This is a genomic window from Paenibacillus senegalensis JC66 (assembly GCF_000285515.1).
Lineage (GTDB): Bacteria > Bacillota > Bacilli > Paenibacillales > NBRC-103111 > Paenibacillus_L > Paenibacillus_L senegalensis.
The window spans coordinates 1,665,151-1,722,821 of record NZ_HE610957.1 but is presented as its reverse complement, the minus strand read 5'-3'; the positions used below and the strand labels follow the sequence as shown (position 1 = coordinate 1,722,821).

At 49.0% G+C, this 57,671-nt stretch carries 49 protein-coding genes (1 of these 49 running past the window's edge); 32 read left to right on the top strand and 17 right to left on the bottom strand.

Annotated elements, in window-relative coordinates:
• Positions 1-2 carry a 2-nt sliver of a hypothetical protein gene (locus PSHG_RS08095; RefSeq protein ID WP_026021254.1) on the bottom strand. 541 nt of this gene lie to the left of the window's left edge, so only 2 of the gene's 543 nt are visible here; its start codon straddles the left edge of the window (only 2 of its three bases are visible, at positions 1-2); its stop codon lies off the left edge, out of view.
• 71 nt (positions 3-73) lie between these two features.
• Here PSHG_RS08095 and PSHG_RS26905 point away from each other — a divergent pair, with 71 nt between their 5' ends.
• The 3 genes from PSHG_RS26905 to PSHG_RS08080 all read left to right on the top strand — a co-directional run bounded on the left by PSHG_RS26905 (position 74) and on the right by PSHG_RS08080 (position 4,687).
• Positions 74-1,519 carry an ATP-binding protein gene (locus PSHG_RS26905; protein WP_235782035.1) on the top strand — a complete coding sequence of 482 codons (1,446 nt, stop codon included), beginning with the start codon at positions 74-76 and terminating at the stop codon, positions 1,517-1,519.
• Complete coding sequence (locus PSHG_RS08085) at positions 1,491-2,180, top strand: response regulator transcription factor (RefSeq protein ID WP_010271696.1); 690 nt, start codon at positions 1,491-1,493, stop codon at positions 2,178-2,180. The genes PSHG_RS26905 and PSHG_RS08085 overlap by 29 nt, the downstream gene beginning before the upstream one ends.
• A 116-nt stretch (positions 2,181-2,296) precedes the next feature.
• On the top strand, positions 2,297-4,687 hold the full coding sequence (locus PSHG_RS08080; protein ID WP_010271694.1) for an ABC transporter ATP-binding protein/permease: 2,391 nt from the start codon (positions 2,297-2,299) through the stop codon (positions 4,685-4,687).
• A gap of 186 nt (positions 4,688-4,873) precedes the next feature.
• On the opposite strand, the gene PSHG_RS08075 is transcribed toward PSHG_RS08080, so the two are convergent.
• Complete coding sequence (locus PSHG_RS08075; protein WP_010271691.1) at positions 4,874-5,584, bottom strand: DNA alkylation repair protein; 711 nt, start codon at positions 5,582-5,584, stop codon at positions 4,874-4,876.
• Between the two features lie 325 nt (positions 5,585-5,909).
• Between PSHG_RS08075 and PSHG_RS08070 the strand changes: the two genes are divergently transcribed.
• From PSHG_RS08070 to PSHG_RS26900, 11 genes are all read left to right on the top strand, one after another.
• Positions 5,910-6,509 carry a hypothetical protein gene (locus tag PSHG_RS08070; RefSeq protein ID WP_010271689.1) on the top strand — a complete coding sequence of 200 codons (600 nt, stop codon included), beginning with the start codon at positions 5,910-5,912 and terminating at the stop codon, positions 6,507-6,509.
• 22 nt (positions 6,510-6,531) lie between these two features.
• Positions 6,532-7,170, top strand: coding sequence for a LysE family translocator (locus PSHG_RS08065; RefSeq protein ID WP_010271687.1), 639 nt, complete (start codon positions 6,532-6,534; stop codon positions 7,168-7,170).
• 275 nt (positions 7,171-7,445) lie between these two features.
• Complete coding sequence (locus tag PSHG_RS08060; protein WP_010271684.1) at positions 7,446-7,769, top strand: ArsR/SmtB family transcription factor; 324 nt, start codon at positions 7,446-7,448, stop codon at positions 7,767-7,769.
• 13 nt (positions 7,770-7,782) lie between these two features.
• Positions 7,783-8,838, top strand: a complete 1,056-nt coding sequence (arsB, locus tag PSHG_RS08055; protein ID WP_010271681.1) for an ACR3 family arsenite efflux transporter — start codon at positions 7,783-7,785, stop codon at positions 8,836-8,838.
• A 46-nt stretch (positions 8,839-8,884) separates the two neighbouring features.
• Complete coding sequence (gene arsC / locus PSHG_RS08050) at positions 8,885-9,313, top strand: arsenate reductase (thioredoxin) (protein ID WP_010271680.1); 429 nt, start codon at positions 8,885-8,887, stop codon at positions 9,311-9,313.
• Between the two features lie 110 nt (positions 9,314-9,423).
• The gene (locus PSHG_RS08045) at positions 9,424-10,131 is read left to right on the top strand and encodes a response regulator transcription factor (protein WP_010271678.1); all 708 of its coding nucleotides are present in this window, start codon (positions 9,424-9,426) and stop codon (positions 10,129-10,131) included.
• Positions 10,128-11,255 carry a sensor histidine kinase gene (locus PSHG_RS08040; protein WP_010271676.1) on the top strand — a complete coding sequence of 376 codons (1,128 nt, stop codon included), beginning with the start codon at positions 10,128-10,130 and terminating at the stop codon, positions 11,253-11,255. Before PSHG_RS08045 ends, PSHG_RS08040 begins: the two co-directional genes overlap by 4 nt.
• 78 nt (positions 11,256-11,333) lie before the next feature.
• The gene (locus PSHG_RS08035; protein WP_010271674.1) at positions 11,334-12,065 is read left to right on the top strand and encodes an ABC transporter ATP-binding protein; all 732 of its coding nucleotides are present in this window, start codon (positions 11,334-11,336) and stop codon (positions 12,063-12,065) included.
• Positions 12,062-12,763: an ABC transporter permease gene (locus tag PSHG_RS08030; protein ID WP_010271672.1), complete on the top strand. Its 702-nt coding sequence runs from the start codon at positions 12,062-12,064 to the stop codon at positions 12,761-12,763. The genes PSHG_RS08035 and PSHG_RS08030 overlap by 4 nt, the downstream gene beginning before the upstream one ends.
• A gap of 12 nt (positions 12,764-12,775) precedes the next feature.
• Positions 12,776-13,510 carry an ABC transporter permease gene (locus tag PSHG_RS08025; RefSeq protein WP_010271670.1) on the top strand — a complete coding sequence of 245 codons (735 nt, stop codon included), beginning with the start codon at positions 12,776-12,778 and terminating at the stop codon, positions 13,508-13,510.
• 66 nt (positions 13,511-13,576) lie between these two features.
• Positions 13,577-14,593, top strand: coding sequence for an NmrA family NAD(P)-binding protein (locus tag PSHG_RS26900; protein WP_010271667.1), 1,017 nt, complete (start codon positions 13,577-13,579; stop codon positions 14,591-14,593).
• A gap of 49 nt (positions 14,594-14,642) precedes the next feature.
• On the opposite strand, the gene PSHG_RS08015 is transcribed toward PSHG_RS26900, so the two are convergent.
• Positions 14,643-15,635 carry a hypothetical protein gene (locus tag PSHG_RS08015; RefSeq protein ID WP_010271662.1) on the bottom strand — a complete coding sequence of 331 codons (993 nt, stop codon included), beginning with the start codon at positions 15,633-15,635 and terminating at the stop codon, positions 14,643-14,645.
• Positions 15,632-16,156 (bottom strand): sigma-70 family RNA polymerase sigma factor, encoded by a 525-nt coding sequence (locus PSHG_RS08010; protein WP_026021253.1) that lies wholly within the window; start codon positions 16,154-16,156, stop codon positions 15,632-15,634. The genes PSHG_RS08015 and PSHG_RS08010 overlap by 4 nt, the downstream gene beginning before the upstream one ends.
• Positions 16,157-16,463: 307 nt before the next feature.
• Here PSHG_RS08010 and PSHG_RS08005 point away from each other — a divergent pair, with 307 nt between their 5' ends.
• Positions 16,464-17,663, top strand: coding sequence for a helix-turn-helix domain-containing protein (locus PSHG_RS08005; RefSeq protein WP_010271658.1), 1,200 nt, complete (start codon positions 16,464-16,466; stop codon positions 17,661-17,663).
• Positions 17,664-17,706: 43 nt separating this feature from the next.
• Positions 17,707-18,723, top strand: a complete 1,017-nt coding sequence (locus PSHG_RS08000; RefSeq protein ID WP_010271657.1) for an ABC transporter substrate-binding protein — start codon at positions 17,707-17,709, stop codon at positions 18,721-18,723.
• Between the two features lie 164 nt (positions 18,724-18,887).
• Here PSHG_RS08000 and PSHG_RS07995 read toward each other — a convergent pair whose 3' ends face one another.
• Positions 18,888-19,493 carry a TetR/AcrR family transcriptional regulator gene (locus PSHG_RS07995; protein WP_010271655.1) on the bottom strand — a complete coding sequence of 202 codons (606 nt, stop codon included), beginning with the start codon at positions 19,491-19,493 and terminating at the stop codon, positions 18,888-18,890.
• Between the two features lie 215 nt (positions 19,494-19,708).
• Between PSHG_RS07995 and PSHG_RS07990 the strand changes: the two genes are divergently transcribed.
• Positions 19,709-21,190 carry a DHA2 family efflux MFS transporter permease subunit gene (locus PSHG_RS07990; RefSeq protein ID WP_010271653.1) on the top strand — a complete coding sequence of 494 codons (1,482 nt, stop codon included), beginning with the start codon at positions 19,709-19,711 and terminating at the stop codon, positions 21,188-21,190.
• A 284-nt stretch (positions 21,191-21,474) separates the two neighbouring features.
• On the opposite strand, the gene PSHG_RS26895 is transcribed toward PSHG_RS07990, so the two are convergent.
• On the bottom strand, positions 21,475-22,428 hold the full coding sequence (locus PSHG_RS26895) for an MFS transporter (RefSeq protein WP_081505077.1): 954 nt from the start codon (positions 22,426-22,428) through the stop codon (positions 21,475-21,477).
• A gap of 417 nt (positions 22,429-22,845) precedes the next feature.
• Here PSHG_RS26895 and PSHG_RS07980 point away from each other — a divergent pair, with 417 nt between their 5' ends.
• The 7 genes from PSHG_RS07980 (at position 22,846) to PSHG_RS07950 (ending at position 34,794) form a co-directional block, all read left to right on the top strand.
• On the top strand, positions 22,846-23,808 hold the full coding sequence (locus PSHG_RS07980; RefSeq protein WP_010271648.1) for an ABC transporter permease: 963 nt from the start codon (positions 22,846-22,848) through the stop codon (positions 23,806-23,808).
• Positions 23,809-24,678, top strand: a complete 870-nt coding sequence (locus tag PSHG_RS07975; protein ID WP_010271647.1) for a carbohydrate ABC transporter permease — start codon at positions 23,809-23,811, stop codon at positions 24,676-24,678.
• Positions 24,679-24,777: 99 nt separating this feature from the next.
• Positions 24,778-26,319 carry an extracellular solute-binding protein gene (locus PSHG_RS07970; RefSeq protein WP_010271646.1) on the top strand — a complete coding sequence of 514 codons (1,542 nt, stop codon included), beginning with the start codon at positions 24,778-24,780 and terminating at the stop codon, positions 26,317-26,319.
• Between the two features lie 196 nt (positions 26,320-26,515).
• Complete coding sequence (locus PSHG_RS07965) at positions 26,516-28,813, top strand: AraC family transcriptional regulator (RefSeq protein WP_010271644.1); 2,298 nt, start codon at positions 26,516-26,518, stop codon at positions 28,811-28,813.
• 119 nt (positions 28,814-28,932) lie between these two features.
• Positions 28,933-30,990, top strand: a complete 2,058-nt coding sequence (locus PSHG_RS07960; protein WP_010271642.1) for a hypothetical protein — start codon at positions 28,933-28,935, stop codon at positions 30,988-30,990.
• Positions 30,991-31,103: 113 nt separating this feature from the next.
• Entirely contained in the window at positions 31,104-32,240 is a 1,137-nt protein-coding gene (locus tag PSHG_RS07955) for an oligogalacturonate lyase family protein (protein WP_010271640.1), read from the top strand.
• A gap of 100 nt (positions 32,241-32,340) precedes the next feature.
• Entirely contained in the window at positions 32,341-34,794 is a 2,454-nt protein-coding gene (locus PSHG_RS07950) for a glycosyl hydrolase family 95 catalytic domain-containing protein (RefSeq protein WP_010271639.1), read from the top strand.
• Positions 34,795-34,858: 64 nt separating this feature from the next.
• Here PSHG_RS07950 and PSHG_RS07945 read toward each other — a convergent pair whose 3' ends face one another.
• The 7 genes from PSHG_RS07945 to PSHG_RS07915 all read right to left on the bottom strand — a co-directional run bounded on the left by PSHG_RS07945 (position 34,859) and on the right by PSHG_RS07915 (position 42,973).
• Entirely contained in the window at positions 34,859-35,806 is a 948-nt protein-coding gene (locus tag PSHG_RS07945; RefSeq protein ID WP_010271637.1) for a carbohydrate kinase family protein, read from the bottom strand.
• A complete protein-coding gene (locus tag PSHG_RS07940; RefSeq protein WP_010271634.1) occupies positions 35,799-37,028 on the bottom strand; it encodes an MFS transporter in 1,230 nt (409 codons plus the stop codon). Before PSHG_RS07940 ends, PSHG_RS07945 begins: the two co-directional genes overlap by 8 nt.
• A 39-nt stretch (positions 37,029-37,067) precedes the next feature.
• The gene (locus tag PSHG_RS07935; protein WP_010271631.1) at positions 37,068-37,895 is read right to left on the bottom strand and encodes a carbohydrate ABC transporter permease; all 828 of its coding nucleotides are present in this window, start codon (positions 37,893-37,895) and stop codon (positions 37,068-37,070) included.
• Between the two features lie 11 nt (positions 37,896-37,906).
• Positions 37,907-38,791, bottom strand: a complete 885-nt coding sequence (locus PSHG_RS07930) for a carbohydrate ABC transporter permease (protein ID WP_010271629.1) — start codon at positions 38,789-38,791, stop codon at positions 37,907-37,909.
• 203 nt (positions 38,792-38,994) lie between these two features.
• Positions 38,995-40,287, bottom strand: a complete 1,293-nt coding sequence (locus PSHG_RS07925) for an ABC transporter substrate-binding protein (RefSeq protein ID WP_010271625.1) — start codon at positions 40,285-40,287, stop codon at positions 38,995-38,997.
• A gap of 87 nt (positions 40,288-40,374) precedes the next feature.
• Positions 40,375-41,679 (bottom strand): alpha-galactosidase, encoded by a 1,305-nt coding sequence (melA, locus tag PSHG_RS07920; protein WP_010271623.1) that lies wholly within the window; start codon positions 41,677-41,679, stop codon positions 40,375-40,377.
• A gap of 247 nt (positions 41,680-41,926) precedes the next feature.
• The gene (locus tag PSHG_RS07915; protein ID WP_010271622.1) at positions 41,927-42,973 is read right to left on the bottom strand and encodes a LacI family DNA-binding transcriptional regulator; all 1,047 of its coding nucleotides are present in this window, start codon (positions 42,971-42,973) and stop codon (positions 41,927-41,929) included.
• A gap of 191 nt (positions 42,974-43,164) precedes the next feature.
• Here PSHG_RS07915 and PSHG_RS07910 point away from each other — a divergent pair, with 191 nt between their 5' ends.
• The 5 genes from PSHG_RS07910 (at position 43,165) to PSHG_RS07885 (ending at position 48,516) form a co-directional block, all read left to right on the top strand.
• A complete protein-coding gene (locus PSHG_RS07910; protein ID WP_010271620.1) occupies positions 43,165-43,650 on the top strand; it encodes an RrF2 family transcriptional regulator in 486 nt (161 codons plus the stop codon).
• A 53-nt stretch (positions 43,651-43,703) separates the two neighbouring features.
• Positions 43,704-44,621, top strand: a complete 918-nt coding sequence (locus PSHG_RS07905; protein WP_010271617.1) for an NAD(P)/FAD-dependent oxidoreductase — start codon at positions 43,704-43,706, stop codon at positions 44,619-44,621.
• 152 nt (positions 44,622-44,773) lie between these two features.
• On the top strand, positions 44,774-46,252 hold the full coding sequence (locus PSHG_RS07895) for a spore germination protein (RefSeq protein WP_010271614.1): 1,479 nt from the start codon (positions 44,774-44,776) through the stop codon (positions 46,250-46,252).
• A 6-nt stretch (positions 46,253-46,258) separates the two neighbouring features.
• Complete coding sequence (locus tag PSHG_RS07890; protein WP_010271612.1) at positions 46,259-47,413, top strand: Ger(x)C family spore germination protein; 1,155 nt, start codon at positions 46,259-46,261, stop codon at positions 47,411-47,413.
• Between the two features lie 14 nt (positions 47,414-47,427).
• A complete protein-coding gene (locus PSHG_RS07885; RefSeq protein ID WP_235782017.1) occupies positions 47,428-48,516 on the top strand; it encodes a GerAB/ArcD/ProY family transporter in 1,089 nt (362 codons plus the stop codon).
• A gap of 87 nt (positions 48,517-48,603) precedes the next feature.
• Here PSHG_RS07885 and PSHG_RS07880 read toward each other — a convergent pair whose 3' ends face one another.
• From PSHG_RS07880 to PSHG_RS07865, 4 genes are all read right to left on the bottom strand, one after another.
• A complete protein-coding gene (locus PSHG_RS07880; RefSeq protein WP_010271609.1) occupies positions 48,604-48,840 on the bottom strand; it encodes a hypothetical protein in 237 nt (78 codons plus the stop codon).
• 152 nt (positions 48,841-48,992) lie between these two features.
• A complete protein-coding gene (locus PSHG_RS07875) occupies positions 48,993-49,814 on the bottom strand; it encodes a carbohydrate ABC transporter permease (RefSeq protein ID WP_010271607.1) in 822 nt (273 codons plus the stop codon).
• Positions 49,807-50,667 (bottom strand): carbohydrate ABC transporter permease, encoded by an 861-nt coding sequence (locus PSHG_RS07870; RefSeq protein ID WP_010271605.1) that lies wholly within the window; start codon positions 50,665-50,667, stop codon positions 49,807-49,809. Before PSHG_RS07870 ends, PSHG_RS07875 begins: the two co-directional genes overlap by 8 nt.
• A gap of 251 nt (positions 50,668-50,918) precedes the next feature.
• Positions 50,919-52,325 carry an extracellular solute-binding protein gene (locus tag PSHG_RS07865; RefSeq protein ID WP_010271604.1) on the bottom strand — a complete coding sequence of 469 codons (1,407 nt, stop codon included), beginning with the start codon at positions 52,323-52,325 and terminating at the stop codon, positions 50,919-50,921.
• Between the two features lie 285 nt (positions 52,326-52,610).
• On the opposite strand from PSHG_RS07865, the gene PSHG_RS07860 reads away from it, so the two are divergent.
• From PSHG_RS07860 to PSHG_RS07850, 3 genes are read left to right on the top strand one after another with little or no spacing between them, the layout of a single operon-like run.
• Complete coding sequence (locus PSHG_RS07860) at positions 52,611-53,972, top strand: extracellular solute-binding protein (RefSeq protein WP_010271601.1); 1,362 nt, start codon at positions 52,611-52,613, stop codon at positions 53,970-53,972.
• 21 nt (positions 53,973-53,993) lie between these two features.
• Positions 53,994-55,766, top strand: coding sequence for a sensor histidine kinase (locus tag PSHG_RS07855; protein ID WP_010271598.1), 1,773 nt, complete (start codon positions 53,994-53,996; stop codon positions 55,764-55,766).
• A gap of 29 nt (positions 55,767-55,795) precedes the next feature.
• On the top strand, positions 55,796-57,355 hold the full coding sequence (locus PSHG_RS07850; RefSeq protein WP_081505076.1) for a response regulator transcription factor: 1,560 nt from the start codon (positions 55,796-55,798) through the stop codon (positions 57,353-57,355).
• Positions 57,356-57,671: the final 316 nt, after the last annotated feature.

Sequence of the window (57,671 nt, the reverse complement as noted above, 5' to 3'; positions counted from 1 at the left end):
ATTTAATTTACCTTTTTGCCCTATACTAAGGGGTACACAGCAATTGAATGATAGGGAGGGCGGCGGTTTGAATGTGCGGCGACGGCTATTTCTTTCGAATTTCCTTATGCTTATCCTGCCGGTTGTGCTGGTGATCCTGAGCAGCATTGGTGTTACCCTTGTTTACACGGGGGTGAGCGGCGAGTCAAACATAAATTCTCCGCGTTCCAGCATGTTTTACAGTCATATCCTGGATGTTGAGAAGCTTGCCCATGAGCTTGCCGATGCCAGTTTGGCGGAGAAAAAGTCCGGGATAGATGCGTTCAATCAGAGACTTGAAGGGAAAGGGGCCACACTTGCGCTCTATGCTGGTGATGAGGTCATTTATCCTGCCGCAATGCCCGCTGATCCGCTCTACGACCTTATATCTCATGCGGGAACGTACACGGTTATTACCGACAGGGGCTCCGTTTATCGTGCCGATGCCGGAGACTATGCGTTCGTCCTGCTGGATGCTTACAACAGCAGTAAGCAGATGCAGCGCGTTGTTTTGGGAGCCGGGATGTTGATTGGCCTTATCCTCTTGGTGATTATAACGAATTGGGCCTTGACCCGGTTTGTGTTCAAAAGCATTATGAACCCGATCGACACCTTGGTTCGCGGCGTTCACCAGATAAGGGACGGCAACCTGGCCTACCGCATTCAATATGATAAGCAGGACGAGTTTGCGATAGTCTGTTCGGAATTTAACGAAATGGCGCAGCGGCTGTTGGCTATGGTTCAAGAGCGGAAGAAGGATGAACAGAACCGCAGGGAGCTGATCGCCGGCATTTCGCACGATTTGCGTACTCCGCTAACCTCCATCAAGGCATATCTGGAAGGTCTTGAGAAGGGGGTTGCCTCTACCCCAGAGATGCGGAATAAATATTTGGACATTATCAAAGGAAAGACGGAAAGCCTTGAGCGTATTATCCGCCAGCTGTTTTTGTTTTCCAAGCTGGATGTGGGCGAATTTCCGCTTCATTTGGAGCCTGTCAATCTGGGAAGCGAACTGCGCGCGATGCTGGATGTCTTTGCTGCGGAGTACGACAATCGCGGATTAGTGATTCGTATTGAAGATCAACTGCCGAATGCCAAAGCTTTGGTGGATATCGTCCAGTTTCGCAATGTTATACAGAACATTCTGGACAACAGTCTCCATTACAAAAAACGGGAGCAGGTGGAAGTTACCGCAGCATGCAGCGCTAATGAGCAAGAAGTGGAGCTGGAATTTGCGGATGATGGCCCAGGGGTAGCGGATGACGAGTTGGAGAAGCTGTTTGACGTATTTTACCGCACTGATGCCTCACGCAAAACATCCGATCAGGGAAGCGGCTTGGGGCTTGCGATAAGCAGCAGGATTATAAAGCGCCTGGGCGGAAGCATGCGGGCTGAACACTCTTCCGCTGGCGGGCTTGCGATCATAATTACACTTCCCCGTTATACAGACAAAGGAGGGACGCCACATCAGCATGAAGAACATTCTGATCATCGAGGATGATAAGGCCATCGCTGACATTGAGAAGGATTTTCTGGAGATCGAAGGCTTCCGGACCGTTATTGCTGCCGATGGCATGGAAGGGCTGCGGCTGGCCCTGACAGAGAGCTTCGATTTAATTGTCCTGGATTTGATGCTCCCGGGGATTAACGGGTATGAGATTTGCAGGACGATACGGGAGAAGACCACGATTCCTATTTTGATTGTAAGCGCTAAGGACGAGGTGACGGACAAGGTTAGAGGACTCGGATTGGGCGCTGATGATTATATTGCCAAGCCATTCTCGCCAACCGAGCTGGTGGCGCGAGTGAAGGCCAATCTGGCCCAATATGAGCGGTTGTCCCAGCAGGATGCGCCCGGTCGCCATGAGATACAAGCCGGTCCGGTTCGGATCAACAGGCTGACGCAGCGGGTATATGTAAATGATCACGAGGTAGATTTCAAAAAACGGGAGTTTGAGCTGCTGTTGTTTCTTGTATCACATCCAGATATGGTCTTCAGCAAGGAAGAACTGTATGAGAGGATATGGGGAATGGACGCACTCGGCGACCTGAAAACAGTGGCTGTTCATATTAACCGCCTCCGGGAGAAAATTGAGCGCGATCCGCAGCATCCGCTGCATATCCAGACCGTATGGGGAGCGGGCTACCGCTTTCGTCTTTAAACGAACGTTTACACTTCGTTAACCTTCTATTAAAAGTCTCTTTAATTTTGACAACCCGGGTGTTTACCGCTGCCTGATATGATGGATTCAGCCCACCAGAATTGGAGGAATCCATCATGTCAAAGCTAATGCTCACCAATATCACCAAAACATACCGCAGTGGTGAAGTGATTCACGCCTTGAAGGGAATATCCCTCGGTTTCAGAGCCAACGAATTTGTTTCCATTCTCGGACCGTCAGGCTGCGGAAAGACAACGCTTTTAAATATTATTGGCGGATTGGATCGTTATGATGAAGGCGATTTGTTATTGGGAGGAAGGTCCACCCAGCATTTTAAGGATAAGGACTGGGACGCATACCGCAATCACTCGATCGGATTTGTGTTCCAAAACTACAATCTGATCTCCCATCTTACTGTGCTGCAAAATGTGGAGATGGCCATGACCTTGTCCGGCGTATCCCCGTCTAAGCGCCGTGACAAGGCTAAGCAGGCGCTGCACGATGTAGGACTTGGAGACAAGCTGAACAAAAAGCCGAATCAGCTCTCCGGCGGCCAGATGCAGCGGGTCGCAATCGCCAGGGCGCTGATTAACGATCCGGAAATCATATTGGCCGATGAGCCGACCGGGGCGCTGGACAGCCAGACGAGCCTTCAGGTGATGGAGATTCTGAAGAAGATCTCCGCAACAAAATTGGTCATTATGGTAACGCATAATCGGGAGTTGGCCGACGAATACAGCAGCCGCATCATCGAACTGCTCGATGGAGAGGTGCAATCCGACAGCAACCCGCTGATGAAGGATCAAAGCGGCACAAAGCAAAAGGATGGAGCCAAACGGGATGCAAATCAGCTGAATCTGCGGCAAACGTCGATGTCGCTGCCCACTGCCCTGGCGCTGTCTTTTCGAAATCTGCTGACCAAAAAAGGGAGAACGCTTATTACTTCTTTTGCAGGCAGTATCGGCATCATCGGGGTGGCGCTTGTGCTGGCGCTATCTACCGGCCTGTCGGGCTTTATCTCGCAGCTGCAGTCCGAAGTGCTGTCCGGCGTTCCGCTGACGGTATCGGAAAGCCCGCAGATGGCCCCGGCTTCCGATGATAATCCGTTTGCGATGCTGTTCGGGGAAGGAGAGAAATTTACGGACGAGGACGTTATTCATTCGTACGATATGTACGGGAATATTCGCCAGCACCAGAATGTATTGACGCAGGAATACTTTGAATACGTCGAGCAGATGGAGAACGAGCTTTCCGATGAGATCAGCGCGATCTCTTACGGACGAAACGTGGACATGAATGTACTGGCCAAAGGCGGCGACAATGTCGTTAAATTTGAAACTTCACTGCCGGAAACCAGCGAATCGTCCGCACCATTCGCTATGGGTTCCACCTACTGGCAGGAGCTGCCCGAGGACAGTGAATTTATTCTGTCGCTCTATGATTTGATCGGCGAAGGAAGCCGTTATCCGACAGCAGCGGGCGAGGTAGCGCTTGTTGTGGACGAGTACAATCGGGTGGACAAGGCCTTCCTGGACAAAATGGGCATTCAAGCGGATGACGGAAGTCTTAAGCTGAGTGATCTTATCGGCAAGACGCTGCTGAAGGTCATTCCGAATGACAGCTTTTATAGTGAAGGCGATAATGGACTGTTCGCGCCGGCTTCTGTCGAGTCCTACGCCCGCTTATATGAGGAAGCCGAAGGACTGGAGCTGACCATTACGGGTGTTCTGCGCATGAAGGAAAGCGCCCTCTCGGCTGTCGGCTATTTATCAGAGGGCATCGTCTATACCCCTGAGCTGACTGATTATGTGCTCGATCAGGGAGGCCAATCAGCGATTGCCAAGGCCCAACTGGCATCAGAAAGGGATGTTCTTACGAATTCTCCCTTTGCCAGCGAGGAGGCCAGAAAGCAGAGATTGCGCAGCCTGGGAGCGGATGCAGCGCCGTCAAGCATCAATATCTATCCGAAGGATTTTGCCGGCAAAGATCGGATCAAGGAGTATCTTGACGCTTACAATGCCGACAAGGAAAAAGCAGACCAGATTCTCTATTCCGATGTATCCGAAATGATTGGTTCGATGATCCAGCAGGTGCTGAATATCATCTCCTATGTTCTGGTCGGATTTGCGGCGATTTCTCTTGTCGTCTCCACCATTATGATCGGTATCATAACCTATGTATCGGTATTGGAGCGGACGAAGGAAATCGGCATACTGCGCAGCATCGGGGCCAGGAAAAAGGATATTTCGCGCGTCTTTAATGCGGAGACGGCTATTGTCGGGCTGACCGCAGGAGCGATCGGAGTCCTGGTTTCCTATGCGCTGACGATACTGATTAACAGCATTCTCTCCAGCCTGGCCGGCATTGACGGTGTTGCTCAATTAACGGTCGTCCACGCTGTGTCGCTGATTGCAGGCAGCATACTGCTGACGCTGGTAGCCGGTGTGTTCCCGGCCCGCACCGCCGCCCGCAAAGATCCAGTGACTGCATTGCGCACCGAATCCTGATCCGGGTTATGGATTCGGGCCTGAAATGCCTCTTTCAGCATCAAGCAGTACTGTATTGCAGCTTAGAAACAGTGAATTCATTTTCATTAGAAAATACTGTTACGCCCATGCACAAACAGGCAGCCCATGATCTTCAGGGTTGCCTGTTTGCTAGTTCAGCTTCATTTACCATGGCGCCCTTGGCGCTTAATTGTTTTTTAAATTCAAGTAGTACTCCCTTGTATTTTTGTCAAGCTTCTCTATAGCATATCTTAAAGTGATTCTGGGCATGGTGCGGGCATGTTTATCCAAAAAAGACCTCAGCTTTTCCTCGGCTTTCTTGCCGGCTTCACGAATAAAACTGCCAACCGCCTTGTTGATTAGTTCCTCGTGATCGTTTATCAGGATTTCAGCGATGGCAAACGTGTCCTCCGTACTGCCGTTCTTAATAAAGCTATATGTACTGACGATAGCTGTTCTGCGTTCCCATATATTTGAGGAATGCGCCAATTCGTACAGCTTATCTTTCGGTTTGTCCAGCAAATACATCCCGATTACAGATGGAGCGGACCGGTCAACGAAGTCCCAATTGTTGATTCGATCATGCCTTCGGAGGTACAATTCGTATAGTGCCTGTCTATGGTCTTCGGAAATTTTTTTGGACTTGGCCTGGAAATCCATAATGCTCACGGCACCCATTCTTACTTCATAATAATCGCTTTCTAAGAGCCGTTCGATTTCCGGTAAAGACATATTCATGAATTGCTTCGCAATTTCGAACACGGTTCGCATGTTTAGCCCTAAGCACTTCGTGTTTTCATCAGAGCCTTTAAAAAACTTCTGCATTTTTTCTATATCTGCTTCATTCTGATGTTGCTGTAAATCATGGATAAAGCGTTCAGCGGTAAGATTGTCCATAGAAACCAAACTCCTTTCGTTGGAGCAACAGTATAGCATACTAACGATTTTCACATTTCTTACAGATTGCTGCAAACCGCGGTTCTCGTTAAATGCGCATGGAAAGGCCCATTTTGCGCGGACATGACGGTCTATGGAATCATTTCGTACAATACGCAGGCAACAACAGGCAACAAGCCCTCGCACCCCGCCAACCTTGGCTGTTTTCAATACTGGAGTTGAAGGTGATAGATCATGTTTGGAAGTATGTTGTTTAAAATTTTCCTAAGGGCTGATAAAAAGCATACGCGAATCCGTATGAACGCGATTAAGAAAGGAGCTAACAATGGAAGGACAGGAAGATCTGCTTGCCCGTCAACTGCAGCTGCAAGCTGAAGCTGATGCTGTGGCGGATGAAATGAACCTTGCCCAATTGCTGACAGCCGCCGGCACGCCCGTAAAAGTAGGGAGTGCGGCGCTTGGTTTAATGACTTGGAGAGACCTCGATTTGACGGTCGTTTGTCCCAAGCTGGACATCGCTGCCATCTCCGGAATTGCTTCACAATTGATGAACAATTCTAGGGTTCGGGAGTTGAAATTCATAAACGATACCGGCAGCTGGAACACTGATCCGCTTTATCCGGATGGCTATTATATCGGGTTGAATTACCAGTCTAAAAGCGGAAGCAAATGGGAGCTGGATATTTGGTTCGTTGATGAGCCTGAAAAACAACCTGATCTGCAGCATATTCGCACAATGCCCGGTCTTCTTACTCAAGAAGCGGTTATCTCTATTCTCCATATTAAAACAGTTTGGGCAACAAGAAGCGAGTATGGGAAACAAGTGAAAAGCTTTGACATTTATACGGCGGTATTAGACAATCAGGTGCGTACACCAGCTGAATTCGAGCGATGGCTGCAAAACCGCAACCAACTATCCATTTGAATGCCGTGAAGGAGGAAAAGCAATGCTCGATTTTTCAACTTTAATTCCGTATATTATCGTCGTCATCGGTCTATTTTTAATTCCGGGTCCGGCCGTTCTGCTTACCATCACCCGCACCGTTCAAAGCGGACGCAAAGGAGGCATTATGACAGGGCTTGGTATTGCAACAGGGGATTTTCTTCATACGTTGTTTGCCGCTGCAGGGCTTGCTGCCATACTCATGAGTTCAGCTCTCGCTTTCAATGTTGTCAAATACGCGGGAGCGGTATATTTACTATACCTGGGAATTCGCGAAATGATAAGCAAGCCTTCAGAACCGCAACTTCCAAAAGTTGAATCGGCAGGCGCCCTAAAATCCTACTTTTCGGCAGCAGCTGCTGAGGTTCTTAACCCGAAGACGGCGCTCTTCTTTCTAGCTTTTTTGCCTCAATTTGTTAATCACGAACGCGATGGAATCGTTGCGCAATTTTTGCTCCTTGGTTTCATCTTTGTAGTGTTGAGTGTTATGTATACAACAGGAATTGTATTAAGTGTCTCTGCTCTGAAGGGAGTGCTGAAGCGGATGTCATGGACGGGCCGTTTAAGCCGCTTAAGCAGCAAATTCGCCGGAATGATCTATATCGGACTGGGGCTGAAGGTTGCATTCCAAAGACAGCAATGACGAATTCGCATGTGGATTATAACAGGTGATCGTACAGCAGCCTGTTTCTTTTGTTACACCGGAAGGAACTTTAGGCTAGTTTTTATTGCTTTGCCCTTGTACCGATTACGAGCATAGATCATGTCTGAGGCAAAAGCTGTAAGACCATATCCTCGGGTTGAATTTTCCTAGCTGGATAAATATGCAAGCAGGATGAAATAAAAAAAAGTTGACTTTACATAAATATATAACAATATTGTTATATATTTATGTTGCTTGAGGAGGCGAGGCTCAAGATGGAATTTGATAAATTAGCGGATGTTCTCAAAGCGCTTGCTGACCCGACAAGGCTGAAGATCATTTCGCTATTAAGCATGCGTGATTGTTGTGTGTGTGAATTTGTACCACTATTTAACATCTCCCAACCGGCGATTTCCCGGCATCTTAGCCGTCTCAAATCAGTTGAACTGGTCAAAGAAACGCGGAAAGGACAATGGGTATTTTATTCCATTAATGAGCAGCGGTTAAAGGATGTTGGGTTAGCGTTATCCAATCTTCCTGATCTATCGGATGAGCTGAAAAAATTGGAGCAGCAAGGCTTGCTCGTCACATGTGATTGAAGGAGCGGGGACAATGAAGGAGCATGTTGGCAAACGAATGTCTTTCCTAGATCGTTATTTAACGGTTTGGATCTTTGTTGCGATGGCGATTGGAGTTGGCGTTGGATATGTTTCGCCGGAATTTACGGCGGTGTTGAACGAATTTCAGGCGGGAACGACCTCGATTCCGATTGCCATTGGTTTGATTCTCATGATGTATCCGCCGCTGGCGAAGGTACGTTATGAAGAAATCGGACATGTCTTCCGCAACCGGAAGGTGCTGCTTATTTCGCTTGTGCAGAACTGGCTGATTGGTCCCATTCTCATGTTCGTATTGGCTATTATCTTTTTGCAGGGCTACCCCGAATATATGGTGGGATTAATTATGATCGGCCTTGCGCGCTGTATCGCCATGGTCATTGTCTGGAACGACTTGTGTAAAGGTGACACCGAATACGCGGCGGGGCTGGTAGCCTTTAACTCTATATTCCAAGTGCTGTTTTACTCCGTCTATGCTTATGTGTTCATTACTGTTCTGCCGGGCTGGTTTGGCTTGGAAGGCATGATCGTAGATATCACGATGGCTGAGGTAGCCCAAAGTGTGCTTATCTATTTAGGCATACCGTTCATAGCGGGCATGCTTTCACGTTATACGCTGGTGAAGGTCAAAGGGCGGTCCTGGTATGAACAGGTTTTTATTCCGAAGATCAGTCCCATTACACTTATTGCACTTCTGTTTACCATTGTTGTGATGTTCTCGATCAAAGGGGAAATGATTATCCAATTGCCTCTCGACGTCGTACGGATTGCCATTCCGCTGCTGATATACTTTGTCGTCATGTTCCTGATTTCTTTCTTCATGGCGAAAAAGGCAGGGGCGAATTACAAAATCAGCTCTTCGCTAGCTTTTACTGCATCAGGAAATAATTTTGAGCTTGCCATTGCGGTTGCCGTCGGTGTTTTCGGCATTCATTCCGGAGCCGCCTTTGCTGCTGTTATCGGGCCTCTGGTGGAAGTGCCTGTAATGATTGCCTTAGTTAATGTCGCACTGCGTTTTCAGCGAAAGTACTTTTCGAAAGAAGCGGCTTAAAAGCCCGCCGGGATTTATGCAAAATGCTGAACTAGGAGGAATCCACATGCCGAATAAGAAGAAAAAAGTCTTGTATTTTTTATGCACGGGTAATTCTTGCCGCAGTCAAATGGCGGAGGGCTTCGGCCATCATTATCTTGGTGACAAATACGAAGTATACAGCGCGGGTATTGAAGCGCATGGTTTAAATCCAAATGCGATCAAAGCTATGGCGGAAAAGGGAATGGACATCACTCAACAAACCTCGGATGTGATTGATCAGCAGACTTTGCACAGAGCCGACTATGTAATCACCCTTTGCGGCGATGCCAATGACAAATGCCCGCTTACCCCTCCGCATATTACACGCTATCATTGGGGATTTGATGACCCGGCCAAAGCAACCGGGACCGAAGAAGAGAGATGGGATGTGTTCCGGCGAGTACGAGACGAGATCGAAGCACGCATCAAACGTTTTGCCGTCGAAGGAAAATAGGGAAGAGAGATGGAGTCGCTGCTAATTAGGTGCGGCTCCTTTTTCCTATGGTATAATCTGAGCAAATATTTTTTTGCAAAGATCAAGATAGTCGAGCGGGAGTGACAGCCGTGGAACATTCAGCGGTTTTGCTGGTTGATGATGAACAGGGGCTCCTGGATATGGTGGCCTTTACTTTAAGGAAATATGGGATTGGAAATATATTGACGGCAACGACAGCGCAGCAGGCGATGGAGATCCTTCTGCAGCGGGACATCTCTTTAATCGTCCTGGACATCATGCTGCCGGATGGCGATGGGTTTGATGTATGCGGGAAGATGAGAAGCATTACGGAAGCGCCTATCTTGTTTTTAACAGCCAAAAATCAAGACGTCCACAAGATCAAAGGGTTTGAGCTTGGAGCGGACGACTACATAACTAAACCGTTCAATCCTACGGAAGTAGCTGCCCGAGTTCAAGTCCATTTAAAGAGAATGCAGCGTATCCAGACCGTGTCCAAACCGGTCTATGATTTCGGTTATTTTTCTGTGAACAAAAAAAGCGGGCAACTGTTTGTAGAAGGGGCGGAAGTACCGTGCCCGCCGATGGAGTTTTTATTGCTGACCTTCTTGTGCGAGCATGCCAACCTGATTTTTACGGCTAACGAGCTGTATGAAAAGGTCTGGAAACCTTTCCAAGGAGGAGATGAGAAAACGGTGGTTATACATATTTCCAGACTGCGCAAGAAAATTGAGCCCGACCCGAAGAATCCGAGGTATCTGGTTAATATCAAAGGTCTGGGATACAAATTGGTGAGAAAAGAAGGGAAGGCCAGATGACGTTGATTCAGCGTTCCATGCTTCTGGTGCTGTTCTTTTTATTAGCATCCGCAGCGGTCATCTCTATCAGCTTTGTGCTGGTTGTTGTCATTGTTATCTTTTCCATGGAGATCGTACCGGCTTTAAAGCAGGTTAATATCAAAGTCTATCAAGCACTGGTCCTCTTGCTCGTTATCGGCTGCTACAGCTATATGATGGGAACAATCATCGGTAAACCGGTGCTTGCGGTGATCGGTTGGCTCAAGGGATTATCGGAGGGGAAATACGACCGTCATATTTACACTGAGCAGTTTGCTTTTCTATGGAATAAGCAGCAGAAGATTAAATGGTATTATAGCCCGTTTAAGGGTATTGTTCTTCGCCTGCAGGAGCTGTCCGCTTCACTCGAGCGGAATCGTCGGGAAATCGTAAGAGAAAATGAGGCTAAGGAACAGTGGCTATCCGGCGTAACTCACGATCTCAAAACTCCTTTTTCGTATATAAAAGGGTACCTGGATCTGATGACCAGTCGGGATATTTCGCTGACCGAGGATGAACGGAATCAGGCTGTGCATTTGATTAAGCAAAAAGCGGACGAGATCGAGGGGCTGATTCATACGTTCCAAATCGAACAAGCGCGGCCGCTTGCGCTAAAGACAAGGCGCGATCTTGTCTCGTTTTTGCGCGAGGTTACCCTGGATGCGGCCAACAATCCTAGGGCGGCGTGTTATCATTTTACTTTTAAAACAAGCGCGGCAGCCTATGAGTATTACTTTGATCCGACATTGCTGAAGAGAGTTATGCAAAATCTGCTCATTAATGCGGTGCTTCATAATCCGCCGGATTCGGAAATTGCTGTTCGCTTGGATGTCAAAGATTACGTGTACATAACCGTGGCGGATAATGGTGTGGGCATTCCTTCTGCCATAATCCAGAACGTGTTTGACTATCGGGTTCGTGGTGAGAAGAAGGCCGCGGATGGCCGTGGGATCGGCCTGGGTGTGACGAAAGCGGCGGATGGCGATGGGATCGGCTTGGCTGTGGTGAAAGCGCTGGTTGAAGAGCACCAGGGTGTCATTGACGTACAGAGCATCGCGAATCAGGGTACGCTGCTGACGATAAAACTGCCTCTTGTGCGCGAGTGAATAAATTCGTTTACCTTCCGTTTACTTTCAATCGCTATTGTAAAAAGGTAAGAAACAATAGCAAGAGGTGAGGAAGGAATGGAACAGTATGTGCTGGAAACAAGTGATTTGACTAAAACATACGGAAATTATAGCGCAGTAGACGGTGTCAGTTTAAAGGTGCCCCAATGCTCGATATATGGTTTTCTGGGTGCGAACGGAGCGGGAAAATCGACAACGATGAAGATGGTTCTCGGACTAATCAAGCCCGATCGTGGCAGTATCCGCGTGTTCGGCAGGCCGTTTCCGCAGGAACGCACTCGTATCTTGCGCCGGGTAGGTGCTTTAATAGAGTCGCCTTCCTACTACGGCCATTTAACGGGATATCAGAATTTGAGGATTGTCGCCAAATTAATGGATGTGTCAGAATCGCAGATCATGGAGACGTTAGAATGGGTCCGTCTAGAGAATCAAGCTGACAAGAAGGTGAAGCATTACTCTTTGGGGATGAAGCAAAGGCTGGGGATCGCGATGGCAATCGTGCATCGTCCGAAATTGCTTATCTTGGATGAGCCTACAAATGGGCTGGATCCTTCCGGCATTCAGGAAATTCGTTCATTTATTAAGAGTATTCCGGAGAAATTCGGGATGACGGTGCTTATATCCAGCCATCTTCTGCATGAGATTGAGCAAATCGCTGAGCATGTGGGGATTATTCATGAAGGCCAGTTAATCTATCAAGACACCTTGGCTTCACTGCAGGAAAAGGGCGGGGATCTGCCGTTGGAACGGATTTTCCTGGAGATGACGGGGCAGGGGAGAAGCCTATGATTAAACTGATACAGATAGAATGGCTGAAAATGAGAAGATTTTGCATCGTATTTCCCGTTATGGCTGCTTTTTTCCTGCTTCTGATGGTCGGCGGGCTTTGGTTTTTCAATTATCGGGAAGGAGACGGTGGCGTATTTTCTATTTTTGCCGTCCAGTATTTTTTCCTTTCGCTGACTTTGATGCTCAGCATCACCATTCTTGCCAGCGTAACCGCTTCTACCGAGCATGAGGCGAAAGGCTGGAAGCTGCTTGCGGCCCTCCCGGCTGCCAAACGGAACATCCTTATTGCGAAGTTTATCGTTGTATTCCTGCTGATGGCCTTGGAGGTTCTGCTGATTATTGCCGGTACAGCGGTAGTCTGGATGCTGGCCTCGAACGAGGCGGTTCCATGGGATTTCATGCTCCGGCAGCAGCTTTATTGCCTGCTTGCGGCAGGCGGTTTTATGGCTGTACAGGTTTGGCTGTCTACGGTTTGTTCCAACCAGTCGATTCCGGTCGGATTCGGTGTTGCCGGATCCATATCCAGCTTGTTCCTTGCCAGATCCAATACAGGGATGGTGCACCTTTTGCCCTGGGCTTACCCCTCGTTATCGTCTCCGTTAATTCCGGATCACCGGCAATGGGTTGTGGCGGGAGCTGTAACGGGGGTTATTATCTTGCTGGCAGGAATACGGCATTTTACAAGAATCGAGTGGTAGGATGGTGTAAAGATGAGAAAATTAATAGCTGCAGAAGCTGCGAAAACGCAGTGGATTCTGATCGCATTCTTGATCGCTGTTGATTTGCTGGTGAATATGTCCTTGGGAATCAGTGATTTGGATATGCTGCAGGAGTATTATGCTGCGAATTGGCCGCATTTTTTGATGGTGGTGTACAATTTCCATACTATGTTTTTCTTCCCGCTATTCTCCGGGATCCTGGCTGCGCTTCTATGCTCATATGAGCACAGGTCGGGGGGCTGGAATCAGTTGTTGGTCATGCCCTACTCCCGGACTCGAATGTATGCCGCTAAATATATCATGCTTGCAATGATTCTAGCCGTTATTCAATTAACGTTCATTGGTGCTGCTGTTGTTACAGGCTTCCTCACTGGCGTCGAAGGCAATATGGACTTGGGGATGGTGATAATCAGCGCCTTCAGCGGCTGGATCAGTATTTTACCGTTAGCGGCGCTTCAATTATGGTTTTCCTCCCGCTTGAGCAGCTTCGGTATTGCGTTTAGCCTCAACGTGGCTTGTGTACTGCCCAACATTGTGCTATCCGGCCTTCATTCCCTGTACGGCATGTGGTTTCCTTTCGTCCTGCCTTTTTATGCGATGATGCCGCAAGGGACTCCTTTCGCTCCGCGGGTTGACGAGCTCAGCTTGTATGTATGGATCGGCATCAGCTTGGCAGCCGCCTTTTTATTAGGAAGCCGCTCTTTTCAGAAAAAGATCATCACTTGAGAATATTATGGATTATCATGACAATGCTGGGTGAACTTTTTGCTCATTAATCAGGAGGACGCTTGTATGCTAACTATTCTCGTTATCGGTGCTTCGGGTATGCTTGGCCAATTGGTGTGCAAAGAATTGGTAAGAATACCGGAAGAGATTCACATCATAGTGAGTGATTACAAGGCTGATCGCGGAACCAAAACCGCGGAGTCGATTGCGGGCGCCGAATTCCGGCAAGCCGATGCGCGCAATCCAGAATCGATTCGTTCAGCATTAGCCGGAGTGAACGCGGTCATCGTTGTGGCGAAGCAGGAGGAGCCGCTTGTGCAGCAAGCGTGCATTGAGAGGGGTATCGCTTGTGTGGATGTTACGACTGAAGCGGCATTTGTAAATAAAGTACGCCAATTGGATGCGCCAAACATAGGCTCTATCGTTATGGCCGGCTTCTTCCCTGGACTGTCTGGTTTAATGGTGAAAGAAGCCGCAGAAGCGATGGACGCACTTGAAGAAGTGAATGTGGCGCTGCTCCAGAGTACCAACGCGCAGGCAGGTGCGACCGGGGTTTCCGATATGCTGCACATTGTGGCGCAAGACGTGGAGGGCAGAGCAGGCTTCAAAGAAGCCCGTCAGATCGCATTTGGTTCTTCCGGATTGGAGAGAGAGGTTCGAAAAATTGAACATGCGGAACGAGGATGTATATCTGAAGCCATGAACCTGTCCAATCTGCATTATTGGACGGCCTGGAATGAAGCTTCTTTTAATAAGAAGATCAGTTTGTTAAAAAAGCTCGGTTTGTTAAAGTGGCTTGCCAATCGAAAAGGGCTTCTTGAAAAGATAGTGATCCATAACCCGAACCAAAACGAGAGAGCCTATTTGACTGTGGAAGCCAGCGGCCGGATAGAGGGACGCCCGCAAGTGAATTGTAGGAGGGTCAGCGTAGTTTCTGACTATGAAACGACTGCTATGGTGGCGGTGGCCTTAGCCAAAATCGTGTTGAAAAATGAAATCAAAGGTGTCCGTTACCCCTTTGAAGCAACGAATTTGACTGAATTGATGGACACGATTCAATCCGATCATATTGTGCTTAAGTAACTTGATATGATTTAAGGCGGCCGCAAACACGGCCGCCTTAAGTGATTAATCATTCTTTTACCATGGACAATAGGATTTGCTCCATCTCCTCTTTGGGCAGCAAATCCGCAATCATAACAATCTCGTATGACTTGCTGCTGTCGGTTTCCGGAATGCGGATTCTCATTCCTTGCACATTTGAATCCTTATATTGGGCAAATTCAAGCTGATAACCGTCCACGGTATAGGACTCAATACGGTCGAATGCCCATTTGGCCAATTCTTCATCGTTTATCGGCTGCTGAACCGTTCTGAACCCAAACTCCCCATTTCTGTATTCCATATCTCTATATTCCAAAGCAACAAACGAGCGGGAGGAGTCCCGAAACCGAAACATCTCTTTTGGATTAATTTCTTCCGCAACTAATTGATGGCCATCTGGGAGATAGCTCGGCCTTCGGATGGGATAGCCTGCTAACTGACTGGCTTCCTCCAGGGTTATTTTCGTTCTTTCAACTATCTGGGCGTTGAAGCTTTCAATTTCTTCTATTGTAGCCTGGTAATCCCTTTGTTCTTCGGGTGGCAAAACGTCAGGATTTATTTCCTTTGTGCCATCAGCTGCCCCGTTGATTTTTTCAGTATAATCCTGGAGCGCGCTGAACAGCTCTTTATAACGAACAAATTCATGGTCGGATAAGGCTTGCCTGGCGATTTGCAAATCTTCTTCAATTTGCTGAATATCGACCTCGGTAATTTGGGGGTCCATCATTTTCAATTGTTCCTTAGATCCGAAGATCTGAGTGATTAAAGTTTCAACTGCATTTTGTGCAGCAATTACTATGCGCGTGCCTCCTTCAGTCATGATCCATGCCCCTCCAATAATCAGGCACGCGGCGGCGGCAGCCAGGAAGCTTTTTCTCAATCGTCTAATTGGTCTTCTGCTCTTTGGCTTCCATTCCATCTCCATCTCCGCTTTCGCTTTCATTACGCCCAATTTGCTTCGCTCATGCAATTCGCCGGGGAGCTCGATCTTGTCCAATAATTGTTTGATTTGCTTACTCATAAATCTCCAGCCTCCTTTGTTTGCTTTCGGAGCTTTTGCAAAGCCCGATATAAAACTGATTTCGCCGTTCCTAAAGGGATTTGAAGCACTTTCGCTATTTCATTAAAGGTGTAGTCGTAATAAAATTTCAGAAGAATTACGCTTTTTTCTTCTTCGTTTAGTGCATCCAACAGCTGCTGCAGCGATAGTGACAGAGGAATGTTGATATCCTCTTGCGAGCCGATAAACGGTTCGTACTCCGGCTTCATTGGAATCATTCTTTTCTTTTGCTTCAGTACATTCAAGGCGCTGGTGATTGTAATTTTAATCAGCCACGTTTTGAAATACTGTGGATTTTCCAGAGTGCCCAAGTTCTTGTAAGAACGGTAAGCAACTTCCTGAACCACATCCAACGCATCGTTTTTGTTCTTGACATACAAATAAGCCATGCGATAAATTTCGGGTTCATAGGTCTGGAAAAGTTCGATGTAGGCTTTGTGGTCGCCGTTCTGAGCTTTTTTTACTAACTGGATGATCGGAATTCAACCTTTCTTTGCTTTTTATCTATTAGACAATCACTAGTCCTTTTTGGCTTAAACGAATTTAAAGTTTTTCGGGCAAAATTTTCTCAAATATCTTTTATGAAAACAAGCAGCCGCATAGGAAGCTTTGACGGTTACGGCCGATTGGAATATAATGATAACGATAATCATTATCACTATCACTGTCCATATTGAGAAAGGTTTTGGAGGGAAGACGTGTGCCGATTATATTCTCTCCCGCTTCATTTTTCACAGCTCAATAACTGAAGATAGGATGGGTGCGCTGTCTTTAAGGGGGAATGCGTTCTTGCATTTAGATGAACAAAGCTCGCTCACATGTCTGAATCCAACTTCCAGGACGGACTTGAAGCAGATTCGAGAGTACATGGAGCATCATTATCATGAGCCTCTTTCTATTGCGCAGTTGGCTCAAATGGCGAACCTTAGTCCCAAGTATTTCGTATATTTATTCAAAAAAACCTTTGGTCACAGTGCCATTGATTATTTAACAGATTTGCGAATCAACCGGGCCAAACGATATTTGCTCGAATCCGATTACCGGATGCGAGAAATTGCCCATAAGGTGGGCTACAGCGATGAATTTTACTTCAGCCGGAAATTCAAGAAAGAAGTAGGAATTTCTCCGTCCGAATATGTCAAGAAGCGGAAAATACGGGTTGCGGCATGCTCGCCGCCGGTTATGGGCCAATTGCTTGCCCTGCAGATTGTTCCGGTATCGGCTCCTTTGAATCCGAAATGGACGCCTTATTACTATTACACGTATCGCTCAAAAATCGAGATAGGTCTGGAATTTGACGGGCTTCACGAAGCCAACTGGCGCGACTGGGTCAGATCAAGGCCGGATAGGATTGTCGGTGATGAGCACCTGCCGGCAAAAGTAAGACAGAAGCTGGAGGATATGGCTCCGTCTATCTTCCTTCCCGTACATACGATGAATTGGCGGGAGCAGCTTCGCAAGATCGCGTTGTTCCTCGGGAGGGAGGAGCAGGGCAGGGTCTGGATTGATAGCTATGAACAAAAAATTCAGTTTGCCCGTAAACAGCTTGCCCCTGTGCTGGGTGCGGATTCATTTGCCGTGCTCCGTCTTTATGGCGAAGCTTTGTACCTGTATTGCAATCAAGGAATGTATGATTTATTATTTCACGATTTAGAGCTAACACCCGCTTATGCAGCGGAGGTTTTATATAATACGGAGATATCGCTTGAACAGCTGGCCCGGCTTGATCCGGATCGTATTCTGATTGCAGTATGTCCTGAATCTGCATCGCGGGCATACTGGCTATCGCTTCGGCATAACAAGTTATGGGGTAAGCTTAAGGCGGTGAAGCACGGGCGTGTTTATTCGATACATTCCGATCCATGGTTTGAATATTCCGCCACGGCTATCGACCGAATGCTGGATGAACTGCTGCTTTTCTTTATGAACTATAATCCAAATCAACAAAAGGAGAAAATGCATGGCGGCTCTATTGCGCATCCGATATAATCTCTATTACTGAGAATGATTATCATCGAGAGGGGATATATGGATGTCGTACAAATTTCGTTCGGTAAGGTTTCTATTCGGCTTGAGCTTGCTTAGCATTGGCTTGCTTGCCGCGTGCGGTTCCGGTCCAACGGATACGAACAGTAAGCAATCAGATGGTGCAATCGTGTCAAAGGCTCCCGAGCCTTCTGAATCTGCGCCGGTAAATAAGGAAGAAGCCGAACCGGAAGCAGATCGGGTGTTCACAGATGAACTCGGTCATGAAGTGGTCGTGCCGGAAGCGCCTGTCAGAATTTTTGCCCCCTACATGGAGGACGCCTTGCTCACTCTCGGTGTTGAACCTGTAGCCCAGTGGTCGAATGGAAATCAAGGTCATCGATATTTAGAGGATAAATTGCAGGGGATACCAAAGATGGATTTCTCGGGCGGAATGCCTTCATCCGAGGAGCTGCTGTCATACGAACCTGACCTGATTATTCTGCATACGGCCAACTATGCCGAAAATGGCGTATACGAAAATTATTCCAAGATTGCGCCGACCTATGTGTTCAGCAATGCGGCTGGCGATGTAGAGAAATCGCTCGAAAAATTGGGTGAATTGATAGGGAAAACGGATGAGGTCAATCAAGCCCTGGAGTCCTATCGTCAGAAAGTCAACGAGGCTAAAGCGGCTATTGAGCAGAACGCGTCCGGCAAGAAAGTGGCGATCATCCGCTTTGCTAGCCGAGGAGTCAGTTTGATGGGCGGCAATTATTTTTGCGGTTATGTCATTAATCAGCATTTGGGTATGGACATGACCCCGCTGGCGGAGGATGAGAACAGTTTGAATATTTCGCTGGAGATCCTTCCGGAATTGGATGCAGATTATATTTTCGTGATCAATGCCTATGGACAAGGCACGGAACGAATGAAAGAGATGACGGAAAGCAATATTTGGAAAAGCATACCTGCTGTGCAGCAAGGCCATGTGTACGAAGTAAATGACGAGTATTGGCTTGGAAGCGGCCTGATCGCTTACGAGAAAATTATAGACGATGTTGTAAAATTACTAGCACGATGACGATAGACGGGACAAAAATACTGCTTGAAAGCTTGTTGTCAATGGTTGTCCGCTGTTCGCTACAAGAGGCATAGGGAAGCCCGTACCCGCCATGCGAATCGCAAATAGTCCCATCATAAAGACGCTTGGACCGGCCTGTTCGCGATGAGCCGGTCTATTCCTTTTTACAGGTCCGGTTGCTGATTCCCTGTCCGGTTATGCAGCAAGGCGAATTGTTTCGCCAGAAAAGCCGGGGTATAGGGCATGTCGTTTTGCAGCCAGGAAATGATCGTGCCTATTATGGCTGATGTATCATACCAGATCAAGATGTCTTTTTTAACGCCTGCTTTTTCCACGAAGGAATCACTTCCGGTTCTGTCAACCGCCGAAACGATTCGATCCCGAAATAATTTGTGCAGACGCTCTCTAAAAATGGGAATTCCATTAGGGCCAAGCACGGTTTTGTAAAATTCCCCATGCTCCGCTATATGCTCAAGCAATTTCACCAGGCTTTCCCATCTTGTATTACCCGTTCGTTGCGCCTCGCTGTTATATTTTTGATTAACCGCGTTGATGTCCTCGATCATTTCGTCCGCCATCTTTTCCACCATGTCGGGGATGTCGCGATAATGCAAATAAAAAGTAACGCGATTTATAGTCGCCCGCTCTGCTAACCGATGCACCGTTATTTTTTCAACATCACTTTCCTGAAGCAATTCAATAAAGGCATCTCTAATGAGTTTGCGAGTTCGTATTTTGCGAAGGTCTGTATGTGCTCTTTTATTTTCCATGACCATTATCCTCTTTCCGTTCACCCACACTACAATTTTCTCAATTATGTCGCATATTTCAAAAATAATCATCATAGTGCAAGGATCTATTAATTAATTGACACCTAATTGAAAATTGTTGCTTGTGAAACGTGATTTACTGTAATTATAATTTATACATTGTCAATTATACAACACTTTGTAAATTATAATGCGACAGGGAGGATGCTGTTAGATTGAATAACGATGCAACCACGAATAATACTAACACGGAAACGAAAAAGGGAATCGTTGTCTTTATTTTGATTTTGGGAACTTTTCTTGCTGCGCTAAATCAGACCGTAATGAGCGTGGCTACTCCTGCACTAATGAATGATCTTGCCATTTCACCCGCAACAGCACAGTGGCTGACAACAGGGTATATGCTGGTAAATGGCGTGTTGATTCCAATATCGGCTTTTCTAATGAAGCGATTTACCACTCGCCAGCTGTTTCAGGGCTCCATGATTCTTTTCCTGGCGGGTACCGTAGTAGCCGCAGTTGCCGCGAGCTTCCCCGTACTATTGGCTGGCCGGGTAATCCAAGCAGCTGGCGCCGGCATCATAATGCCGCTGCTCTTTAACGTTGTTCTCAAGCTATATCCGCCTGCGAAGCGGGGAACCATTATGGGAATGGTCTCCTTTGCCATTCTGTTTGCTCCTGCAGTTGGCCCTACTCTGGCTGGCTATGTTCTGGATCTATTCCCTTGGCAGGTTATGTTTTATGGTCTGATTCCTCTTGTGGTGATTGTGATTATTAGCGGACATTTTTATTTGAAAAATGTATCGGAGACGTCCAAAGCGAAGGTGGATATGGTCAGCGCGAGCTTATCGACTATCGGCTTCGCAGGTTTGCTGTACGGTTTCAGTGCTGCCGGCAATAGCGGCTGGTCCAGTCCAGAGGTCATCCTTTCTCTTCTGGTCGGTGTCATCGGTCTCGGCCTGTTTACCAGGCGGCAGCTGGTTTCTGCCGATCCTTTTCTTGATTTGCGCACCTTTAAATACGGGACATTTGCTCTGAACAATATCATCAATGTCGGAATTACGATCATCATGTACGCGGATATGATCCTGCTGCCCCTTTATCTGCAGAATTCTAGAGGGTACACGGCCATGGAATCCGGGTTGATGATGCTGCCCGGGGCCGTTTTGATGGGGTTGCTCAGTCCGGTTGCCGGGAAGCTCTTTGACCGGTACGGGGCAAAATGGATTACGGTCATTGGTTTAGTCATCACGATTGCAACAACGGTACCTTTTGCTGTATTGACCGAGTCAACCAGTTATACTTTTCTTCTAATTATGTCTACTGGCCGGCGCATTGGAATGGCTCTTCTCATTACACCGATTCAAACGGCGGGATTGAATCAAATCCCAACAAGTCTCAGCGCTCATGGCTCGGCTATCTGGAATACGATCAGGCAGGTGGCCGGGGCCGTAGGAACTTCGCTGTTGGTGACTGTCATGGCGAACAGCTCCGATAAACATCTTGACAGTCTCATAACAAGCGGGGAAGCGGCAGGGCAAACCGAGCAGGCTCTGTTGACGGCAGCTTCTATTCATGGTGTTAATGAAGCCTATTTTGTAATTATTATCGTTGGCCTAATTAGTTTGCTTCTATCTTTCTTTATTAAGAACAGAAGCCGCGAGGAGAAAGTGAAGAAGAAACTAAACTATGCATGAATCAATATTATTAGAATAATCCGTTTGTCCAAATGGATGTGGAACAGCCCTATTGCGGACGGTGGGACGAGAAATTGGTTCCCGCCGTTTTTGCTTTACCATACACCGGTGTATTCTTTTCCATGGCCAACCTCCCAAAGCTCCCCCCAAGTCATTCCCGAGATTCATTAATGCCGTATTCAAACTCAATATCCATCTCGAAGACTGTGGCTTTAAGGAAATCAAATAAAATTGGTTGGCATGAATGCTTCCTGGCTGCAGCTCAAAATTTGTTTATTAAGGCTTTAGCGTGGATGGACACGCTGTTGAACACGAAGGATGCCGCTATACCCGAGAATCCCCACACTTCCGAGACAAATGAGCAAATTGATGATAAATCCTGTTTGGAGTGCAGCAAACAATGCTCCTTCACTCATAACCCCCTGTTGATGCAGCATGCCAAGACCGATGGCTGCTCCTGAGACCATGCCTATATTACGCGATAATGCGATGAATCCTCCAATCGTTCCCGCTTGTTCTGCAGAGGTATGTGCCATAATAAATCGGTTGTTTGGAGTGGTCATCAGCCCCATCCCCATCCCGATCAAGGCGAGTACCAAGATAACCCCGATCATCGGTAGCGGTCCAGACGAAAAAGCAAGGATCGCTAATCCTAAACCGATGCAGGACAACCCCAAAAGCATCAATCGTCTAGAACCGTGCCGATCAGATAAAAAGCCGGCAAGCGGAGATGACACAGCCAGCAATATGGGATACGCACTCAGAGCAACCCCTGCTGTTGAGGGAGACAGGAATTTAACATCAGTTAAGTAGAAGGGCATCAGCACTAGCACGGTTTGAGTCATGATAAATCCTGCGCAGCTAATAATTAACCCGCTTGATACAGCCCGAATTCGCAAAGCCTGGACAGGTACAAAGGGATTCGGATGGCGCTTTTCTACAAAGAGCAGAGCGCAGAAGCCTAGCATTACTGCACCTGCAAGCAGCAAAGGCTTTAACGACAACCAGTTCCACGCCTGAGCATTCGATATAATAAACATGGATGCGGCGATCAGAAACATCAATAGCGCGGCTCCCAACTGATCGAAAGACTGTTCTTTTCTTTGTTGAGAACCTTTTGGAATATATCGGTAAGCGAGAATGGTGGCTAGCAGCAGCAGGGGGACATGACTTAAAAATAGCCAGCGCCAATTGAACCACTCGATGATCAAACCTCCGGCAAAGGGATGTTCATTTATGAATCACCTCATTATTAAAGTTTAGACGCTAAACCAATAATGTAAAAAAATTTGGAACTCATGGAATCGGGACTGCAAAGCTATAAATGTAGTTTAGCCCCTAAACCATAGACTGTCAACCCACCGTCACTCAGCTGCAGCTCGTTTGCCTCTCGCGGCAATCATTAACTGTCATCTTCAATCATCCAATCCTCCAGATAATAAACCGATCTTCCAAACCGCTGTCCCGTCCGGGGTAGCGGCTCTTCTGCACAATGAATGTCAGCCCCGAACTGATCCTCCTGAATGCGCGCTCCTGCCGAATCCCGGAATTGTTCATTCGCTGGAATATCGCTTGATTGTATTGAGCTTACACGGTGCGTAAGATAGGGACTAGCCGAAATGCCCCATCATTTTACTGGAAGGAGCTGGTGAGCTATGGCAGAGTTGTCTGCAGAGATGGTGAGTTCGGGTAAGCCGGGTCACCGGCCTAGGACATTCAAGAATCGGTATTTGGAGAATATCCGCAAGCATTGGATGCTTTATCTAATGATTTTTCCCGGTATTGTATTCTATGTCCTATTCAAGTATGTTCCGCTGGCCGGAAGCGTCATTGCTTTTCAAGACTATCAGATTTTCAAAGGCATAATGGGAAGTCCTTGGGTAGGGTTAGACAATTTCCGCTTCATCTTCACTTATCAGGACTTCTATAACGTATTGAGAAATACGTCTTTAATTGCGCTTTACCAGCTTGTATTCGGCTTTCCGGCGCCGATTATTCTGGCTCTTCTGTTTAACGAAATCCGGCTTATGATGGTCAAACGAACTATCCAAAGCCTGTTTTATCTGCCGCACTTTCTGTCCTGGGTCGTTGTGGGAGGGATCGTTTTTGAAGTTTTGGCGTCTCAGGGGATCGTTAATGTCATTCGCGGGCTGTTCGGTTTCGAGCCGATTTTGTTTATGCAGCAGGAGGCGTATTTCCGAACCATTGTCGTGCTGTCTTCCATTTGGAAAGAAGTCGGGTGGGGAACGATCATCTATCTCGCGGCCATAAGCGGTATTGATCCCAACTTGTATGAGGCGGCTGTAATAGACGGAGCGAGTAAGTGGAAGCAAACCTGGTACATTACTCTTCCGTCCCTGTTTCCAACCATTCTTGTTCTCTTTTTATTGAACATCGGCAATTTCCTGGAGCTTGGCTTCGACCAAATCTACAATTTGCTCACTCCGATGACCTATTCGGTAGGCGATATTATCGAAACTTATGTTTACCGGGCGGGTGTACTTCAGGGGCAGTACAGCGTGACGACAGCCATCGGCATATTCCAATCGGTTATCGGCTTTATATTGCTGTGGATTTTTAACCGGATGGCCAGAAAAACGGAACAGGGGTTATGGTAAATGAAACTATCACTCGGAGAAAAGAGCTTTCAGCTGATCAACTACGTATTTCTGATAGCAGCTTCGGCGACTATGGTTATGCCGCTGCTTCATTTGCTCGCCATGTCGTTCAGCTCGCCGATCGCGGCCGATTCCAAGGAAGTGTTTCTGCTTCCGGTTGAGTTCACCACAGCATCCTGGGTCCATATTTTGCAAAATAAAGGGCTGTGGAAATCGTTTGGCATAACGGTTTACATTACGGTTCTCGGTACCCTGCTGAGCATGCTGTTTTCGATTCTGACCGCATTTCCGCTATCCCGGAAGGAATTTCTGATCCGCAAGCCTGTTATGTTCGCCATTGTCTTGACGATGATTTTTAACGCCCCGATGATTCCGTTCTTCCTGACCGTAAGAGAGCTTGGCATGATGAACAGTTTATGGGCACTTATTATTCCCGGATTGATCGGGACATTTAATATGGTTATTATCCGAACCTTTTTTATGGGCATACCGAAGGAGCTGGACGATTCCGCCAGAATAGACGGCTGCCATGACTTCCGCATCCTGTTTCAAATTTATCTGCCGCTATCCAAGCCCGTGATGGCTACGGTAAGCTTGTTTTATGCAGTCGGTTATTGGAATACGTTCTCGCGGGCGGTTCTGTTCTTAAGGGACCCGGAATTATGGCCTTTGCAAATGAAGCTGCGGGCGTATTTGATTTCACCCGAAGAGCTGGCCCAGGTCAATATGTTTCTTGGGGATTACGATTTCAATACGACGACCTTGAAAGCGGCTACGATTATTTTTGCTACTGTGCCGATCGTACTGGTTTACCCTTACCTGCAAAAGTTCTTTGTAAAAGGGGCCATGCTTGGCTCGCTGAAAGAATAAGAGAGCGTTTTCATTGAAGCGCTGCCAGCCGAAGAAAACAGCTATTGAACCGTCAATTCGGTGATATAGATCAACAATAGGTTAAAGGGAGGATCATTTATGACAAAAGCGATGAAGAAAGCATGGGCTCCGCTGGCTTTGACTCTGCTGATGGCAGCGGGCTGCGCCACTCCGCCGCAGAACAACGGCAGCTTGCCGGATGGGGAAAGCAGCGGTTCCGGCCCGGAGAACGAAGTCGTTCAGGTCAAAGTATTCAAGAGCCATATGGGTGTCGGAACGATTCCGAAAAGCGACGATCCGCATGTATCCTATATCCGGGAAAGAACCGGGGTCGAATATCAGCTTGTTACCACGCCGCCAGGCTCCGAACCATCGGAATACGTCAATCTGATGATTGCTTCCGGTAATTTGCCCGATATTCTCCGGCCAATCGGAGGAGTGGAGCAGACCTTGATCCAGCAGGGGGGAGCCCTGCCGCTTGATGATCTGCTCCCCGAATACGCGCCGAATGTATGGGAGCGGATTCCCGAGGAAGCCTGGGATGTCGTCCGTTCGGCATCGCCTGACGGCAAAATTTATTACGTTCCGAAGGTGTTCCTTGTGCCGGAGCGCGCCCCGATGATTCGTCAGGACTGGATTGACGCTGTCGGTATGGAGATGCCCGAGACAGTGGATGATTATATCGAGCTGCTGAAGGCTTTCCGCGATCAGGATCCGAACGGCAATGGCGAGAAGGACGAACTGCCGACGACCGGGCGTGAATTCGGGCGCTGGATGGACCATTTGTTTGCCATCTATGGAGTCGCTATGTGGGAAGGATACCCGGAATGGGATATTTATGATGGAGAAATCCAATATGCCGGCATTACGGAAAATATGAGGGAAGCGATAAAGTTCATCGCCCATTTATACGAGGAAAAGCTGCTCGACAATGAGACGTTCCTTAATAAAGGGGATGTATGGCAGGCGAAGATCAACAATAATCTGGTAGGCAGCTGGTATCACCTGCCGGCGAACGTGCGTGACCGCTACAACGCTATGCTGCAAAAAGCGCCGGATGCCTACATAGTCGGGATGCCGCTGCCCAAGGCGGAAGGCTTCGAAGGCTTCGTTACGCAGAAAAGCATGGGTGAGCCGGAATGGATTATTCCAACGGAAGCTGCGGCCAAAGCTGAAGCCTCTCTCAGGCTGCTGGACTTCTTCTATGATCCGGCGAACGATGAATTTATCCGCTACGGGATAGAAGGACAGCAGCATGAAGTGGTGGACGGCAGGAAGGTTCTCTTGCCCCCGGCAGACGACAGGCCGCTTGCGCTCGGAATGAAGAACCTGACGACTGAAGAAGACATGGAAATCCGGATTGAGGAAACGTACGATGAGGACCAGCAGCAGATGGTTAAAGATATCTTCACCGTAAGCACGGCGGATGCGAGAAGAATAGCGGGTGACGGACTGCCAAGCACGGTATATGAAGGCTTCCCGGATATCCAGTCGCACAAATTGTTCCAGGAGTATTTGACCAAGATCGTTATCGGCGAGCTCCCGATCGAGAAATTCGACGAGTTCGTGGAACGTTGGAAGGCCGCGGGCGGGGATATCGTTACGCAGCGGGTGCAGGAATGGTATGAGAAAGTGAAGTAGATCATTCAAGTATTCGGGATGGCCTTGAACATATATCGTTAACCCATTGCATGGGAAGGGCCATCCTCGCCGGAATTTTTGAATGTTTAGGGAATGCGGCTATGCGGGAGCCGGTACAGGATCCAATCGGACTATCGTTCCGGGGACGGGTTTCGCAGTATAATGAGTCCATACTGTGTAAAGGTGGTAATGATCCATGACCCAATCCCTTATGAAATGGTTGAAGTACAATATCGCCAATACCCAGACCAGGTTGGTATTCATTATGACCATTTCCGTTTTCCTGATTATTGTAGCTGTCGGCATCACCTCTTACTATACGTCCAAGACCGTGCTGCAGGAAGAATTAAGCGAGCCGCAGCATCAGCTCCTGCACATAAGCATGGACTTCATCGACAGCTACATTCAGGAAAGCAACCAGCTGGCAATCAAGGTAGCTTTGAATTCTAACGTTTACAAGTTTTTTACCGATGAAGAGCAAAATTCTTATCATAACATTACCGAGCTCTATCAGTTTCTGGAGACACTGGTCGGCAGCGCCCCCTATATTAAAAGCGTTTACATCTATGATATGGAGCGGGGCAGTTTCGTAGCGTTTCCGCAAGGGTTCAGTTCAAGTAACATCACCTTCGCCGATTCCGAGTGGGTGGAGGTGGCCGATCAATTCGGGGATGAAATGATGATGGTCAAGAAAAGGGAAGTTCCGGAAGGGACGAGAAACCAGGGGTCAGACATTACCCTTTTCAGGAAAATTATGATCCAGGGCGAGTTCAAAGGCATGGTTGCCGTAAATTTCAAGAACGATGATTTGTTCCGTCACATGACTCCCCCGGCCATCTCAGCATTGGACAGCCGCCGGTTTATTCTCGACCAGAGTGACGAGCCGCTCTATGCAATAGGCAATTATGCCTTCGAGACAGAGGCGGTCAATGAGGCGATTTCGCAAATAGGAGGGGAACGGCTGGGCGAGTTCCGCTATGAGGACAAACTGCTGCTGGCTTACCAGCTGCAGTCCCCCGTTACCGGATGGAGGTATGTCTCGATCATTTCCCAGGACAGCCTGCTCGCCAATTCCAAGAAAATCCGCGATGTTGTAATCTATGTGTCAATTGCAGCGCTTGTCCTGGGCGGATTGGCCATCTTGTATTTCAATGCGGTTGCCTTCAAGCCCGTGCGCCGGATGAGGCAGCTGCTGCAGAGCTACGAACGGGATAAGCTCAGTCCCGATCTGATTGATCTGGAGAAAATAACCGGCGAGCTGCTGAACGATCACGCCCAGCTATCCCGGCTTATCCGGCAAACGATGCCGGAGGCTTCCTCCAAATTTCTGTTGGATGTCTGCACCGGAAACATGAGCGGAAAGAGGGAAATCTTCGAGAAGTGGAACCGTTATTTCAAGGGCTGGACAGATGCTCCGTTAAGGATCGTTATTGTGTCGGTAGATAATTACAAGGAATGGTGCGGACGCTTCCCCAAATCCGATCATTCCCTGCTGAAATTTGCCGTTTCCAACATTATTGCGGAGCTGGTTTCTGCTGATTGGCGAATGGTCTATGCCGATTTGGGCAAGGACCGGACAGCTATTTTGCTGCAGCCGGCGGGCAGGGACGAGGCTCTGGAGGCGAAGCTTGAAGAAGCCGCTGAGATTATTGCCCAATTGCTGAAGTTTACGATAACAATCGGGATCAGCGCCCCTCATTCCGATGCCTGCAAGTTGAAACATGCTATGTTTGAGGCGGGAAATGCACTCAGCTACCGGTTGTACAGAGGTTACGGGCAGATCATTGCGTATGAGGAGGTTTCCGAGCATGAAATGGCGGAAAGCTTCCCGCAGGATTCTGTGCTGACGGAACTGGCTGAGGCGGTTGAGGCAGGCAGCAGGGAACGGGCATTGCGCATTATTGAACGAACCGTGGAGGATGTCCGCAGAGATTATTGGTATCCGTCCGCGGCTGTTTCCTTCTACAGAATGGCAGCGGATAAACTGGACCGCATCTTTGAGAGAGGAGAAGCCGGGCTGTGGGACGACTCCGATGCCTCCGATTTCGAGACCATGCTGCTGGACGATATTCAAGACCGGCTGCAAAAGCAGGTTGAACTGCTGGCAGAGCGGTTCAGCAGCCTGACTCAAAGCAAGGATTTCATCTTGTGCCAGCGAATGATCGAATATATGAAGGGTCATCTCGAGGAACCGGTCGGCATCCAGGAAATTGCCGATTCCGCAGGAATCAGCGTCAGCTTGGCCAGCCAGCTGTTCAAGCAGGAAATGAACGATACGATATATGGATACTTCACCAGGCTGAGAATGGAACGGGCCGGGGAGCTGCTGCTCATGACGGATCATAAAATTTCTGAAATCGCATCAATGGTCGGTTATCAGCATGAAAACAGCTTCATCCGGGTTTATCGCAAATATAAAGATATTACACCGGGCAAATACAGGGAAATGATGAAAAACCGGGAGGGCCCCGCTTCCGGGCTGACACGCGCATAAACGCTTGGGAGACGAGAATTTGGAAGAGCGGAATATAGGAGCGGCACTAGCTGGAAGCCGGCATAAGCGCGGCCTGCCTGATGTCCTGGCTGAACAAGTGTGCGGCAAAAGGAGGAGCCATGAACAGAAAACAGATTGTAGAAAGAAATCATCCGGTGCTGACCAGAATCGAACCGCTTTCCCCTCTGTCTGTAGGTAACGGGGAATTCGCGTTCAGTGCCGATCTGACCGGCCTGCAATCATTCCCCGAGGCCTATGAAGTGCCTTTGGGGACGCAATCGAATTGGGGATGGCATTATACGGGCGGACACAGCCGGTTCAGTGATCAGGATATCCCTTATCAAACCTTTGATACTTACGGCCGTGTGGTCGCTTATCCGATGAAGCCGGAAGACAAGCCGGAGGCTTATCATTGGCTGCGGCAAAATCCTCATCGGCTGCAGCTTGGAAGAATAGCATTCCGGTTCTTCAAGGAAGATGGACAGGAGGCGGCAATCACCGATGTGACTCCTATTCGTCAGGAGATGAACCTATGGAGCGGAATTCTGTACAGTGAATTTACGGTTGAAGGGGTGCCTGTCAAGGTAACCACCGGCTGCCACCCGCAGCGGGATACGATTGGCGTCAGCGTCCATTCTCCGCTCATCGGGAGCGGGAGGCTAGAGGTCTTCCTCCTGTTCCCGGCACCGGATATGCTTCACCGCAGCTGGTCCAAAGCGGTGTATGCCGATTGGGACAATGATGGCAGACATCAAACAGCCGTAGAGAGCGGGTCGGAGCGGGATGTGCTGCTGAAGCGTGTGATGGACGAAGACAGCTACGCGGTCAAGTGGGAATGGAACACGGGAGGGGTGAAGCAGACGGATGTACATGAATGGACACTGGTCCCGGAGTACGGAGCGGATACGCTGGATTTTACCGTAACCTTTGCCCCTGATTCACCGCGCACAGCATCCGTAACCGTAACTGAGCTGCTCGAAGCGAGCAGCGCGTATTGGGAGAGCTTCTGGCAGGGAGGGGCGGCTGTTGATTTTGCCGGAAGCAGTGACCCGAGAGCCCCGGAGCTGGAGCGGCGGGTGGTGCTGTCCCAGTTTCTTTGCGCTCTCCACAGCGCCGGCTCGCTGCCGCCGCAGGAAACAGGCCTGATGTACAACAGCTGGTTCGGCAAGCTTCATCTGGAGATGCATTGGTGGCACGCTGCGCATTTTCCGTTATGGGGCCGTGCAGAGCTGCTGCGCAGAAGCATGGATTGGTACAACGATATTCTTCCGCAAGCGAGGGAGCTGGCCCGGTCCCAGGGCTATGAAGGGGCGCGCTGGCCGAAGATGGTAGGCTTTGACGGCAGGCAAAGTCCGTCCCCGGTAGCTCCGGGCTTAATCTGGCAGCAGCCGCATCCGATGAACCTGGCGGAGCTGTTGTACCGGGCCGAGCCCAGCCAGGCTGTATTGGAACGCTACGAAGCGCTGGTGTTTGAGGCGGCGGACTTCATGGTTTCCTATGCCCACTGGGAGGAGGAACGGCAGGCTTACGTGCTTGGACCGCCGCTCATTCCGGCGCAGGAGTGCCATGCCATGCACGAGAGCAAGAATCCGCCCTACGAGCTGGAATATTGGAAGTTCGGATTGGAAATAGCGATCAGGTGGGCTGAACGCTTGCACAAGCCGGCCAATCCGCTGTGGGTCAAGGTGGCGGGTGCCATGGCCTCCCCTCCGCAGGCGGAAGGCCTTTACCTTGCCCACGAGCATTGCCCGAATACATTCAGCGAGAAAAATCACGATCATCCTTCCATGGTAGGGGCGCTCGGTATTTTGCCCGGCACGTTAATCGACAGGGATGTTATGAGAAACACGCTGCTGAAGGTGAAGGATTGTTGGGATTGGGACACGGCCTGGGGATGGGATTTTCCCATGTGCGCGATGACGGCGGCCCGGCTTGGGGAGCGGGAGCTGGCGGTCGAATTTCTATTGATGGATGCGACCAAAAACCATTACCTGCCTAACGGCCACAACTATCAAAGGCCGGGACTTACCGCTTACCTGCCGGGCAACGGCGGCTTGCTCACCGCTGTTGCAATGATGGCTTGCGGCTGGCATGAAGGAGGCGAGCGCAGCCTGCCGGGATTTCCACAGAACGGTACATGGAAGGTTCGTTGGGAGGGGCTGAATCCCTGGTTGTAAATCCCCGCAGCCGGTCGATCAGGATATGAGTAAACAGTTATTTCGGTTGCTGGTTAAACTCGGGGATATGACATGCAAGTTGATTCATGCAAGGATACAAGGAGGGAATGAACTTGGCAAAAGGAACGGTTTGGCCATCAGAGAGCAAAGTATACCGGGACAGAATTACCGGTCTGCCCGTAACTCAGCTGACCGATTACAAGGCGCACAGCCACCATCTGTATTTTACCGAGAGCGGCTGGTACGACGGAGGCCGCAGGCTGCTGTTTATGTCGGACCGCGGCAACAGCACCAACCTGTTCACAATCCATCTGGAATCAGGTGAAATGACCCAGCTAACCGAATATGAGGACAACCACTATTTGGATGCCTGTCTTAGTCCGGACGGAACCGTAGCGTATGTCAAGGTGCGGTCCGCCATCGTCGCCCTGGATTTGAACTCGCTGGAAGAGAAAACAATATATGAATGCCCGCAAGGGTTTCAAATCGGCAATTTAAGCTGTGCGGCTGACGGCAGTGTCATGACCTGCCTGCAGGAAGATTTGTCACACAGGCTGGATCTCGATCTGGGCAACGGCTATGTGGGACACAGGGAGCTGATGGAAGCCGCTCCGGTAAGTCGAATCATTCGCGTGCAAAGCGACGGAGGGCAGGCGCAAGCCGTATTCGAGGATCGCTGCTTTATTACGCATATTAACGCTTCCCCGACAGAGCCATGGCTATTGACCTTTTGTCATGAGGGGCCATGGCAGTTGGTTGATCACCGGATATGGGGATTGGACCTGAGAACGGGCGGCACTTGGAAAATCCGTGAACGGCTGGAGCCGCGGGAGAAGGTGGGCCATGAATTTTTTTATCCGGACGGGGTTACGATCGGGTACCACGGCTTCCGTGAGAACGGCACTAATTTTTTCGGCAGCATTCGCTACGACAATACGGGGATGGAAGAAACCGATTTTTCCTTCGATACATGGCATTCCCACGCGGACGGCATCTCGCAGACGGTGGTTGACGGCAAGGGGGATGTGAAAACGCTGTGCCTGTGGCGCAAGCAGGGAGCGGACTATGACGGGCCGCGGGTGCTGTGCGAGCTTCGCTGCAGCTTCCATTCGCAAAAGGTTCACGCCCATCCCCGGTTCGATGCTGCTGGAGAACACCTGCTGTTTACAAGCGACCGCAACGGGTATGGAAATCTGTATTTGATTAAGCTGCCGAAGGACATCAGCAATCTGCCCAAGCTGGAGCGTTAAGCGCCACGAGTCGTCTGGAATTGCTGTTCAAGCTTGGAGTCTGGCTTTAGGAACCGAATCGCAATTCAATGGATGAGCGACAGAGAGGAGGCTGGGAGTCATGGAGAACAACGAACGAACTGCTGCCGGCCGCTGCAAGCTGCTGCTTAAATATCCCGCCTCCTGGTGGAAAAATATGTGGAGAGAGGCGCTTCCAGCGGGCAACGGAACGACCGGGGCGTCCGTATTCGGCGGGGTGAAGGAGGAAACCATCCTGCTGCATCATACGGGGTTATGGCATTGGGGCCGCAAGGATCCGCTGCCGGATGTCAGCCACACTTTGGCGGAGACGAGAAAGCTTATGGATCAACGTAAGTACGCGGAGGCAAGCTGGCATCTGTCCAGAACCTTGACGGAACAGGGCTACGCTGCCCGTCTCGCCTCCCGCTTTCCTCTAGCGGCGATGCAGGTCACTATGCCCGGGGAGCATGCTTTCCGCCATTACCGCAGGGTGCTCGATATGGAGACAGGAGAGGTAACGGTTAGCTGGCAGGACGGCTTAACAAACTACAGGCGGCGGCTGTTTGTGTCCCGCTCTGAAGATATCATCGCTTATGAAATAGAAAGCAGCGGCCATCATCTGGAAGGCGAAATTGCATTGCAGCTGCATCCCAGCGAGCGCTGGAGCAGTGAGCCGGAATACCAGCAGCTGGAACAGTCGGTTGAAGTCCGCATTGACGGTCCCTGGATTTATTATGCGGGGCGTAATGACGACGGCTCCGACTTCGGGGCGGTGCTCCGCCTAGTTTCCGATGAAGATTGCGTTGCTGCCGAAAGCGGGGACGGAAGGCTTGCATTTAAAGGTACTTCCAAGGTGCTGTTCCTGGTGAAGTTATTTATTAAGGGAAGACGCAGCGAGGACTGGAAGCGGCTGCGTCAATTGCTGTCTGCTGCTGGCAACCGTTATGATCAGCTGCTCGATGCTCATACGGAGCTGCATAAGCGGTTATTTCATTCAGCCGGTCTGGAGCTCTACGATGAGAGCGGGGACGAGCCATTCGCTTCTGCAGGCAACGACCGCTCAAATGAAGAGCTGCTGCTGGAGGCCTATGAGGGAGAAGCGCCGGCCGCCCTTGTGCAGAAGCTGTGGGCATACGGGCGCTACCTGTTTATAAGCGGGACCTCGGAAGACAGCCTTCCTTTCGGTTTATACGGCTTGTGGGGCGGAGATTATCGTCTTGTCTGGGGGCACAATATGGCCAATGAGAATATTCAGATGATCTACTGGCATGCTAACGTCGGCGGACTGTCATCGCTGGCGGCTTCGTTATTTCGCTATTATGAAGATCTGCTGGATGATTTCCGCGATAATGCGCGTAAGCTGTACGGCTGCAAGGGCATCTATATTCCAGCGGGATCGACGCCCGGAATTGGCGTTCCTAACCAGATTGTTCCCGTCATCATGAATTGGACGGGTGCTGCAGGCTGGCTGGCCAGGCATTACGTCGAGCATTACCGGTACACGGGGGATATTCGCTTCCTTCAGGAGAAGGCGGTTCCTTTCATGCAGGAAGCAATACAATTTTACGAGGACTTTCTTGTGGAAGATGAAGACGGCTATTTTAAAATTTATCCCTCGGTTTCACCGGAGAACACTCCGCAAAATCATATGCCGGAAAGCGGACAGCCGCTGGCGCATCCGATGCCGTCAGCCATTAATGCGACTATGGATTTTGCCATATTGAAAGAGCTCCTCACCCATCTGCTTGAGGCAGGAGAGATCACAGGCATGGACACAATTCAATTAGAGAAATGGAAGGGCATGCTCAGCAAAATCCCTCCCTATCAAATCAACGAAGAAGGCGCGATCAAAGAGTGGATGCACCCGGAGTTTGTCGACCGTTACAATCATCGGCATCTCTCTCATCTGTATCCGGTCTTTCCTGGACAGGAAGTTATCCGGGAGGAGCAGCCGGAGCTTTTCAAAGCGTTTGAAACAGCCGTCCGCAAACGGTTGATCGGCGCCCAGAGCGGCTGGTCCCTCGCTCATATGGCGGCGATCTACGCGCGGCTCGGCGCAGGGGACCAGGCATTGGAATGCCTGGATATTCTGGCCCGCTCCTGCCTGATTAACAACTTCTTCACGCTGCATAACGATTGGCGCCAGATGGGCATCTGTATGGACATGCCATCCGCGCCTGTTCAGCTGGATGCCAATATGGGCTGGGTCAATGCGGTACAGGAGCTGTTGTTGTATGCTTCCCCCAAGCTTATTAAAGTGCTCCCGGCCCTTCCAGCCAGATGGATCAGGGGAAGGGTGCGGGATTGGAGGTATCCCGGAGGAAAGCTGTCTCTTGTCTGGGACAAGGCCAGCGGCCTCTTCCGCCTGGAGCTGAGCGCTGAACGGCCAACGGATACTACGCTCAAGCTTCCGCCGGATTTTAACGGCTACACCTTTTCATCTGACGCCGCTTCGCAGGCATTTACGACGTTTTCCGCAAAACACGGATGCTGCCGGCTCCAGCTGGAGCCGGGCCAAAGGCTTATTGTCCATACTGCGCCCATCCGGCGCTGATTGAGGCCCTTTGCCGCATTGTGGATATAATTTAATTCGTGCTTGATCGGTGGCAGCTGCCATTTTACAAACTTAGTCCCTGTCGGCGAATAAAATTTATAACCTCTTCTGCAGAAGGGAGTCGCTCGCTGACCCCCCCGATTCGGAGAGTCGCCAATGCACCACAGGCTGAAGCGAACCTCAAGCATTGTGCGGGCGTATTGCCATTTAGCGCAGAATATAGTAATCCGGCGTTAAAGGAGTCGCCTGCTCCTGTTGTATCAACCGGACTTATGCGGAATGCTTCAGAATGCAGCCATTCTCCTTCTGAATCCAGCAGCGATGCTCCCATACTTCCCCGTTTGACCGCTATCAGCCCGCGCTGTGCCGGAAGCTCAGCCGGCAGCCTGTCGAGATCGGCTGTGCTGAAAATATGCTCAAGCTCTGTCTCGCTTGGTATAAAGTAATCGGTATAAGTCAACAGTGAGCTTATGATTGCCCTGTCCCAGTTTTCTGAGGGATCGTAACCTGTATCAAAGCTGGTGCTAATCCCGTTTGTATGAGCCAAACGGAACAGTTCCAGCCAGTGCTGCTTCATGTTCTCCTGCAAGTAAAAGGAACCGAAATGAAGATGATCCGCTTCCTTTAGGATTTGTTCTACTGGAATCATACCGGGCTCTAGTAACGGAATGGTTCCTTTATAGGTTAGCAGGGAACGGTCTTCCGGCGTAGACAGCGAAAAGGTGATCCCGGTCTTCTCCTTATCTGTAAAAATGACATACTCCGTGCCGACTCCATAATGGCGCAATTTCTCTACACAGAATGCTCCATATTCATCATTTCCCACTATGGAAACAAATTGGACGTCAGCACCCAACCGGGAAAGCACGGATGCGGTAATAGCGGAGGAGGAGCCGAGCGTAACTTCGAATTGCTCTACCCACTTTTCCTTATTAGGCTCCGGCTTCACATCGGGGCCGGATAGGATCACATCCGGATTGAGCTCTCCAATAATGAACACGGTTTTATTCATACTTATTCCCTCTCTCTACATATGGACTGGATTTCATCGTCCGGAAGGTCCAACGCACGGCTGCTGCCTGCAGCAGCCCTGCACAGGCGAACACGATCCACAGGGCGTCTGTGCGTAAGGAACCGGCAAACGGCAGCAGGGCGGCAATGGGGACGATCCGCCCGAAATTCAACAGCGTTTCATAAATAACAACCGATTCGATTCTAAAAGAGCCCTGCAAAGGGAGCTCCTGCGTCTGCGCAAAAAAACGGGAGACGAACGTATTGTGGTAAACCGGATTCAGGCAGGCGATAACGCCCAGAAAAAGAAGCACCTGCAGCGCCCCCATTCCCGCAGGCAGAATCAAGGAACCGAAAGCAACGCCAAGGGAACAGGTCAGCAGATAAGCAGGAGCTTTCTCCATCCGACCGCGGCGGGACATATACCAGCTGGCAGCCACAGAGATCAGGGTTGTGGCCGCAAGCGCGATACTAACGATATTTTCCCGTTCAAATACTTCGTAGAGCAGCAGGGCAGGGATAAAAAGCGCAAGCCCCTCCAGAAAGCCGCTGCAAAACCAGAGGGCCAGCATTTTTTTCCACAACGGGTTGCGCTTGGCCATTGCGGGTGCAAGATAGAGAAGATAGCGGCGGCGGCGCGGCGGTTGTTTGCCGATCATCATGGATAAGATAAAGACAACAACGAAGACAGCCAAAGTCAGGGCAAACGCATACAGATAACCGCTCAGATCATTCCTGCCGCCGATAATCCAGCCCCCGGCCAGCGGACCGAAGAAGCTGGCTGTCGTCAAGGTGACCGTGCTGATGCCAACGTAGCGTACCCGGTTCAGTTTGGCGGAGACGTCATACAGCAGCACCAGGATTCCGGCCCAATAAAAACCCGTAGCGAGCCCTTGGCACAAAGCAATCAATCCGTACCTCGGCACTATATTTTCTCCCATGGCCAATACCAGTACAAAGAACAGCATATGCAGCAGCAAGCTGATTCTGAGCGTGACCAGGCGGTCTCGCCGTTTGGCTATCCACCCTCCTAGCCAGAAGCCAATGGGCGTCAGTAAATAGAACAAGGCGTTATAGATTAGGTTGAGGGTGAATGACTCGCTTAGACGCAAGAAATAGATGTTGAAAAAAGCAAGCGAGATCGAGCTCCCCAAGATGAACAGGCCATGAATCATTAGCGTGACGGCCGCTTCGCGTGTCATCTGGAATTTCCGATTTTCCATTGTTGTACGGGCCTCCACTGGACTGATCAGCGACAGATCTTACTTAAAGCCGGTCATCGTCAATCCTTTAATGAATTGTTTCTGGAAGATAAGGAAGATCACCACAACGGGGATCATAATGAGTACCGCTGCGGACATAACGACGTTATAGTTAACGACGTTCTGGCCGTTAAAGAAAACGAGCGCCAGCGGAACCGTCATTTTCGTCTCTTTATTTAAGATGATCGACGGCCACAAATAATTGTTCCATGCAGCCATAAATGTAAAGATCGCAAGCGCGGATAACGCCGGCTTGATTTGAGGCAGAATTAGCGACCAGAACGTCCTGAACTCTGAGGCGCCATCCATTCTCGCGGCTTCAATCAGCTCGCCTGGAATACCTTCAATGAATTGTCTCGCCAAAAAAATTCCGAATGCGCTTACGAGGTAAGGAATAACGATAGCCGACAGATGGTTGACCAGATTTAGCTTGGAGATAATGATATACGTCGGGATCATTACAATCTGAAATGGAACCATCATTGTAGCCAGAATGGCAATAAACAGCAGTCGTTTGCCCCGGAAGCGGAACTTTGCAAACACATAGCCGGCAAGAGCGCTTGAATATACGGCTCCCAGTGTAATAAGGACGGCCGTCGACACGCTGTTGATAAACCAGCGGAAAAATGGGGCGTCCCTCAGCACCTTCCGGTACCCGTCCAGAGTCGGCTCCTGGGGCAGCAAATGATTGGCGGAAGTCAAAATTTCCGCATTGCTCTTAAAGGAAGTCAGCACCATCCATATATATGGGATAAACATCAATATCGAACCGACCAGCAAGGTGCTAAAGAGCAGCACATACGGCAGACTCCATTTTTTTCTCCTCATGTCGTTCCCCCTTAATGCTCCCACTGGGATCGGCCTATCCTCATCTGGATAAGCGTCAAAATCAGGATGATAATAAGCAGCATGAACGCCATCGCCGAAGCATAGCTCATATTCATATAAGTGAAGGCCTGGTCATAGATGTTGAGCGCAAGCACGTAAGTTTCATACAGAGGCCCTCCGCTGGTCATGATCTGGAACTGAGGGAACATCTGGAAATAAGAAATGCTTGTCATGATAAAGACGAACAGCATAGTCCGGCTTAACATAGGGATCGTGATGCTCCAGAAGACATGCCAGGGGGATGCTCCGTCCAGCTCTGCCGCTTCGTAAAGCGACTCCGGAATCGAATCAATTCCTGCCATAAACAGAACAATATTGTAGCCTACGTCGGCCCATAGGGTCATGATAATGATTGAAATCAACGCTGTGGCCGGGTCCGTCAGCCAATTGACCGAGGGCAGTCCCAAGCTGTTTAAAGCCATATTGATAACTCCGCTGTCCGCATTGAACATCGTGGTCCAAATAACGGCCGAACCGGCAAGCGGAGCTACAGCCGGGAGGAAGAACATCGTCCGGAATCCGTTTCTGAAGAATCCGTTGCGGATCTTATTGATGCCAATCGCAATCAGCAGAGTAATAATAATATTAGCAGGAATGGCGATAAACACGAACGTAAAGGTGACGCCCAGGGATTTGAAGAACATCGGATCGGCAAACAGCTCTTGAATGTGCTTCAAGCCGGCAAAAGGTACAGACGAGGATAACGGCGAATAGTCAAAAAACATCAGTACCGTGCCGATCGCGATCGGAATGACGGAGAATACCATAAATAACAGAAGAATGGGCGCCAGAGAGATAATGACAAATCGGCGTTCCGATAATAATTGTTTGGACATTTTTCTCAACATGCCTCCCTTAGTTAGCCCCACAAAGTGGAGCCCTGGCTTCGATGTATCTCAGATACTCAGCGGGAACCCCAGAACATAGCCCCGCAAAGTGGAGCCCCAAATAATAATCCGACAAAACGGGGACTTGACCCGAAAATGTGTCAGGAGGCACTAGCGCGCCCCCAATCACTTTGAAGCCGTTTTCAAAAAGGCTACTGCTTGCTCTTGAGCATTTTATTTATGTCGTCTTCGGCTTTCTTCAAGCCGTCCTCCACACTGATCCGGTCGAAAGCAATCTGGGCGTAAGCGTCATTGATCGTTTTAAAAAAATAATCGCGGTCAGCCAACGGCCCAATCCATCGCCCATGTTCTAATACATCAAGGGAAGCCTTAACTTCCGGGGCATCTTGGGCATATTGGGGGTCTTCCGCAACATGTTTGTTGGCTGGTACGGAAGAGGTACGGATATTCCAGGCGTAGGCGTTCTCATCCTCCATCATAAATTGAACGAATTCCCAAGCAGCTTCTTTATTTGCACTTTTGCTGGATACAACCTCCCCCCACCCGGATTCAGCACTGAATACAGGAGGGTTATCTGTATAAGAAGGCATAGGCATGTAATCGAAATCTTCCACATTGAAGGTGTTCTTGCCTTCTGCGATCGTCCAAGGACCGGCTGTAGTCATGGCCGCTTCGCCCTTGAAGAAAATCATATAAGGTTCATCTGTCGTTCCCAGTTTGGACAGATCGGTAACTTGGTGTACTTTCACCAAATCCACCAGCTCCTGCATGGCTTGATGGGCTTCCGGAGTAGAGAAGTTGACTGCCGTCTGATCTTCATTCCAGAAGTCTGCCCCTTGCTGTTGGATAAGGGACAGAAAATAAAAGACAACGCTATCATTGGACGTAATATCCAGGCCGCGGACTGTAATTTTATTACCATCCCGCTGGGTTAGTTTCTTGGCGGCGTCAATTAACTCTTCCCATGTTTGGGGATCGGTTTGTATACCGGCTTCTTCGAACAATTTCGGATATCTTAAGGCAGCCCCGTTCTCAATGTTGAACTCATGGGGAACCCCATACACTTTATCTTCGTACAGAAAGCCGCCAATAGCTGCAGGGAAAACTTCCGCTTGGAGCGAATCTCCGTTAGGAGCAGGCTCCAGCAGCCCGTTCTTGGCATATTCTCTTACCCAGGTGCCAAACATTTGCACAATGTCGGGAGCTGTATTGGTGTTCATGGATACTCTGATTTTCTGGATAAATGCGTCATAGGGAAATATCTGAAGATCTACGGTGACATTGGGATTGACCTGCTTATAATCTTCGATGAGCTTTTTATTTGCTTCGACAAAGGAAGGGTTCTCGTGAACCCACCATACGAGTTTAATCTCCTCGCCACCGCCGTCGGGATTACCGCGGCCATTGTTATTTCCGGAACAGCCGGCAAGCATTACACTTGCAGCGACTGTGAGAGCCACCATATTCATCATTGATTTCTTCATGACATTACCCCCTAATATAAGAAAAAATTTATAAATGAGGACAAGCTTACAAACGCTTTCAAAATGCTGTCTAACGCACTGCCGAAGCTAGTGAAGCTCAGCAATATAGGGCTTCTCTGCTTCATAGAGTTCATCGAACATGGCCTTGATTTCATCCAGGGAACACACAGCCGCCGACAAAGGATCAATCATGAGCGCATGCAGCGCAGCTTCCTTGTCGTTGTTGAGCACCGCAGACACGGCGAGTTCGAAGAATGCCATATTGCTGCGGCAGAGGGCAGCTAAATGCTCAGGAAGCTTCCCGAAGTGAGTCGGATGAATGCCGTTCCCGTCAATCAGACAAGCGACTTCAACTACGCCGCTGTCCGGTAAATTCTCTATCAGTCCGGTATTGGCTACATTCCCGTAAATGACTTTCGGTTCATTGTTAATCATCGCATCCATGATAATTGCGGCATATTCATTGGAGGATTCGAATCCGATTTCTTCCTCTCCGGAAATCCGTCTCGCAATTTTCTCGTCGTTCTCTTGTCTCCACTTGGGCCAGTTGTTGGCGTAGAATCCGGTTCCGCCGTTGTACCCAATTCCACAGTGACGTTCAATCAGATCTTCGCGCTTACGGTAATAGGGAATGTACTCGGAGAAATGGCCGCTTGATTCGGATACGAATGCGCCTAAGTGATTCATGGCATCAAACCGTACCGGATCTTTTCTTAGCAGATCCGGATTTTTCATCTTTTCTTTCAGCAGCGGATACATATCCTGACCGTTATGAGTAAGCTCAACGAACCATGACATGTGGTTGATGCCGCCGGCTCTCCATTTCAGTTCTGCATACGGCAGACCTAAATAGCGTGCCAGCTGTGAAGAGGTATTTTGAATGGAATGGCATAAGCCGACAACCGGTATCTGTGTTGTTTTGATCGTGGATAACGTGACGGCTGACATAGGGTTGGTGTAGTTGAGAATGACGCATCCCGGGCAGTACTTCTCAATATCCCTAATAATGTCCAGCCATGCTGGCAGCGTTCTAAGTGTTTTGAACAATCCTCCAGGACCGAGGGTATCGCCGATACACTGCTTGACACCATACTTCAAAGGAATCTCATACTCGAACTTTACGGTCTGCAGGCCGTGAACTTCAATTTGATTAATGACAAATTGAGATCCCGGGAGTACGTTCTTACGATCCGTAGAAGCAACAACTTTCCATTTCCTCCCTGAGGATGCAGCGATCTTCTCTACCAGCTGTTTGGCCAGATCCAGCCTGCCGGCATCGATATCGATTAAGCCAATAGTCACTTCGTCTCCCAAATTCGGAATGTTTGTCATGTCAACGACGATCTCTTTCGTGAAGATACTGCCTGCACCTATAATTGTCACTTTGATCACACGATTTCCCCCTTATGGTTAATAGGTAAAGAGAAGTGGACGGGATAGCCCAAACACAAGAAAAATTTGCGTAAAATTTTAGCCCAAATTTTCCTAAAAACATCTTATACGTATTGGGGCAAATTTGTCAATGAGAATGTTAACTTTTTGTCAAACAGTTCTGTTCAGAAATTCCGCAAATAACAAAGAACCTGGCCACCAGGCAGGTTCTTTGTTTGTAAAATCGCAGTTCGCGGTGTCCCAAGTCTCATCGAGCGGGTTTTGTTAAGGAGGAAGCGCGAAGTTTCAATTCATAAGGCAGAAGTGCCTTAATGGGGAAGGTCAGTTTCGACTCTAGATAGTCGGCTAATAAGTAGGCCGCCATCTGGCCGATTTCATATTTCGGTACATGAATAGTGGATAGGGGAGGAGAAGTATATTGGGAAACTTCGATATTATCGACTCCAAAAAAAGCAATATCCTCCGGGATTCGCATGCCCATTTCCGCAGCAGCTCGCATGGCTGAGATAGCCATGACATCACTTGCCACAAAAAATGCAGAAGGCAGGTCATTCCGTTTCTCTTGAACAAGCCGGTTCATTAGTTCAAAGCTTGTTTCGATCTGCCAGCCTGCGTTCAGAACCCAATTGTCTTCCAGCTCAATTCCCGCCTCCAGCAGAGCATAACGGTACCCGCGGAAGCGCTTTTCACGGGTAATGTCTCCAGACAGGCCTAGCCCCCCAATAAAGCCTATTTTACGGTGGCCTTGGGCAATTAGATGGCGAACAGCTGCTTGGGAAGCGCCTATACGATCGTAAGAAACCGTAGGGATTGTCGGATCATTCACATCAATTCCCACAATCGTCGGGATATTTTTCTTTAACTGTTCGTAAATATGCGGGTCAATCCCTTCAATAATGATAGCTCCGTCTATTTGGCTCTCCTCAATGATCTGCTGCTTTACGGACGGATCCCGTAACTCGTCAAGAGTATGAATGAAGGCCAGTCCGTAACCGCGCTCAGCCAGTCCGTTTTCGATCCCTTTCAATACAAGCGAAAAATACGGGTAGGAATAATTCTCCTGAGGAAGAGAGATAATGCACCCTGCGCGTTTGCTTACAGAAGTCTTCTTGTCGTGATCTCTGCCAGACCGCCGTGTCCAACGGTTGTTCCGATATCCTAACTCTTGAGCTGTCGCCAGTATTTTTTCTTTAGTCAGGGCGTTCACTATTTTGCTATCGTCATTATTCAGCACCCGTGAAACGGTTGAAATTGATACCCCTACTTTTTCAGCTATATCTTTTAAAGTAGCCAATTTTTACACCACCCTTAAGCTTCTTGGGCCCAAAATGAACTACTTCATCATAGCCAATGAAGGCTGCTTCTGTCAAACATTAAGCTAGCAAGCCGCGGATAAATTAGCCATTGAAAATTGGAGCCAAATCGTTTAATGTGGATATTGCAGGTCCATAATAAGAGTGAGTTTTTTGGAAGGGGGAGGGAACTATGCAGTACTCCAAAAGTACAGATTATGCCCTGCACGCTTTACTCCACTTGGCTCAACCGGAGCGTCGCCACAACGTCGGAATCAAGGAATTAGCGGCGGCCCTTGGCGTATCCGAAAGCTATTTATCCAAAATCATGTCCAAGCTGAGACAGGACGGCATTGTACGTGCTGTGCCGGGGGTGAACGGCGGCTATGAGCTTGCACGACCGGCAGAACAGATTACATTTCTAGATGTTGTTCAAGTGATCGAAGGAAGGCAGCAGCTGTTCGAATGCTCGAATGCGAATTCACAGCAGCATTGGCTGTTGGCGGAGGAAGGAGCTGCAGGGCAGAATCGGGAGCGTCCGGAAAAATGCGAATGCTTGATTCAGAGAGTGATGAACGGCGCGGAACAGCATCTTCATCAATACTTAAGGGAGCATACGATTCAGTCGGTTTGCGATGAGGCTTTCAAGCGCTGTAATCAGGAAGCTAGCAATAAGTAATGGCTTCTTGCGCCATAATTATGGATATTATAGATCTATGGAGGTCGATTAAAATGACTAAACAAATTCTTGATGTCGTAATTATTGGAGGCGGGCCGGCGGGGTTGAATGCCGCGCTCATGCTCGGCAGAGCAAGGAAACAGGTCAAGGTGATTGATGAGGGGCGTCCCCGCAATGCTGTCACCCGCGAGACCCATGGCTTCCTTACCCGGGACGGGATCAGCCCCGGTGAATTTCGGCGAATCGCCAGGGAAGAAATCAGTTCTTATCCTTCTGTGTCTTTCGCATCGGATACAGCTGTATCCATAGCGGGAACAGACGGGCATTTTCATATCTCAACTGCCGGAGGAGCAACTTTCGAATGTAAAAAAGTCCTTTTTGCCATCGGCATGAAGGATCGGCCGCTCAACATTCCGGGTCTGGCTGAGGTTTATGGGACTAGCGCTTTTGTATGCCCGTATTGCGATGGCTGGGAACTGAGAGACGAGCCGCTCGTCGTGATTAACAAGGGAGCTGAGCTCATGCATTTTGCTCCAGTACTTGCCGGATGGACTAATCGTTTTACGATCTGTACCAATGGGCCCGATGAGCTCACGGATGCCCAGCGTGAAGAGCTGCAGCGGCACCAGGTACCCCTCTTCGATTCGCCGATTCGCCAGATCGAATCCAGCGGCGGCATTGTGCAACGGGTTGTTCTCGAGGATGGAACAGCAATTCCGTGCAGGGGGATCTTTTTTAAACCGGACTTGGTTATAGGATCGGACTTGCCGCGGCAAATCGGTTGCAGCATCACAGAAACAGGAATGGTTGCCACCGATGAGTTCGGGAAAACGAGCGTGCCGGGCGTCTATAGCGCCGGGGATGCGGCATCGCGACAGCATCAGGCGATAGCTGCCGCCTCCATGGGAGGATTAGTTGCTGCAGCCATGAACAATGAATTAAACGGGGAGGCTTGGAGGCAAAACGGATGAGCTAGAAGATTTTGCATGACTCGTTATTTCATCCTGTTGATCAATACCGGATTGATTCAATATGGAATTAATTCAAAATGCTGGAATATTAAATTGGCTTTTAACACAAATTACTATATAAATTCGCAGGTAGGCTTCTGAGGAGGACGATCATGGCAAGGACGCTTGAAGCTAACGCACAATATTTAAAGCGCACCCTAAGCCATTATTCCGATGCTGTGTTCAGGGAGTTGGCTGTAGGGCCGTCCGGCTTTAAAACCATGATTATCTATCTTTCAGGTATTGCGGATATCCAAGTTATTAATGAGCAAATCATCAAGACGATCATGCAGGCGGGACTCGGCGGCAACAAGCATGTGTTAACTCCGGGAATATTAAAAGAACAATTTCTGCAGACAACAGCCCTGCCGGTTGAGATCGAAACGGGCGATTTCTTGAGCCAGTGCGTTCTGGAAATGATGTCGGGGAATACCTGCTGGCTTATTGATGGATTAGATGAGGCGCTGATTATCAAAACCGGGAAGTTTCCCAGCCGAAATGTTGAAGAACCGAGCACCGAAACTTTGGCCAGAGGGCCAAGACAAGGCTTTATCGAGGATATCGGAAGCAACCTTGCCATGATTAGGAATTATATCAAGGATGTTAGCTTGCAGATTGATAACTACCATGTCGGTACCAGATCTTTGCGACAATTGGCTGTCGTTTATATCGCTGATATCGCCAACCCGGAGCTGGTTCAGGATATCCAAAAACGGATTCAATCCATCGATATCGATGACGTACCCGATACCGGGGTCGTGGAACAATTAATTGAGGAAACCTCATGGTCCCCGTTTCCGCAGCTTCAAGCGACGGAACGCTGTGATATAGCAGTAAGTGCTTTAATGGGCGGGAGGGTCGTTATTATGCTGGACGGTACGCCGTTCGTGCTGATCGCGCCGATGACATTTTGGATGCTGGCCCAATCCCCGGAGGATTATTATGAAAGATTTCCGCTGGGAACATTTTTCCGTCTTCTTCGTTTGGCGGCTATGTTCCTGGCCACCTTTTTGCCTTCCCTGTACATTAGTCTGGTCTCGTTCCACCCCGGACTCATCCCGCCTGAAATGATTATGTCGATTGTAGCCTCGCGACAAGGTGTCCCTTTTCCGGTCCTGATCGAGGCCCTGATTATGGAGGTGTCCTTGGAAATCCTGCGCGAGGCAAGTCTGCGGCTGCCCAAAGGCATTGGCCAGGTAATTGGCATTGTAGGCGGACTCGTCATCGGACAAGCGGCTATTGAAGCTTCGATCGTCAGTTCCTTCATGGTGATTGTAGTCGGGCTTACGGCGATTTCATCCTTTGCGAGCCCGCAATACAGCGGCAGTATCGGCATACGTTTGCTGCGCTTTCCGATCATGCTTGCGGCCTCTATATATGGGCTCTATGGGGTGATGCTGTCGTTTATTTTTCTCGGCGCCCACATGGTTCGGCTCAAGAGCTTCGGTGTTTCCTATATGGCTCCTTTAGCGCCTATCCGTTTTAGAGACCTGCAGGATGCCTTGGTACGCATTCCATACAAGCAGTTGAAAAGACGCTCCTTAACATTAAAAACCCAAGATGAAACAATGTCCGACAGAAAAAGGAAGTAGAGCCGTATGATATATTCCATCTTTCGTTCCGGGAATATTCCTCTGCTGCGGAAATGCGCTGTCGTCTGGATAGTTTGCGCACTGCTTTCCGGATGCTGGGACAGCAGGGAAATTGAGGAACTAAGCGTTGTTCTTGGCGTTGCGATCGATGTAGATCAAGATATTTTGCAGCTTACTTATCAACATTTAATAGCGCAGCGGAACAATGAAAATGAATTCACTAATATAACAACGGTTAGCGAGGACTCTATCCAATCTGCTTCCAGGGAACAGGCGAAGCAGGTAGCTCATGCTCCCCTGTACAATTTTATCCGTCTTATCTTAATTAGCGATCAGGCTTTAACGAATTGGCGGATCGATCAGCTGCTGGATCCATTTATCCGTTCTTACAAGCCAAGCCGCAATTCTGTTGTGATGGTCATTGAGGGAAGCGCCAAAGACGCGTTGAAGAACGTGGGGAAGCATAAAGACTTGCCTTCGGTAAACCTCAGGGATATATCTAAAAATAGCCATTCCAATGCAAAAATACCGGAAAAAATAACATTGGGAGAAGTGTCCATCCGTGTTTCGCAGGGAGCTGATTTTGTCATTCAGCGGGTGCATGCCAATAGCAGCAATCGAGTGGCAGGCGGGGCCCTGATCAATGGTAAAACGAAGAAATTTGCCGGCTGGCTGAGTGGGGAGGAGGTCAGCGGAATCAACTGGATGTTGGGGAACACGAAGGGGACCGTTATTAAAGCCGAGGCTAAGGGGACGAATCATATGATGACGTTCGAGGTTGACAGTGTAAGGAGTACCCTTACCCCTTATGTAAAGGGAGAAGACATTTCATTCACGCTTCATATTAAGACGTGTCTTAATATGAATGAAAGCAGGGCTGCAGCCGCGGATTTTCTGAAGGAATCGTTCTTGCAAGCGGCCAAGAAAGCGGTTCAAGAGGAAATCAAAGAAACCGTGCATCGTTCTTTAAACAAGCTTCAGAAAAAAGAAAAAGCGGATGTTATCGATTTTCGCACTAAATTAAAAGTGAATCATCCCAAAACCTGGGACCGTGTAAAGGACAACTGGCCCGAAATGTTTAGCAAAATCCCGGTTGAAGTTCTGGTGGACGTTGAGGTGGAACGAACGGGAGCTTATTCCAAAGGAGTTGGACCGTCATAGCCAATTTGCCTTCCATGAGACATGAAAAAATCTCCACCATTCAAACGGTGTTTACGGTAGCCTCAACCGTATACGCTGTTGAAATTGTAAGCTTGCCTAGACGCATAGCGGAAAAGACGCAAACTCCCGACGTTTGGCAGGGCCTGTTCTTGGCCAGCTTGCTTGGGCTGCTTGTCGTCTTAATCAATGTAAGCTTGTGCCGGAGATTTCCCGGGAAAACATTTTATGAGATCACTACACTGATTGCCGGAAAAGTAATCGGTCCTATCATCAATATTTTATTTATAGGATACTGTCTGCTTACCTGCTCGATGGTCGTAAGAATGATGGCGGAATTTATTAAAGTGCTGGCGTTGGAAAGAACCCCGGTGATCGCGATTATATTGCCGTTTCTGCTGCTTGTCGGTTATTTGACGTCAGGCGGGCTGCATGTAATGGTTCGGCTGGTAGAGCTCTTCATTCCTTTAACCCTCGTTGTTTTTTTGCTGCTCGTTATTTTTAACCTTAACAACTTTAATCTCGATAATTTGCGTCCCGTTTTTCATGAAGGATGGGGGCCGGTTTTCCGGTCTATGGAGGTTGTCCCCTTTTCCATACTCGGCTTTGAATCCATGCTCATCCTGACGAATTTCATGGTTAATCCGCAAAAGGCGTGGAAGGCGGGAGCGATCGGCTATTACATCGCCATGGGGCTGTATCTCTTGATGGTAACGATGGTTATCGGCTGCATGTCTGTGGAAGAAGTATCCCGCTTGCAGTGGCCGGTTCTTTCCTTTGCCCAGCAAATCGAAATTCCGGGTGCATTCCTCGAGCGGTTCGAATTGCTGTTTATCGTTTTGTGGACGATCAAAATCTACATGACCACGGCGAACTATTATTTTTACTTCGCTGCCGGAGTCAGTCATCTCACGCAAAAATGGAACCGGTATGTCTATTATCTTCCGTTAATCATTCTGTTTGTCATAGTGGTTTATCCTGATAATTTCGTGGAAATCGACAATCTGAATAAATTTACCGGGTATTTCGGAGTCTTTATAGGCGCGTTAATACCGCTGCTGCTGCTCGTCATATCTTATATTTTCCGCCCGCGCAAGCTTGGGTGACGAGTCATTGCCGGATTAAACACCAAACGTCCCTGCCGGAAAGCAGAGACGTTGGTTTATCTATATAGGAGTGGAGTATATAGATTTTTATTGAAGCATTTGCTGCTGGCATTGCTGAACAAGCTGCTGAATTTGCTGTAATTGGCGAACAGCATTTTGCTCGCGCTGACCTAATTGTTGCTGCTGCGCGCTCATTTGTGCACCGCCGGCTTGATTCTGAGCCTGCTGCTGCAGCTGCTGAGCGTTCATTGCTTCCTGCTGCTCCAGCTGCTGGGCAATTTGTGCAATTTGTTGAAGAGACTGCTGCACTTGTTGTTGTGACATGTAAAATCCTCCTTTCTCGATATCTCTATTGTAGTATGTCTTTATTTTTGTTATCTATACGCTTTTTCCATATTTGGTTATTATTGTTTTTTGGGTCATGTAAGCTGATCTCGTTAAGGAGCTCAACATATTATGTCTTGGATATAACGCTTTTAAGCTTTGACGGCCCCTCCTGTCAAGCCTTTGACGATTTTCTCCTGAGCGAAGAAATAAACCAGCAGAACAGGCAGGCTGGTTACAGTCAGTGCTGCCATCAAGCTGGGGACATTGACGGAGAATTCGCCATAAAACTTTTGCATTCCGAGAGGCAGGGTCATATTTTCCGGGCTTGTAATCAAGACGAGAGCGAATATAAACTCTGTCCAAATATGAATAAAATTATAGATAATAATCGTAGATAATGCGGGAGTGACCATCGGAAGAACAATCTGCCAATAGATTCTCCAATAGCTGCACCCGTCTATTTCCGCCGCCTCTTCAATTTCACGCGGCAGCTCCGAGACGAACTGAGTAAGGATAAAGATAGAAATAGGCAGGCTGAACGCTACATAAGGACCGATCAGACCGGTTAGCGAATCATACAGCCCGGCATTGCGGGTCAGAATGAAGATAGGGATCAGCGTGGAGTGAATCGGCAGCATCATCCCGGATACAAACAGCAGAAAGAGCGGGCGGTTCCAGCGAAAACGCATTCTCCCCAGGGGATAACTGGCCAAGGAAGAGAGAAGTACGATCAGCAGCACGGAAATGACCGCTACTGTCAGGCTGTTAATAAAATAAGAGTGAACGCCTACTTTAAAAGCTTGAATATAATTGGAGAACTGTATCGAAGTCCACAGGCCGAACGGATCCTGGAAAAACTGAGACTGCGTTTTAAATGAGGTCATCACCATATACAGAAAGGGATAACCGGTAAATACAAGCAGTGCCAGGGCATATATATAGAGCGGGGTTCGTTTTAATTTTTCAAGCATGGGAATTTCCTTCCTTTTTCCGCCAGAATTCCAAAAGCTGAATAAGGACTACAACGACAAAAGCGACCAGAAACATAACAAAGGCTACCGTACTGGCGTACCCCATATTAAAATGGACAAAGGCTAATTTATACATATAGGTTCCCATCAGTTCCGTAGAGCTGTTGGGCCCGCCGCCTGTCATCGTATAGAACAAATCAAATGACTTCAAAGATCCGACAATAGCCAGGATGGAGGAGGTGACGATAGTTGGCATGAGCAAAGGCAGTGTAATTCCGTAGAATCGCTGCCAGGCATTGGCCCCATCCATTTGAGCCGCTTCATACAAATCCTCGGAAATTCCGACCAAAGCCGCTTTGAACAACACCATATAAAAAGGCGCGTACTGCCATACAATAACGGCCAGTACCGAACCCATTGCTGTACTTTCCTCGCTTAACCAGGCGATATTCTCCATCCCGAACCATCCGATAAACTGGTTGATCGAGCCATTCAGGGGATCATAAAGAAACAGCCACAGCAAACCAATAGCGACCGTAGACATAAGGAAGGGCATGAAATAAACGGTTTGGAACAATCTCTTGCCTTTAATTGCCGACATTAACAGCAACCCCATTGTCAGTCCTAACGGAATTTGTAACAGCACGGAAGACAACACAACCTTCAGGTTATTCCACAATCCGGTCCAGAAAACGGCGTCGGTCAGCAGCCTGGTATAATTGGCTAGTCCGATATACGTTTTGCTGCTGCCGCCTTTCCAATCATGAAAGCTGTAATACAGCGTAGCCAGAATGGGATAAAGGATATAGATGGAGAAGACAAGAAATGCCGGTGCAATAAACAGAAAGATCACCCATCGCTTTCCTGCTTCACGTCTAGATTTGAGTTCGCGACGTGTTCGATTTCGGTCGTTTTGAGCTTCCAGTTGATGTATATGTATATCTGCCACGTTACCCTACCTTTCTCAAGCAGGCTCTGGCTAAGTCCTGCTGCGAATCCATTTATATAGTAAGAAGGGGGATGAGCTCCCCCTTGGTTTTACATCAGGAAGTATAAGTATTCGATATCCGAAAACCCGCTTTCTGTAACCCGAATGAAAGGACGTTATTCCAGCAGTTCCTTTGCCTTCTCTTCCATTCGGGCTGCCGCTTCCTCGGGAGTGATGGATAAGCCGAAAAGGGCCTGGGTTGTATCCTTATGCAGCTCAGCCAGCTCCGGCGGAAGGGTCTGGTCATACGGCATGTGAATATCTTCCGCATTGGCTACATATTCGCTGATTTTTTCGGAGAATGGATCTTTATAGTCGACCGCTTGAACAGCAGTAATCGTTCCGGTACGATCGGCGAAATCTTGTGCGGTTTGCAGGCTGGACAATTCTTTGGCCAGCTCGATGGCCAAATCCGGATGCTCCGACTTCGCGGACACCGACCAAACCGGATTCGTAGAGCCGCTGAGGTTGGACGGGCTTCCCTTGCCGTCAGGCAGCGCGGGAAACAGGAACGTATCCAGCTTCGCTTCAAATTCCGGCGCTTCTTCCCGAACGTTGTTGATCAGTCCGTTGGACATCAGCATCATGGCAGCTTGTTCGGTATACAGCAGCTGGCGGCCTTGTCCGGCGTCATAAGGAATGCCGTTGAATCCCTTATTGAAGGCGTCTCTCTTGACGAGTTCCTGAATGTATTCCCCGGCTTTCACATAGCCTGCATCGTCAAATGCGCGTCCGCTCCGATGATACGCGCTCTTAAAGAGGTCCGGACCTTCAATCCGGTCGGCAAAGTACATTAGGTAATAAGCTCCCGGCCATTTGGGCTGGTTAGCCAGCGCAATCGGAATCACCTCGTTATCGTTTAGCGTGTCGATAATTCCAAGCAGATCCTCGTAAGTTTCCGGTGCGGTTAGCCCGTATTGACTGAAGAGCTCCTTATTGTAATAAAAGATGGCAACGCCCAGACCCAGCGGAAGGCCGTATACTTTGTCATCAAATGTTGCATTGTTCAAAGCCAGTTCAACATAATGTTCTTTGTCAATATGACTGGAGATATCCAGAACATTATCCTGGTCCACAAACTCCTTGAGCCAGCTTCCGCCCCAGGAATGGAAAACATCGGGCGGGGTGCCTCCTGACATGGCTACGGCGAATTTCTGTTTGTAAGTGTCGTTAGGAGTCTGCAAGGTTTTGACTTCTACGCCGGGGTGCTTTGCTTTGAACCGTTCTACGGCTTCCAAATACACTTTTTCTTTCTCGCCGGTATCGATGTACCAGAATTCTATCGTTCGTTCGGAGTCAGGCTGTGATTCGACGGACGGAGTCGTACCGCTTCCTCCATTGCCTCCATTGCCTCCATCACCGTTTGTCGTTCCGCCTCCGCAAGCGGCTAACAGCATCATGCAGCAGGCCGTTGACATCGGCAGCAATTTTTTCACCACATACGAATTTAAAAATTTTCCGAGGTTGCCGGATGATAAACGCGGCCGCTCATCTTCGAAATGTCCCGATAGAGGTTTTCTCATTTTGGACCCTCCCAATCTTTGATTTACATAGACCCGATCTTACTTTCGATGTAAGGGTCATCTGTTTACGATTTCCATTGTAGAGATAACCATCCTGCTTCGAAAGGGGGGAATCTTCAGGTGCAGGCTGGAGAATTATAAGGAGTTTAAGAAAGGGGAATGATTTCCGTCATTAATGCTATACGTTCCACAAATTGTAAGTTATAATCATTAGCACTATAAGAAGAGGGAGAGCCAGTTTCCCTCATTACGTCCCATGACGATCGTTTACAAGGGGGAAGGAAAATGCCGAATTCAAGAATCCTATTCGACCGGCGGTGGAGTATCCTGCTGCCGCTGCTTTTGGCCGCAGGGCTAGTTCTGCCAGGCTGTACGGGAATTGCATTTCCGACCTCTTCGCAAACGCTGGAGCATGGATGGGATGAAAGTCCGGAGAAGCTGAAGCTGACCTTATGGCATAACTGGACCGGACAAGATTTGAACGCTATTACGATGAGGAAGCAATTGGATAAATTCCGTGAGGAGCATCCGGAGATTGAATTGCTGGTGGAGGGGATTGATCAGGATGCTTACCGCCACCGCTTGAAGACGATGGCTGCCGTTGATGAGCTTCCCGATGTTTTCGTGATGTGGCCGGATTGGATGACTCGCGAATTTGTTCATGGAGGTCTTATCCAGCCGATTGAGGAGGCTTTGGCAAGAGATCCGTTCTGGACCGACCGGTTTATTCCGCAAGCTTCCCAAGCCTTCACGGTAGACGGCAGGCTGTATTCGCTTCCTATGTCTCTGGCTCCCTCATCGATCCTGTTTTACAACGAGCAATTGCTGGATCAGTATAACATCCCGGTACCCGAAACATGGGAAGGCTTGCTGCAGGCTATTGAAGTTCTTAACCGCCATGGTGTGATTCCGATAGCCATGGGAAACAAAACGAACTGGACCGCCCAATCCGGCCTATTCAGCGCACTTGCCGACAGATGGACCGGTTCGGAGTGGCTGCTGCAGGCTGCGGAGCAGTCCGGCTCCCGTTTCACTGACCCTATCTTCCTTGAAGCTTTGGAATTGATGCAGGAGCTAGTGCGCAAGGATGCTTTTCAAGCTAACTTCCAGCAGCTGGACAGCACTCAGATGAGACAGCTTTACATAGATAAGAAGGCAGCTATGTTTATAGACGGAGCTTGGGCCGTAGGCCATTTGTTGAGCGATGCCCCGGACGAGATCCTCGATTCCACCCGGCTCGCGCTTATGCCTTCCATTCCCGGGGGCAAGGGGAGCCCCTCATCCATTCCGGCAATGGTTGGGACAGGCCTTGGCATCAGCAGCAGATTGCATGGAGAGCAATTGGAAGCAGCCTATCAGCTGCTTTACGCCTTGAGCGGGCCGGATGCGCAGCAAGCTATTTTTCAGAGCAATACGCTTGTGAGCTATAAGCTTGATCTGAACAAGGAAGCCCCCAGGTTATTCCGGGAGCTGCACCAATTGACGGAGAATTCGGAGCTGGCTCCCGCCTACGAATCGGTTCTTACGTCTGCTGCTTTGGATGTGCTTAACGAAGGAATCCGGGAGCTGCTAAACGGCGGAGAGGCGGAGGAAATCGCCTATAACATTCAAGCGGCTCAAGTGCTGTCCCTCGGGAAATTCAGATAAGGTCATGGAGGTAGTTAGCGTATGCTGCGGTTCTTCAAGAAATCGCTGCAAGGTAAGGTGAGCATTCTGACTTTGCTGGCCAGTCTTATTCCCTTGTTATTGCTGGGTGTGTTTTCTTACGTCCTTTCTGTCAACATAACTGAGCAAAAATCGAAGCAGATGGGGATGGATACCCTTAGCCGGATCAAAGAAGGCTTGCAGTTCATCATTCATGATGTAGAAAGCATGTCGATCTTTGTAAGCGGTCAGCAGGAAATACAGAAGTACATCAGCGGGTTTGACGCCAATCCTGAGAATCGCCCGGAAATATTGGGGATGATGATGAATCTCATCCATTCGAAGGATTATATCTCTAATATTTCGATTTATTCGAAAAACCGGATCAATCCCCTGCATTCCACTTCCATATACGAATCGGGCCTTGCTCATGTCATGACGGATTGGGATATCGATTCGAAATTATGGACTGGCCTATACCAGCACAGGACGCTATCCGGCCAGGAGAACGTAATCTCTTTTTTGCGGCCGCTGAGAAGTATGGACCATTTCGAACAGCTCGGCTTTGTAGCTATTACGATCAAGGAACAGGCGCTGCAAGCCTATCTGACGGAACCGGGCTTCGGAAACGGAGAGGGGACAATTCTGCTTCTGGATGCCGCCGGCCATATTGTCTCCGGCAATTCACATACAGAGCTTAACCGGAAGTGGGAGGAGCTTTATCCGGGCAGTCCGCCATGGAGAGGGGAACATGGAAGTTTTGCTTATGGAGATGGAAATGAGGGTGCAACGGTCCTCTATCATAATCTGGCCCCGCCAGGATGGACCTTGGTAGGCATCATTCCGACGAGCCAGTATCGGGTGGATCACCGCGGAATTTTATTGTTGACAGGCATTGCTGTAGGATTGGCTACGGTGTTAAGCACTTTATTAATTCTATTTTTCTTGAGGCATGTGACCAAACCGGTAAAAATATTAAGCCGATTGCTCTCCAAGATAGACCCGAATGAGCCGATGCCGTTATATTCGATTAATTCGAGTAATGAAATAGGACAATTGGTGGCCAGCTACAACCGGCTAGGCAGTCATATCAAACAACTCAAGGAGCAGATCATTCATCTGGAATCACGCAAGAAGGAAGCGGATATGCGGGCCTTGCAAGCTCAAATCAACCCTCATTTTCTTTACAACACGCTATCCTCCATCCATTGGATCGCCCTGATGAGTGAAGAAAAAAAGATCGCCGATATGGTGGGGGCTCTGAGCGATTTCTTGCGGTTTAGTCTGAATAAAGGAAAGGATTACTGTACAGTGCTGCAGGAAATCAGCCATATCAAAAACTATGCGCTCATTCAGTCGATCCGTTACCCGGATCAATTCGATATGATCTACGATATCGAACCGGAAGTGCTCCCTCATTCCATGCTGAAGCTCCTGCTTCAGCCTTTGGTGGAGAATGCGATGATTCATGGAATTCAGAAGAAGGAAGGGCGGGGCATGATTCATATTTATATCGGCCAGGAAGGCGGATGGATGAACATAACTGTCCAGGACAACGGACTTGGCATCCCGGAGGACGTCCTCTCCCGAATCCATGACGGGCTTTTGCAGCCGGTAACAGCCAAGGAAGCAACGGCAGCAATAGGCTACGGACTGAATAATGTCAATGAGCGTCTGGTGCTGCATTACGGACCCGAATCACGGCTGCATATTTTTAGTGAACAGGGTAAAGGGACCGAGGTCTCCTTTGCCATCCCTATCCGGCCCTTGCAGAAGCCCGAGTCTGCCGCCAGCTGAACAGCCTTTTCTAATAGACGAGGAGGAGTATGATGAAGATTCTGATCGTAGACGATGAAGTCATAATCCGAACAGGGCTTTCCCGAGTAATCGATTGGCAGAGCCTTGGCCTGGAGCTGCTTGAACCGGCCCTCTCTGCGGAAGAAGCTTTGGATAGTATAGCGAGGGAGAAGCCCGAAATTGTGCTTACCGACATCCGCATGGCTGGGAAGAACGGGCTGTTTCTGGCTAAAGAAACGAAACGTCTGCTGCCGGATACGGAAATCATTATCCTGACAGGATATGACGAGTTCGCCTATGCCCAGGATGCCATCCGCAGCGGAGTAAGTGATTATTTGTTGAAAACGAGCCGGCCGGCGGAGATCATCCAGGCTGTACTGCGCTCTGTTCAACGCATTCGCGATAAGCAATCATCCAAAGACAAAGCGGAATTCAGACGCCAGGAAACCCGCAAACGAATTCTGGAAAAGCTGGTGCTGGAGAGCGATTCGGATTTGGAGGAGTCCTTGATTCAAAGTCATTTTCCGGGATGGTTTCCTCTACAAGGTCGGGCACTGCAGGTTATTGTCCTGCTTGCCGAAGGATGGGGGGCCAATTCCCCTAACGGGCTGTTATCGTTTGCGGTAAGCAACATGCTTCAGGATTTATTGTCCTGCGAGACCCTTATTGTCCATCATCAGCCGGTAGCGATAGTCACCATCGGGAAGGATTGGGATGACGATCGCGTACTGCAGGAGGCCGTATCGCTAACGGGGCGGCAGCTCAAATGTCAGCTGTTTGCAGCAGCGGGCACAGAGGTGAACGAAATCAGGGATATCGCCCAGTCTTATGAAATAGCGAATTATGTAGCCGGGTACAGGGAGCTGCACCCGCAGCTGCAATGGTTAACTTATGAGCACATAAAGGAGAGGAAAGGGGGAAGAACGGGCTGTACCCGCAGCAGTGAAACAGAGCTGTGCGCTTTGCTGCTGGAGAACAACCGAATGGCGTTGAAAACCTGGCTGAATCAGGTTGTCCAGGAACAAATGTTGGATCCCAATACGACATTGGAGTCGCTGGCTTCTTTCTTACATTCAATAGCAATATGCGGATTCCGCTGGTTGGAGCAGGTTACGGAGTCCGATCCGGAAGGAATAGCCCCGCTGCCTTCCTTTCATACCGGTACGCCATCATCCCACCGCGACATGCTCTTTCAATATTTAAACGACCTTATGAAGGTGTATCATCAGCACTATGCAGGAGGTTCCCTGTCCTATGCTAAGCGGGCGGCAGCTTATGTCAGGCAAAATATGGGCAAGCAGGAAATCAGCTTAACCCGGACAGCCCGTTACTTGCATCTGCACCCCAATCATTTCTCTGAGGTATTTAAAAAGGAGACCGGGATCACCTTCGGTGATTTTGTTATCCGCGAACGAATAGAGAGGGCCAAGCAGCTGCTGTTGGAATTACCGATTAAAGTTGCGGATGTTTCCCGGAAGGTTGGTTATGAAGATGTTAAATATTTCAGCCAGCAATTTAAGAAATACACGGGCACAACGCCTACAGAATTCAGGGAAAAAACGGCTGGGAAAGCGCGAGGAAGGTGGTAAAGAACAGCAGTCTCGGGTAATCGTACCTCAAGACATAACTTGTGATAACTTGTACGAAAAAACGTCTGAAACACTGGCTGCAGCTCCTTAAACCAGTTGTTTGAGCCAAGCATTTGTACGATTTGTCATACAAATCTTGGGCAAACGCACTCCAATCCCATGCTTTTGTACGATTTGTCATACAAATTTTGGGTAATTGCCTTCAATCCCCTGTATTTGTACGACGTTTCATACAAATCTCCGGTATTCGCACTTTAACCCCATGCATTTGTACGACATTTCGTACAAAACGCAGGCAACAAGCCCGCGCAGCGGT

What these genes read in the sequence shown, in the direction of transcription:
- PSHG_RS07980 (WP_010271648.1), top strand. Translation starts at nt 22,846, where the DNA reads ATGGCAGAGTTGTCTGCAGAGATGGTGAGTTCGGGTAAGCCGGGTCAC.
- PSHG_RS08025 (WP_010271670.1), top strand. Translation starts at nt 12,776, where the DNA reads ATGAGAAAATTAATAGCTGCAGAAGCTGCGAAAACGCAGTGGATTCTG.
- PSHG_RS07960 (WP_010271642.1), top strand. Translation starts at nt 28,933, where the DNA reads ATGAACAGAAAACAGATTGTAGAAAGAAATCATCCGGTGCTGACCAGA.
- PSHG_RS08060 (WP_010271684.1), top strand. Translation starts at nt 7,446, where the DNA reads ATGGAATTTGATAAATTAGCGGATGTTCTCAAAGCGCTTGCTGACCCG.
- PSHG_RS07965 (WP_010271644.1), top strand. Translation starts at nt 26,516, where the DNA reads ATGACCCAATCCCTTATGAAATGGTTGAAGTACAATATCGCCAATACC.
- PSHG_RS08080 (WP_010271694.1), top strand. Translation starts at nt 2,297, where the DNA reads ATGTCAAAGCTAATGCTCACCAATATCACCAAAACATACCGCAGTGGT.
- PSHG_RS07945 (WP_010271637.1), bottom strand. Translation starts at nt 35,806, where the DNA reads ATGAATAAAACCGTGTTCATTATTGGAGAGCTCAATCCGGATGTGATC.
- PSHG_RS07855 (WP_010271598.1), top strand. Translation starts at nt 53,994, where the DNA reads ATGCTGCGGTTCTTCAAGAAATCGCTGCAAGGTAAGGTGAGCATTCTG.
- PSHG_RS07865 (WP_010271604.1), bottom strand. Translation starts at nt 52,325, where the DNA reads ATGAGAAAACCTCTATCGGGACATTTCGAAGATGAGCGGCCGCGTTTA.
- PSHG_RS07970 (WP_010271646.1), top strand. Translation starts at nt 24,778, where the DNA reads ATGACAAAAGCGATGAAGAAAGCATGGGCTCCGCTGGCTTTGACTCTG.
- PSHG_RS08035 (WP_010271674.1), top strand. Translation starts at nt 11,334, where the DNA reads ATGGAACAGTATGTGCTGGAAACAAGTGATTTGACTAAAACATACGGA.
- PSHG_RS07995 (WP_010271655.1), bottom strand. Translation starts at nt 19,493, where the DNA reads ATGGAAAATAAAAGAGCACATACAGACCTTCGCAAAATACGAACTCGC.
- arsC (WP_010271680.1), top strand. Translation starts at nt 8,885, where the DNA reads ATGCCGAATAAGAAGAAAAAAGTCTTGTATTTTTTATGCACGGGTAAT.
- PSHG_RS08085 (WP_010271696.1), top strand. Translation starts at nt 1,491, where the DNA reads ATGAAGAACATTCTGATCATCGAGGATGATAAGGCCATCGCTGACATT.
- PSHG_RS08040 (WP_010271676.1), top strand. Translation starts at nt 10,128, where the DNA reads ATGACGTTGATTCAGCGTTCCATGCTTCTGGTGCTGTTCTTTTTATTA.
- PSHG_RS07910 (WP_010271620.1), top strand. Translation starts at nt 43,165, where the DNA reads ATGCAGTACTCCAAAAGTACAGATTATGCCCTGCACGCTTTACTCCAC.
- PSHG_RS26900 (WP_010271667.1), top strand. Translation starts at nt 13,577, where the DNA reads ATGCTAACTATTCTCGTTATCGGTGCTTCGGGTATGCTTGGCCAATTG.
- PSHG_RS07895 (WP_010271614.1), top strand. Translation starts at nt 44,774, where the DNA reads ATGGCAAGGACGCTTGAAGCTAACGCACAATATTTAAAGCGCACCCTA.
- PSHG_RS07880 (WP_010271609.1), bottom strand. Translation starts at nt 48,840, where the DNA reads ATGTCACAACAACAAGTGCAGCAGTCTCTTCAACAAATTGCACAAATT.
- PSHG_RS07860 (WP_010271601.1), top strand. Translation starts at nt 52,611, where the DNA reads ATGCCGAATTCAAGAATCCTATTCGACCGGCGGTGGAGTATCCTGCTG.
- PSHG_RS07890 (WP_010271612.1), top strand. Translation starts at nt 46,259, where the DNA reads ATGATATATTCCATCTTTCGTTCCGGGAATATTCCTCTGCTGCGGAAA.
- PSHG_RS08015 (WP_010271662.1), bottom strand. Translation starts at nt 15,635, where the DNA reads ATGAGTAAGCAAATCAAACAATTATTGGACAAGATCGAGCTCCCCGGC.
- PSHG_RS07935 (WP_010271631.1), bottom strand. Translation starts at nt 37,895, where the DNA reads ATGAGGAGAAAAAAATGGAGTCTGCCGTATGTGCTGCTCTTTAGCACC.
- PSHG_RS08070 (WP_010271689.1), top strand. Translation starts at nt 5,910, where the DNA reads ATGGAAGGACAGGAAGATCTGCTTGCCCGTCAACTGCAGCTGCAAGCT.
- PSHG_RS07940 (WP_010271634.1), bottom strand. Translation starts at nt 37,028, where the DNA reads ATGGAAAATCGGAAATTCCAGATGACACGCGAAGCGGCCGTCACGCTA.
- PSHG_RS08075 (WP_010271691.1), bottom strand. Translation starts at nt 5,584, where the DNA reads ATGGACAATCTTACCGCTGAACGCTTTATCCATGATTTACAGCAACAT.
- PSHG_RS08065 (WP_010271687.1), top strand. Translation starts at nt 6,532, where the DNA reads ATGCTCGATTTTTCAACTTTAATTCCGTATATTATCGTCGTCATCGGT.
- arsB (WP_010271681.1), top strand. Translation starts at nt 7,783, where the DNA reads ATGAAGGAGCATGTTGGCAAACGAATGTCTTTCCTAGATCGTTATTTA.
- PSHG_RS08000 (WP_010271657.1), top strand. Translation starts at nt 17,707, where the DNA reads ATGTCGTACAAATTTCGTTCGGTAAGGTTTCTATTCGGCTTGAGCTTG.
- PSHG_RS08030 (WP_010271672.1), top strand. Translation starts at nt 12,062, where the DNA reads ATGATTAAACTGATACAGATAGAATGGCTGAAAATGAGAAGATTTTGC.
- PSHG_RS07850 (WP_081505076.1), top strand. Translation starts at nt 55,796, where the DNA reads ATGATGAAGATTCTGATCGTAGACGATGAAGTCATAATCCGAACAGGG.
- PSHG_RS07975 (WP_010271647.1), top strand. Translation starts at nt 23,809, where the DNA reads ATGAAACTATCACTCGGAGAAAAGAGCTTTCAGCTGATCAACTACGTA.
- PSHG_RS07885 (WP_235782017.1), top strand. Translation starts at nt 47,428, where the DNA reads ATGAGACATGAAAAAATCTCCACCATTCAAACGGTGTTTACGGTAGCC.
- PSHG_RS07925 (WP_010271625.1), bottom strand. Translation starts at nt 40,287, where the DNA reads ATGAAGAAATCAATGATGAATATGGTGGCTCTCACAGTCGCTGCAAGT.
- PSHG_RS07950 (WP_010271639.1), top strand. Translation starts at nt 32,341, where the DNA reads ATGGAGAACAACGAACGAACTGCTGCCGGCCGCTGCAAGCTGCTGCTT.
- PSHG_RS07875 (WP_010271607.1), bottom strand. Translation starts at nt 49,814, where the DNA reads ATGCTTGAAAAATTAAAACGAACCCCGCTCTATATATATGCCCTGGCA.
- PSHG_RS07930 (WP_010271629.1), bottom strand. Translation starts at nt 38,791, where the DNA reads ATGTCCAAACAATTATTATCGGAACGCCGATTTGTCATTATCTCTCTG.
- PSHG_RS07905 (WP_010271617.1), top strand. Translation starts at nt 43,704, where the DNA reads ATGACTAAACAAATTCTTGATGTCGTAATTATTGGAGGCGGGCCGGCG.